The organism is Novosphingobium album (ex Liu et al. 2023), from assembly GCF_029076845.1.
GTDB lineage: Bacteria > Pseudomonadota > Alphaproteobacteria > Sphingomonadales > Sphingomonadaceae > Novosphingobium.
Genome location: NZ_JARESE010000070.1, coordinates 55,107 through 110,935, shown reverse-complemented (window position 1 = coordinate 110,935; position 55,829 = coordinate 55,107). Strand labels below are relative to the sequence as shown.

Here is a 55,829-nt window from a genome sequence, read left to right as displayed (position 1 = left end):
ACCGGATCGGTCGGGTGCTGGTGGTCGAGGACAATCCGGGCGACGCGGATTACATTGCCGAGCTGCTGAGCGACGATCACGAGGAGATGGTGCTGGTCGAAACCCTGGCCGGCGCGATCGCGAAGCTGCACGCCGGGCCGTTCGATGCCGTGCTGCTCGATCTGAAGCTGCCCGATTGCGCCGGGGTGGAATGCGTCGATGCCGTGCGCGCGGTGACGCGCGAGACGGCGATCGTCGTGCTGACCGGGCTGGACGAGGAAACGCTGGCGCTGCAATGCCTTGAAGCGGGCGCGCAGGACTATATCGCCAAGAACGAGCTGCGCGGCCACAATCTGGCGCGGGCGATCCGCTATGCCCTGGCGCGCACGCGCGAGGCGAGCGAGCGCGACCGGGCGGAGCACCTGCGGGCCCTTTTGGCCGGCATTGTCGAGGCATCGAGTGATGCGATCATCAGTGGCGCGGCCGATGGCACGATCACGAGCTGGAACGCGGCCGCAGGGCGCATCTTCGGCTTTCCGGCCGACGAAGTGATCGGCCGCAAGGCGCGCGACTTCGTGCGCGCCACTGATGTCGGCGGCACGATCGAGCAGCACGGGATCATTGCCCAGGCGCTGGGCGGCGAGATCGGCCGGCCTCACGAGATTTCGCTGGTCGGCAAGGACGGGCGCGAGATGACGCTGTCGGTCACCGCCTTCGGGCTGGGCGAGAGCGAGGGTCCGGCCACCCATTTCGGCGCGATCTGCCGCGACATCACCGAAAAGCACGCGCAGGAGGAACGCCTGCGCCTGCAATACGAACTGCTGCTGACGCGCGACAAGCAGATGCGGCAATTGACCGCGCGCCTCAACAACGTGCGCGAGGAAGAGCAGCGCCGGATCGCGCGCGAAGTGCATGACGAGCTGGGCCAGCTGCTCACTGCCCTGCGCATGGACATTTGGTGGATGGAGCGCCAGATCGCCGACGATCCCGATCCGCGCGCGCGCGCGCTGGCCGCGCGGATCGAGGAATCGGGCAAGCTGGTCGCCGCGACGATCGAGACCGTGCAGCGGATCTCGGCCCAGTTGCGGCCCAGCGCGCTCGATCTGCTGGGCCTGCCGGCGGCGATGCAGGACATGGTGAGCAAGTTCGAGCAGCGCACCGGCCTTGGCGTCACTTGCCGGATCGACGATAGCCGGCCCGTGCCACCCGATGTGGCCACCGCCTTCTTCCGCATCCTGCAGGAAATGCTTACCAACATCGTCCGCCATGCCGGGGCATCGCGGGTCTGGATCGACTTCGCGGCGCTGCCGGACGAATGGTGCCTGGAAGTACGCGACGATGGCCGGGGCTTTTCCGCGTCGGCCCCTGACAGCGGCCGGGTCTCGCTGGGCCTGCTGGGAATGCGCGAAAGGGCCGAGTTGCTGGGCGGCGCCATCAGGATCGACCGGAGCGCGCCGGTGGGCGTGACCATCACCGCCCGGATCCCGCGGCAGGAAGGGCCGCGCGCATGAAGCGTATCCTGGTTGCCGACGATCATCCGATCACGCGCCGGGGGCTGCAATCGATCACCAGGGAGATTTTCGGCGCGGTCGACGTGGGCGAGGCGGAGGATTCGGGCGCGGTGCTGAAGCTGGTGAACCAGGCCGGCTGGGATCTGATCCTGCTCGATGTCGTCATGCCGGGCGGGATGGGCCTCCTCGATCTGCTGCGCGCGATCCGGCTTCGCGATGCGAAAGTGCCGATCCTGGTGATCACCGCCAGCGCCGAACTGGCCTTCGTCGTCCAGTCGATGAAGGCGGGCGCCAATGGCCTGATCCACAAGCACTTGCCGCCCGAGGAACTGGTGCGCGCGATCGAGACGGTGGCCGGCGGCGGCACTTATCTGCACAGCGATACGGCCGCCGGCATCGCCCGCACGCTGGGCGAGGAGCGCGAGCCGCTGCCGCACGAAAAGCTCTCGCAGCGCGAACTGGAGATCCTCAAGCTGCTCGCCTCGGGCCGCGCGGTGAAGGAAGTGGCGGGCGATCTGGCCATCAGCGACAAGACCGTGGCGACCTATATCGCGCGCATCCGGCAGAAGACCGGGCTGACCAGCCAGGTCGACATGGCGCGCTATGCCATGCGGCACGATCTGGTCGATTAGGGCCGATCGACATTCAGCCCTGACGGCCTGCAAATGGCGATTTTCCGTGCTTGCGGTGCTCACGTACTTTCGGTGCGCTGCGCTCCCGGTCACGAAGCCCGCTCATTTTCGGGACCTCATCATCTGAATTGCGATCGGCCCTGAGCCGGCCTGTCGGGAAATTTCCGACAGGCGCTGCGAAATGCCTGACACGACAAGCCGGCGATGATCGGCGATGATCGGCCTCTGGTGCAGTAAACCCCAAGAACGGGCCAACCTATGCCGGGTCGCAATGAAGTGGGGGAGAGACGCTGTGTGCTGGTCGCGGACGATACGCGCAGCGTCGCCCTTCGCTTGTCCGAACTGATCGCCGAAGCCGGCCAGTTCGCCATCGCCGGCCCCGCCTTTGATGGCGCGCAGGCCATGGCGCTGTTCGCCGCCACCCGCCCCGATGCCGCCGTGCTCGACTTCACCATGCCGCGCGCAACCGGGCTCGACGTGCTGCGGGCGATCCGCGAGGCGGGCAGCGATTGTCTGGTCATCGTCATGACCAACCAGACCGATCCTTCGATCCGCGAACGCTGCCTGGCCGCCGGGGCCGATCATTTCCTCCTCAAGTCGCAGGACATCGGCATCGTCGTCGAAATCCTGCGCGACCATTTCGCCCGGTACTGAGAGGGTGCTGGTGCCACCTCCACAGGCGCTTTGCCGCGCATCGCGCGCCAGGCTCCCGCGCGGGCCAGTAGTCCTTTCGGACGATATCCCGCGCGCGCGCGATCTGCCATGCGGGACATATCGAAAGTGCGGCCTGCGTCCGGCTTCATCGGCCACGCCGTCCTTTTCGGGTCGTATCGCCTGCGCTGTCGAGCAGGCGCTGGCGGCGGTCCTATCGCCCCGCCGGTTCGGTTGTCGGCGCGCGCACCGAGTGTCTTGCCTGCCTCTTCAACTTGCGGGACGCGCGCCGACAACACCGGGCTTGGACCCTGGTTTCGGCCCGGATATCCTCGTACTTTCGGACGATGGCGCGATCGCGCGCGCGGTGGCAGGAAGGCACAAGGGAACAAGCCGGGGGCGCCATCCCTTCAGTCCTGCCTCCGTCGTTTTCGCAGGCCAGCGGCTTTGCCGGCAGACTGCCGGAAGGCAGCCAGCAGGATCGCCACGCCGATGACCTATGCTGAAATCAACCTCATCCTGATCGACAGCTCCTCGCAGCGCCGCGCCGTGATCGCCCGCGCGCTCGATGAAGCCGGGCTGGGCCGCGCCGCCTTCGCCTGCGTGCGGGACAGCGAGGCGTCGCTGGCGGAAGACCGCATCGTCCTGATCGAGGATCGGGGCAACAATATCGACGCGCTGGTGGATCTGATGGCGCGCCGCGATCTGTGCCTGCCGTTCATTGCTTTCGCGATGGACCCGGCGGCGCGCGCGATCGGCCGCGCGGTCGCCAAAGGCGCGATCGACTATCTGCGGCTGCCCATGGCCATCGCCGAGATCGAGGAAGCCGCGCTGGCCGGGTTGCAGGCCCATGCCCGCTTCGGCCAATTGGCCGACGGCGCCGGCGAAGGCCCCGGCGCGGCGGGTGACGGCACGCTTGCGCCGTTCGGCCCGCAATCCTTCGCGCTGCACCGTGCCAACATGCTTGGCCGCATCGGCAAGCCGATCATCGCCAGCCTGATCTGACCGGCCGTTCCCGCCGGATCGGCATAGGGCCGCTCGCCATTTTCGGCACATCAACCTAAGGCGACCACGCTATAGTTCTTTCGGACGATAGCGCCGCGCGGCGCGATGTGGTGTTATGCGGCATCAAGGTTGCAACGCCCGAGTGTCCCAGTCTCCCGTCGTGTGCAAAGTACCCTTGAAAGGCTGACAGTCCCGCCGAATTCGGGCCACCGATGCCGGCGGTGATTGTCGCAAGATTGCCGGCGCACGCTCCCCCTTCGCGGATACGGGGATTTCCACCAGGGAGAAGCGTGCGCCGCGATCCATCGGCCGGGAAGGGGCGAGGGCTGCCTCGCGTCGATAGACAACCTTTCAGATCACGCCATGGTTGTCTTCAGCGCATGGCACGGCATCGAAGATCATGCGATCGAACACCAGGATGGCCTGTGATCGGTTGGTCACTTTCAGCTTGGCGAAGATATGGGCCAGATGGCTTTTGACCGTCGATTCCGACAGGCCCAGGTCGAAGGCGATCTGCTTGTTCTGCAGGCCCAGGCTCAGCGCATGCATGATGCGCCGTTCGGCCGGGCTCAGCGGGCCGGCTTCGCCGTCCTCGCTTTCGGCCATGCGCGGCCAGGCCATCCCGCCGGCCAGCAGCCGTTCCAGCGCGTGCGAGAATTCGCTGTACGACAGCGTCTTGGGAATGAACCCGGCGACGCCTTGCGACAGCACCTGCCGCACGGTGCCGGCATCGATCTGGCCCGACATCACGCAAAGCGGGACGCTGGGAAACGATGCCTTGACCATTTCGATGCCGTGCATTCCTGAGACATCGGGAAGCCTCAGGTCCAGCAGGATCAGCGCGATATCCTCTCCGCGCGCAACTTTATCGAGTTCCTTGAGCGAACCGCGCATTTCCACTGTGATATTGCCGCCGATGCCCGACAGCACGGCGGCCACCGCGGTCGCGCACAAGGGGTGATCGTCCACCACGATAACCCGCTGGGTCTGCATCTGGCGCCTCCGTTTCCGGTCCACACTGGGGTGAACCGCGAATTCCCGCTTCGCCATGTCCGTGGAGCCGGGGTCCGTCCGATCGCGGTCTTCGTCTCCAAGGCATGTCGAAATCCGCTTTCGAATGCCCGTTTGTCGCAAGGTATCCTGCGATGAATCAGTATTGCAAGGCATAAAGTATTAATATCTTCCAGCAACGCCCCCGAAATGGGAAGTAATAAACTGTGGGATATTTACTTACAGATATCCGGAAATCCGCTGACTGCCGCGATCGCGGTTTTTACCGGACAGGGCGTCATGATCTGTAAAGGCCCGCTCGGAAACATGCTGGCGCGGCGCTGGTCCGCTCGCCCTGAAGCGGCGCCGGCGTGCGTGGGCGCGCCGCGCGGCCCGGGCCGGCTTCGCCCGATGGGAGGGCGCCATGCCGATTGAAATCGCCCTGCCTGGCCTGCTGCTGATCGTCGCGGATGCTGATGGCGATGCCGCGTTCCTCCGCGACCGGCTTGTCACTGGCGGCGCCGGGCAAGTGGCCGTGCGGCATACCGCCACGCGCGCCGCCGCGCCGCGCCTATTGCGCCAGCAGGGGTTTGATGGCGTGGTCCTCGATCTGGGATCGCCGGCATCGGCGGACCTGGCGGACCTGGCGGTGATCGTGGCGCAGGCCGGGCAGGCCCCGGTCATCGTCATCGCCAATGCCGTCGATCCGGCCCTGTCGCGCCAGTTGCGCGAGGCAGGCGCGGCCGAAGTGCTGGACCGTGCCGAGATCGCGCAGAGCCTGTTTCCGCGCCTTGTTGCCCGGATCATCCGCGATCCCCACGCGCAGGCCGCCGAGGTCGAACTCGAACGCCAGATGGAATCGCGCACGGGCGATCTGGTGGCGGCAAACCGGGATCTGGAAGCGTTCGCCTATTCGGTATCGCACGATCTGCGCGCGCCGCTGCGCGCGATCGAATGGCTGGCGCAGTCCGTGCTGCGGGACGAGGCGCCAAGCCTGGCCCCCGTGGTCGCCGAGCGACTGGCGATGATCGGCCGCAGCGTGGACCAGATGAACGACCTGATCGAGGATCATCTGGCGCTCGCCCGGATCGGCCGCCACAAGCTGCGGCGCGGCACGGTCGACACGCCGGGGCTGGTCGCCGATATCCTGCGCGATCTGCGCCACGCCAATGCCGATATCGATTTCCACGTCGAACTCGGTGATTTGCCCGACTTGCGCGCGGACCCCACGCTGGTGCGCCTGGTTTTCCAGAACCTGCTGGAAAACGCGGTCAAGTTCAGCCGCCTGCGCGACCGGCCGGAGATCCAGGTGGGCACGCTGCCGGTGGCGGCGGCGCCGCACGGGCCGCCGGTATACTATGTGCGCGACAATGGCGTGGGCTTTGACATGCGCTTTGCCGATCGCCTGTTCGACGCGTTCCAGCGGTTGCACGCGCGGCAGGCGTTCGACGGCAGCGGCATTGGCCTGGCGATCGTGCAGCGGATCGTCGATCGCCATGGCGGGCGGATCTGGGCAGAATCTTCAGTCGATGCCGGCGCGACGTTCTATTTCACGCTGGACAAGACGCCGCACGGCGTGGCCGTCACGCATTACGCCGGATCGCGGCGATAGCGCTGCGCCTCAGGCGTCGTGTTCCTCGATCCGGGCCAGCAGCGCTTCCACTTGCACTTGCGCGCCGGCCTGGGTGTTGAGCTCGGCCACCACGCCGTCGAACGGCGCGGTCAGCGTGTGCTCCATCTTCATCGCTTCCAGCGTCAGCAGCTTCTGCCCCTTGGTCACGACATCGCCTTGCGCCACTTCGACCGCGATGACCTTGCCCGGCATCGGCGCGAGGATCGAGCCGGAGCCCGCCGCGCCGCCCGCCGTGCCTTCCTTGCGCCAGTGCGCCAGCAGCCAGGCCTGCCCTTGCTCGGTGACGAGCACCGAAGGCACCGGCGCCTCGCTGCCGCCATCGACCGCGATCTCCACCCGCTCGCCATCGAGCAGGAACCAGGCCGCGCGCGCGGGGGCGGCGTTGAGCCGGAAGCCCGGCGGATCATACAGCGGCACCAGCGCCGCGGCAGCCGCTTCCAGCGCCTCGCGCGAGGGTGCGGGCGTTTGCGCCAAGGCCTCGCCATCACGGCCGATCAGCCCGGTATCGACCGTGCCGGTGACGAAATCGGGATGGTCCAGCGCCTTCACCAGGAACGAGGCATTGGTCCTGACCGGCCAGACCGCACTGTCGGCCAGCATCTCGCCCAGCCGCTCGCGCGCCACCTCGCGGTCATCGCCCCAGGCGATGACCTTGGCGATCATCGGATCGTAGAACGGCGAGACTTCGGCGCCTTCATAGACGCCGGTGTCGATGCGTCCGCCCGGCGCGTCGCCGAATTGCAGCAGTTCGAGCTTGCCGATCGAGGGCAGGAAGCCCTTGGCCGGATCCTCGGCATAGAGCCGCGCTTCCATCGCCCAGCCATCGATGCCCAGATCGTGCTGCGCCAGCGGCAGCGGCTCGCCGCTCGCGACGCGCAGCTGCCATTCCACCAGATCGACCCCGGTGATTGCCTCGGTCACGGGATGCTCCACCTGCAGCCGCGTGTTCATTTCCATGAACCAGATGCGATCGGCACGCAGCCCTTCCGAGCCGTCGGCGATGAATTCGATCGTGCCCGCGCCGACATAGTCGACCGCTTTTGCTGCACGCACTGCTGCGGTGCACAATGCAGTACGGGTTGCAGCATCCATGCCCGGCGCGGGCGCTTCCTCGATCACTTTCTGGTGGCGGCGCTGCAGCGAGCAGTCCCGCTCGAACAAGTGGACGATGTTGCCGTGGCTGTCGCCGAACACCTGCACTTCGATGTGGCGGGGGCTGAGGATATACTTCTCGATCAGCACATGATCGTTGCCGAAGGAACTGGCCGCCTCGCGCTTGCACGAGGCGAGCGCGTCGGCGAACTCGTCCTCGCTCTCGACCAGCCGCATACCTTTGCCGCCGCCGCCCGCGACCGCCTTGATCAGCACCGGATAGCCGATCTTGGCGGCTTCATCCGCCAGGAAGATCGCCGCCTGCTCCTCGCCCATGTAGCCCGGCGTCACCGGCACGCCGGCTTGCGCCATCAGTTTCTTGGCCGCGTCCTTCAGGCCCATCGCGGTGATCGAGGCGGGGTCGGGGCCGACCCAGACCAGCCCGGCGTCGATCACGGCTTGCGCGAACTCGGCGTTTTCCGAAAGGAAGCCATAGCCCGGATGGATCGCCTCGGCCCCGGTGGCCCTGGCGGCGGCAATGATCTTCTCGCCCACCAGATAGCTTTCGCGCGCGGGCGAGGGGCCGATATGCACCGCTTCATCCGCTTCGCGCACATGCAGCGCATCGGCGTCGGCATCCGAATAGACCGCGATCGTGCGAATGCCGAGCCGGCGCGCGGTGCGGATCACCCGGCAAGCGATCTCGCCCCGGTTGGCGATGAGGAGGGACTGGATCATGGGCTTTCTCTCAATTCCTCCCCGAGCTTGTCTCGGGGAGGGGGACCATGCGAAGCATGGTGGAGGGGGAACTGCGATGTTCAGGGATGTTTCGCCGAAACCTCGCGATGGCCGGATCGATCGGGCCCGGAAATTGCGGCGCGCGATGTCCTTGCCCGAGGGTCTGCTGTGGCGCGAACTGCGGCAGCGGCCGCACGGACTCAAGTTCCGGCGCCAGCATCCCAGCGGGGCCTACGTGCTGGATTTCTATTGCAGTGATGCGCGGCTGGCGATCGAGGTGGATGGCGCCGCCCATGATTTCGGCGATCGTCCGCTGCGCGATGAAGTGCGCGACGCGTGGTTCGCGCGTGCCGGAATCGCGACTTTGCGCATTCCGGCGAAGGCCGTGCTGGACGATCTGGAACGCGTGCTTGCCTTGATCCTGGCCGAAGCGGCGGCGCGGCTCCCCCTCCACCACCCGGCTGCGCCGGGCGGTCCCCCTCCCCGAGACGAGCTCGGGGAGGAATGAGGAAAGGCCACCCGCCGCCACCATCACATCCTGAACACGCCGAACCGCGGCTGGTCGGGGATGGGCGCTTCCAGGCTCGCCGCCAGCGCCAGTCCCAGCACGTCGCGGGTCTGCGCCGGGTCGATCACGCCGTCATCCCACAGGCGGGCGGTGGCGTAGTAGGGGTTGCCTTCGTCCTCGTACTTCTGGCGGATCGGCGCCTTGAAGGCTTCGGCCTCGCGCTCGTCCCACTTGTCGGCGTCGCGGTGGACGGTGGCGAGCACGCTGGCGGCCTGTTCGCCGCCCATCACGCTGATGCGCGCGTTGGGCCAGGTGAACAGGAAGCGCGGGTCATAGGCGCGGCCGCACATGCCATAGTTGCCGGCGCCAAAGCTGCCGCCGATCAGCACGGTGATGCGGGGTACGCTCGCGGTCGCCACCGCCGTCACCAGCTTGGCGCCGTGCTTGGCGATGCCTTCGGCCTCATACTTGCCGCCGACCATGAAGCCCGAGATGTTCTGGAGGAACAGCAGTGGGATCTTGCGCTGGCAGGCCAGCTCGATGAAGTGCGCGCCCTTCTGCGCGCTTTCGGAAAAGAGCACGCCGTTGTTGGCCAGGATCGCCACCGGCATCCCGTGAATATGCGCGAAGCCGCAGACCAGCGTGCTGCCGTAAAGCGCCTTGAACTCGTGAAACTCGCTGCCGTCGACGATGCGGGCGATCACTTCGTGCACATCATAAGGCGCGCGCACGTCTTCGGGAATGATCGAATAGAGTTCCTCGGGCGCGTATTTCGGCGGGCGCGGTTCGCGCAGCGGCAGGCCGTTGTCGTGGCGTGGGCCCAGATGGCTGACGATGTCGCGCACGATGGTCAGCGCGTGCTCGTCATTGTCGGCCAGATGATCGGTCACGCCCGACTTGCGACTGTGCAGGTCGCCGCCGCCCAGATCCTCGGCGCTGATCACTTCGCCGGTCGCGGCCTGGACCAGCGGCGGGCCGGCGAGGAAGATTGTGCCCTGCTCTTTCACGATCACTGTCTCGTCCGACATGGCGGGCACATAGGCACCGCCCGCCGTGCAGCTTCCCATCACGCAGGCGATCTGCGGGATGCCCTTCGCACTCATCTGCGCCTGGTTGAAGAAGATGCGGCCGAAGTGATCGCGATCGGGGAAGACTTCGGCCTGGTGCGGCAGGTTGGCGCCGCCGCTGTCGACGAGGTAGACGCACGGCAGCCGGTTCTCGCGCGCGATCTCCTGTGCGCGGATATGCTTCTTCACCGTCATCGGGTAATAGGTGCCGCCTTTGACCGTGGCATCGTTGCACACGATCATGCAGGGGCGGCCGGAGACGTGCCCGATCGCGGTGATCAGGCCGGCGCCGGGAATATCCTCGCCATAAAGGCCATTGGCGGCGAGCTGGCCGAGCTCGAGCAGCGGCGAGCCGGGATCGAGCAGCCGCTCCACCCGCTCGCGCGGGAGCAGCTTGCCCCGCGCCACGTGGCGTTCACGCGACTTTGCATTGCCGCCCAGCGCCGCCTGCGCGACGCGGGCGCGCAGTTCCTCGGCCAGCGCGCGGTTGTGCGCGGCGCGCGCCTGCGCTTCCGGGCTATCGAGAGTGATGCTGGTCTGGAGCACGGGCGCGCTCATGCCCGCATCTCCCTGGCCGTCTCCTGATTCGATCCGAAAGGCATCCCTGTTCCCATCGCGGCTGGCTTTGTCCTGCCTGTCTAGCTTGCCGGCAAAGCGGACGGAAATTGAAAGTTGCACGGGCTTTCCATAGACAGCGTCTATGATCGACCAATACATGCTGCGCTATTTCCTGGCGGTGGCCGAACTGGGCAGCTTCGGCCGCGCGGCCCGTTCGGTCAGCGTCACCCAGCCCACCCTGTCGGCCGGGATCGCCAAGCTGGAGCGCGAGCTGGGCGCGCGCCTGTTCGACCGTGACCGGCAAGGCGTGTCGCTGACGCCGGCGGGCAGCCGCTTCCTCGTGCGCGCGCGGCGGATCGCGGCGGAATACGAGCAGGCGCTGAGCGAGATCCAGGCCGTGCCCGAGCCGCGCCTGCTGCGCGTGGGCGTGCTGGGCACGATCCCGACGCGCGCGGTCGAGGCGATCCTCGAACGCCATGGCGCGAGCGGCGCGGACGAAGTGCTCGAACTGCTCGACGGGGGCGAGCGCGAACTGGCCGAGCGGCTCGAACGCGGGCGGATCGACGTGGCGCTGACGGTGATCCGCCCGCACCACGCCCGTTTCCATCCCGAAGTGCTGGCGCGCGAACGCTACATGATGGTGCTGCCGCCGGAGCACCCACTGGCCGGCGAAGCGCAAGTGCCGGCCGAACAGCTCGCGCAGGATCGCATGGCGCTGCGCCGCCATTGCGAGGCGCTGCCGGAGATCAACCGTTTCTTCACCCAGCGCGGCGTGCGCCCGCGCTTCGTGCTCAAGACCACCAGCGACGCGCGCGTGCTCGCCATCGTGCGCGCGGGCGCGGGCATCGGCATGATGCCCGAAGGCTTCGCCGACGGCACGGTGCGCTTCGTGCCGGTGCGCGATTTCGAGCTGGCGCGCGACGTGGGCCTGCTCTTCGCCAGCGACGCGCAAGTCGCGGTGGGGCGGACCAGCCCGTTCATCGCGCTTGTCCGCGCGCACTATCGCAAGGCATGAAGGTGCCAGAGGATAGCATGAGGGAGGCTGGGATGCAGGCATCGGACATGAACGGCAAGGTCGCGCTGGTAACGGGCGCGGCGGCGGGGCTGGGGCGCGCCACCGCGCTGAAACTGGCGGAATCGGGCGCCGATCTGGCGATCCTGGACGTTTCGGCCGATGGGCTGGCGGGCACCGCCCGGGCCATCGCCGCGCTGGGCCGCAAGGCGCTCGAACTGCCGCTCGATTTGTCGCAACGGGCCAGCTGCAAGCAGGCGGTGGAGCGCACGCTGGCCGAATTCGGCCGGCTCGACGCGCTGTGCAACATCGCCGGGGTGATGAAACCGGGGCCGACGCCCAGCTTTCCCGACGAAAGCTGGGATCTGACGATGCGCGTCAATCTGGACGCGCCGTTCTTCCTGATCCGCGAGAGCCTGCCGCACCTGCTGGCGGCGCATGGCGCGATCGTCAACGTTACGTCCTGCGCCGCGTTCCAGGGGCAGGCCTACTTCGCCGCTTATTGCGCCGCCAAGGCCGGGCTCACCAACATGACCAAGGCGCTGGCGATGGAATACATGAAGGAGCCGATCCGCATCAATGCCGTGGCGCCGGGCGGGATGATGACCGGGTTGGTGCAGGGCATGGCCGCGCTGGCCGATTGCGATCGCGACCTGATCAGCCGCATCGGCTCGCCGCGCGGGCTGTGCGAGATCGAGGACGTGGCCGATTGCGTGGCTTTCCTCGCCAGCCCGGCCGCGCGCAGCTATCATGGCGCCTGCATCAATATCGACGCGGGCGTGACCGCTGGCTAGCGCGGATCGCCATTCCGTCCGCGCCAGGGCGGGCAGGTACGCAAAATCCGCTGCGTCGCGATGCGTGAAAATCACACTTTTCGGCGCCATTTGGAGAGAATAACGATCGACCACGGCCAAAGGCTGCGGGGTCGGCCGGAAGCGCCCGCAAGGAGATGCGAGATGATCGACCACATGGGTATCGGCGCGAGCGACTTTGCCGCGTCCCGCCGCTTCTACGATGCCGCGCTGGCCCCGCTGGGCTATGTGCCGCTGATGGAAGTCACGGCCGAGGAGACCGGCGGCTATCACGGCATCGGCTATGGCAAGGATGGCAAGCCGGCGTTCTGGCTGGGCAACGACGGCCCGCGCGGGACGGGCATCCATGTGGCCTTTTCCGCGTCCTGCCGGGCGGCGGTCGATGCCTTCTACAAGGCGGCGCTGGCCAGCGGCGGACGGGACCATGGCGCCCCTGGCCTGCGGCCGCATTATCACGCCAATTACTACGCGGCCTTCGCGCTCGATCCCGACGGGATCAATGTCGAGGCGGTCTGCCACGCGGCGGAGTGAGCGCGGAACTTGGAGCCTGCTTGGAAATGCGCGGATGATCGCATTTCAAGGCCGCACCAGCCCGCTCCCCCACCCGGCCACCCAACGGCAGTATTCTATGGGTGGCCGGGTGGGGGAGCGGGCTGGTGCGGCCTTGCGCCGAATGGCGCATTCCCAAACAGGTTCTTACAGCATCCGCGGGTCGATCACCGTGCGCACCGGAGTGCCGGGGCCCGATACGTTCGCGATCGCATCGGCCACGCCGCCCAGCCCGATGCGGCTGCCCAGCCATGGGGTGACGTCGATCGAGCCGTCGGCGATCGAGCGCAGTGCCAGGTCCATGTCCTGCGGTTCCTCGCCGCCGGCGAACTGGACGTTGAGCCGTTTGTTCTGCGCGGCGAAGACGAAGAAAGGCTCTTCCTCCATGCAATAGCCGCCCATGACGATGCGCCCGTCGAACGGCGCCGATTCGATGATCCGCTGCAACATGCCGGGCAGGCCGACGCATTCGTAGATCAGGTTGGCCTGCCGTCCGCCGAAATCGGGCAGCGGTGCGTAGGCGTTCACCTCGCGCGGGTCGACGGCGATATGCGCGCCCATCGCCACGGCCAGGTCGCGGCGGCTCTGGTGGAAATCGGCGGCGATGATCGGGGCCACGCCCATCAGCTTGAGGCCGGCGATCACGCCCAGGCCGATCGCGCCGCAGCCGATCACCAGCGCGGCATCGCCCGGCTGGGGCCGCCCGCGCCGCGCGTGTTCCAGCCCGACCGCCAGCGGCTCGATCATCGCGGCGTATTCGTCGGGCAGGCCATCGGGCACTTCGAGGATGAAATCCTCGTCCAGCAGCATCAGCTCGCCGAAGCCGCCGGGGCACTGGTGGCTGAAGCCCACCACCGCGTGGCTGCCGCCCTGGCGCATGATCGGCACCGACGTGACCTTGCGCCCCGGCCTGACCGTGCGGCGGCTGCCCGGCCCGTAGTCGAGCACTTCGCCGACATATTCGTGGCCCGGCACGAAGGGCCGCTCGAAATCGAGTGCGGCATAAGGCCCGCCCAGCCGGCGCGAGAGGGCGATGATGTTCTTGCCGCCGGTCAGGAAATGCGCGTCGGACGCGCAGAGCCCGCAGGAATGGGTGCGCACCAGCGCTTGCCCCTTGCCGGGCACGGGATCGGCGATCTCTCCGACCAGGACCTCGCCGTTCTGGACATAGGCGGCTTTCATCACGCGTTCTCCTTCAGGCCGTGACGGCCATGGCCTGCCGCAGGCGTGGCATGGTCTGTTCCAGCAGCTTGAGGCTTTTCCAGCCCTGTTCGGGCGAAAGCCCGCCCAGCAGCGGCTGGAAGCCGACATTGCCCATGCCGCCAAGCTGGCCGACCCGCTCGACCAGCTGGTCCGGCGTCCAGGCGACGAAGAGCCCGGCGTGGCGCAGCACCGCCGGGTTATCGAGCCCCTTGAATGGTGAGTTGGAGCCATCGCCTTCCTGTTCGGCCCACTTGGCGTATTCGGTGATGACGTGGACGGCGTGGCGCTCGATCGCGGCCCAGCCTTCGTCCGGGTCCTGGCACAAGTGGATCGACAGCGGCATACCCGGCACCGGGCGGAAATGGGTGCGCGGCGCGTGGCCCAGGCGTTCGCATTCCGCCAGGTAGATGTCGATCAGTTCCGGCTTCATCGGGCCGAAGCCGACGCCGAACTTCGCGGCGCGCTTCGCCGATGCGGGCACGCCGCCGCCGACCATGATGATATCCTCGGGCGCCTGCACCGGCAGCGGGCGAACGAAGATCGGGCGGCCTTCCATCTCGAACCGCTCACCATGCAGCGCGCGCAGGATGGTCTCGATCCCCTGGTCCATCAGCTTCGCCCGGTCCTTGAGCGACTTGTTGAACATGGCGAATTCGAACGGCACATAGCCCGCGCCGAAGATCACGTTGAGCCGCCCGTTCGACATGAGATCGACCACCGCGATCTGCTCGGCCAGTTCCACCGGATCGTGCAGCGGCAGGATCACCGCGCCCAGCAGAAAGCGCACGCGGCCGGTGACGGCGGCCATGCCGCCGGCCAGCGTGAAGGGCTGCGGCAGATAACCGTCATCCGATCCATGGTGCTGCATCAGGCCGATGGTATCGACGCCGATGCCATCGACGAAGGCGGCCATCTCGATCGCGGCGCGATAAAGCTCGTGCGTGGGCGTGGCCCATTCGGGCGAGCGCATGTCGAAGGAAACGTTGATGCGGATTTGGTTCATGACGGGCCTTTCAGCGCGGCGATGGGGGAATCGGAGGCAAGGCGGCGGTCAGGGCCATTTGGCCAGGATCGCGTAGGACGGATCGTCCCGGTCGCGCGAGGAGGGCACGCCGTGGCTGGGCAGATCGGTGGTCTCGCGCATTTCCTGATGCTCGAACACCACCACCCGGTGCAGCAGGCCCCAGCGCCCGCCGCGCTTCTGCCAGCGATCGAGATAGCGGCCCCAGACGCCGATCTGGAACAGCTTGCCATCGCGCTCGGCGCGCATGGTGCCGGTGACGTAAGCCTCGCTGCCCGCATCGTCGCCGTCGAGCGCGATGAGCACGTTGGCCACCTGGTGCGAATGGCTGAGCAGGCCCAGGTGATGCTGGCAGATCAGGTCGATCACGCCCCGGCCGGGCCCCCGGTAATAGGCGGCGCCATAGTCGGCATAGCCGTCTTCATGCCAGACCGAATGGCCCAGCGGCACGTCCAGCCGATCGACCGCGCGGCAATAGGTATAGATCAGCTCGGTGATCGCCTGCTTGTCGGCAAGCTGGGCAAGAGTGTCGCTCATGGCTTCAGTCCTTCGCGGCATAGGCGGCGGACATGGCGGCGATGGCGCGGATGCGCTCGCGCCGCTGGGCGGCGGAAGTGACGCTCATCCCGGCGACATCGTCGGCCTCGCCCCAGTTGCAGATCGGGCCGTGCGGCAGGCGTTCGAGCCCGAGCCGGGCGACATCGTCGGGGTCGGCCAAGTCTGCGGGAACGGCCATGCCGCGCGCTTCCATCAGTTCGCGGTGGGCGGGCGTATCGGTGCGGCCCAGGACATAGCTCAGCACGTCCACGCCGTGCGGTTCCAGCTCGGCCCAGAGCGCTTCGCTCAGCACCAGGTCGAACGCCTTGGTCGCGCAATAGACGCTGATGCCCGGCAGCCCGCCATAGCAGGCGCCCGAGCCGACGATCATGATCCCGCCGCGCCCGCGATCGCGCATCGGCGCGCCGAAGCGGTGGCAGGCGCGCATCACGGTCATGACGTTGCGCATCGCCAGCGTGTCCCAGTTGGCGATCGGGTTGTCGAGGAACAGCGAGCCGTTGGGATCGGACCCGGCGTTGAGGATCAGCAGGCCCACCTCGCGCTCGCCCGCCGCGGCGGCCATGCGCTCGGCCGCGTCGTCCCGCGCGAGATCGACCGAGGCGGTGACGCATTCCACCCCGTGCGCCGCGCGGATTTCCAGCGCGAGCTGGTCCAGCGGCCCTTCGCGCCGGGCGATGAGGATCAGGTTCAGGCCCTTTTCGGCCAGTTGCCGGGCAAAGCTGGCGCCCGTTCCTTCCGATGCCCCGGCGATCAGCGCCCAGGGGCCGTATTTCGCGGCAAAATCCACCTTGCTCTCCCGTCCAGCCGGTCTCTTGTCTCGCGGCAGGCTAGCGCGGAGGCGGCGATGATGGGAAGGGCCTTCCGCATCGCCCCAGCGGCTTAGGAGTCTGTTTCGAAATGCGTGGAAGAGCGCATTTCGTGGCGGTACCAGCCAGCGCCCCCACCCGGCCTCTCATAGGAATGGTACTCTGTGGGAGGCCGGTCCCTCGGCGAAAATGTCCCCCGGACATTTTCGTCACCCTCGGACGGGAGCGGGCCGGCGCGATTACGCGTCGACAGGCGCATTTCACACCCATTTCCAATCCCATCTGGCGCGGGTTACTCGCGCCAGCCGATCACCTTGGTCTCCAGATATTCCTCGATCCCCTCGATCCCCCAGGCGCGGCCGATGCCGGAATGCTTGTAGCCGCCGAAGGGCAAGTCGCCATTGATCGGCGCGCCGCCGTTGACGCCGATGGTGCCGGTGCGGATGCGTTTGGCGACCGCCATCGCGCGATCGAGATCGCCTGACCAGACGCCGCCGGAAAGGCCATAGATGCTGTCGTTGGCGATGCGGATCGCGTCCTCGTCATCCTCGAACGGGATGACGACGAGCACCGGGCCGAAGATCTCTTCCTGGGCGATGCGCATGTCGTTGGTGACATCGACGAAGCAGGTCGGCTCCACGAACCAGCCGGTGCCCTTGTCGGGGCGCAATTCGCCGCCCGCCAGCAGCGTCGCGCCTTCCTGGATGCCAAGGTCGATATAGGCTTTTACCCGCTCCATCTGCTTTTTCGAGACGACCGGGCCCATCGAGCAGGCCGGATCGTCGAAATGGCCCCATTTGTCGGCGAAGCCATCATAGGCGGCCTTGAGCACGGCCTTGGCTTCCTCATAGCGGCTGCGCGGCACCAGCAGGCGCGATTGCACCGCGCAGCCCTGGCCCGCGTGGAACACCAGGATCGATTGCGCCACGATCCGGGCGAAATTCGGCTCGTCCTCCAGCACGATGTTGGCCGACTTGCCGCCCAGTTCGAGGAAGACGCGCTTCATCGTGTCGGCGCCCTGCTTCATGATATGCTTGCCGATCGCGGTCGAGCCGGTGAAGGTGATCAGATCGACGCGCGGATCGGTGACGAGCATCTCGCCCGCCATCGCCGGGTCGGAGCCGGTGATGACATTGAGCACGCCGGCCGGAAAGCCCGCCTCGATCGCCAGCTCGCCGAAGATCGCGCCGGCCAGCGGCGTGTCGGGCGCGGGCTTGAGGATCACCGTGCAGCCGGCCAGCAGCGCCGAGACCACTTTTTCCGCGTTCACATAGAGCGGGAAGTTCCACGGGGTGATCGCGCCGACCACGCCGACCGCCTCGTAAACCGCCTTGCGGTGCGTGGTGAAGCCCATGGTCTCCTTCGTGCCATAGTCCTTTTCCCACTGCAGGCGGGGATAGACCTCCATCAGGTCTTTCCAGCTGCCCAGGCAGTTGGCGACTTGCGCGCGGTTCACCGCGACCAGCGGGGCGCCCACCTCGTGGCGGGCGATGTCCGCCAGCCGCTCCTGGTTGGCGACGAACAGCGCGTGCAGCTTCTTCACCAGCGCGAAGCGCTTTTCATGGTTGGTCGACCAGTCGGTGGTGTCGAAGGCGCGGCGCGCGGCGGCGATCGCGGCTTCGACGTCGGCGGCCGAGGCATCGGCGGCCACGCCCACCACGTCACCCGTCCACGGGCCGATGTTCTCGTAAGTCCGGCCACCTTCGGCCTGGCGCATCTCGCCATCGATGCACAGCAGCGATTCGGGCAGCACGGTGGCGCGGGTGGGTTCGGCAAGCATGGTCATGATAGGAAAATCCTCTGCAAACGGGTTCTTCGGCAGGGCTTTCGCGGTCACGCCCGGCGCCCATCGGGCCGCATTTCGAGCTTGATTCCCTGACTGAAGTGATCAATATTCTGGATATGCAGAATATGTCAAAGGGAAATCTTTCGCCCGAGCAGCGGCGGTTCATCGACGATCTGGCCGGGCTGCTGTCGGCGTGGAGTATGCCCGGCAATGCCGCGCGGCTTTACGGCTATCTCCAGATGATGAACGAGCCGGTGAGCCTGGATGACATCGCGCGCGATCTGGAGATCAGCAAAAGCAACGCCTGCACCGCCGCCAAGGTGCTGGAAGAGCATGGCAATGCCCGCCGGCTGGGCGAGCGCGGGACCAAGCGGGTGTTCTATGTCGCGGGGGACGATCCCGGCGCGCCGCTGCGCAAGCAGGCGCAGACGCTGGGCCGCATGGCGGAGCTGATCACCGCGCGCAAGGCCAGCGTGGCGACTGGCGCGGCGCGGGAACGGATGGCCGGGCTCGCCGGCTTCCACAAGGCGTTGCAGAACGCGATGGAAGCGGTGATCCTGCCCGAACGCCGGCAGGACGCAGCCTGACCCCGCGCGGCTTCAGGCCGGCTCGCGCGCCAGGGCGGCGGCGGGCGGCGCGGGTGCGGGCTCCAGCCGGGGCAGTCCTTCGGCCACGCGCGCGCGATAGGCGGCAATGCCTGCGTCCTTGACCGGGCCATAACCCGCGACCAGTTCCGGGGCGGCGGCAAGCTGGATGGCGACGGGCAGCGTCGCGGGCGTGACGCGGGCGGCGATATCGCGGACGAGATCCTTGTATTCGCCGATCAGCGCGCGTTCCAGCCGCCGCTCGGCGGTATGGCCGAACGGGTCGAACGCGGTGCCGCGCAGGCCCTTGAGCCTTGCCAGCAGGCCGAACACGGGAAAGATCCAGCCGCCGAACGCGATCTTCCGGGGGCGCCCTGTCCGCGCATCCTTGCGCCAGGCCAGCAGCGGCGGGGCGAGGTGGACCTTGAGCCGGGGGCTGCCGGCGAAGGCATCGGCCAGTTGCGCGCGGAAGGCCGGATCGCTGTACAGCCGGGCCACCTCGTATTCGTCCTTGTAGGCCATCAGCTTGCCCAGGCCGCGCGCGATCTCGACGCGCAGCGCCTCGCATTCGCCCAGCCCGCGCGCGGCCAGCGTCCCGGCGATATCGTCAAGGAAGGCGCGGTAATCGGCGGCCCAGGCCGGGTTCTGGTAAGCGGCAAGCAGCCTGGCGCGGCTTTCGGTGACGTCCGCCAGGGTCACGGGAAAGGCGGGCTGGTGCGCCGGCGCGTCGGCGAGATCGAACAGGTCGGCCGCGCCATCCGCCGCCAGCCGCCCGAGCGCCAGCGCGGCGAGGTTCGCTTTCGCGGCGATCCCGTTCAGCCGGATCGCTTCCTCGATCGCGTCGAGCCCCACCGGCAGCAGGCCCTTCTGCGCCGCGAAGCCGACCATCATCAGGTTGGTGAAGATCGAATCGCCCAGCAGCCGCGTCGCCAGCGATCCGGCGCGCAGCGCGGCGATCCGGGCCGGATCGACCCGCTTGCCGATCGCCGCGAGGAAGCGCGTGACGGTAAGGTCAAGATCGCGGTTGCGCTGGAACTCGCCCGTCGGAACCACATCCTCGTTCGCCAGCACATGCGTATCGGGCCGGGCGAGCGCGAGCACGTCGGGCGCCGAGCCGACCACCAGATCGCAGGCGATGATCACGTCGGCCTGCCCGGTGCCCAGCCGCGCGGAGGGAATCGCCCGCATATCCGCGCCGATGCGGATATGGCTCGTCACCGCGCCGCCCTTCTGCGCCATGCCGGTCTGGTCCAGCACCTTGACGGCCTTGCCTTCCAGGTGCGCGGCCATGGCCAGGATCGCGCCCACGGTCAGCACCCCGGTCCCGCCGATGCCGGTGACAAGCAGCGCGCGCGGGGCTTGCACCACGTCGAGCACGGGCGGCGCGGGCAGCCTGGCGACCATGGCCGCCAGCGCCCCGGCGTCGAAATCGCGCCGGGCCGGGCCGGCGCCCGAGACTTCGACGAAGCTGGGGCAGAATCCCTTGATGCAGCTATAGTCCTTGTTGCAGGTGGATTGGTCGATCGCCCGCTTGCGGCCGAACTCGGTCTCCACCGGCGTGACGGAAAGGCAGTTCGACTGCACCGAGCAATCGCCGCAGCCTTCGCACACGGCGGTGTTGATGAACAATCGCTTGTCGGGATCGGGGTATTGGCCCTTCTTGCGCCGCCGCCGCTTCTCGTTGGCGCAAGTCTGCTCATAGACGATGCCGCTGGTGCCGTTCACCTCGCGCAATTCGCGCTGGACCGCGTCAAGCTCGTCGCGATGGCGCACGCGCACGCCGGAGGGCAGGGGGCTGTCGGCAAAGCGCGACGGGTCTTCGCTTACCAGCACGACCGGCCAGACGCCTTCGATCACCAGTTCGCGCACGATCTGCTCGGGGCTGAGCGCGCCTTCGGCCGGCTGGCCGCCGGTCATCGCCACGGCATCGTTGTAGAGGATCTTGAAGGTGACGCGGCTTTTGGCCGCCACCGCCGCGCGGATCGTCAGCAGGCCGGAATGGGTATAGGTGCCGTCGCCCAGGTTCTGGAACATGTGCGGCGTATCGACGAAGCTTTGCGCGGCGACCCAGGGCATCCCTTCCTGCCCCATGCTGACGGTCTGCATCGTGTGGCGCTCGGGCATGTAATGGGCCAGGCCATGGCACCCCGTCGCCCCCATCGCTGCGCTGCCTTCGGGCACCAGGGTCGATGTGTTGTGCGGGCAGCCCGAGCAGAAATAGGCCGGGCGGATCGCGGTGAGCGCCAGCAGCCGGGCGCCGCCTTCCATCTCGCGCAGAGCCGCATCGCGCGCGGCGGCTTCCTCCGGCAGCAGGCCGAGCGTGGCCAGCCGCTGCACCAGCGCGCGGCGCACCGTGCCGGGATCGAGCACGCCGATCTCGGCCAGCAGCCGCGTGCCGTCGGGCGCGGTCTTGCCCGAAAGCGCCGGGGCATCGGCGCGGCCATAGAAGATGCGCGCGATCTGATCCTCGATGAAGGCGCGCTTCTCCTCGATCACCAGCACTTCGCCGCTGCCGCCGCAGGCTTCGCGCAGGAAGCCGGCATCGACCGGCCAGACCAGACCGAGCTTGACCACGCGCAGGCCGATGGCGCGGCATCGCGCTGCGCCGAGCCCCAGGTCGGCGAGCGCCTGGCAGACATCGAGCCACGCCTTGCCGGCGCTCACCACGGTCAGCCGGCGATCGGGCGCGTCCTGCGTCACGCGGTCGAGCCGGTTGAGGCTTGCGAACAGCGGCACGATCGGCAGCCGCTGCTCGATCACCGCCTGCTCCTGCTGCAGCGCCGACATCGCGATGCGCAAGTTGGGTGAGGAACCGGGGGGCAACTCGGGCATGGCGATGGGGAACGCGTGCCCCGGCAGTGTCACCGTCGTCGTCAGGTCGAGCGTGTCGGTCACGGCCTTCAGGCCCACATAAAGCCCGCTCGCGCGCGAGAGCGCCCAGCCGAGCTGGCCCATCGACAGGATCTCGTCAGTGGTGGCGGGATAGAGCACCGGCACCATCGCGGTGACGAGCACGTGTTCGGACTGGTGCGCGGTGAGCGATGACTTGGCGGCATGGTCGTCGCCGCACAGCAGCAGCGCGCCGCCGTTGCGGTGGGTGCCTTCGAAATTGGCCGCCTTGATCGCCTCGCCCGCGCGCTCGACGCCCACGCCCTTGGCATACCACAGCGCAAACACCCCATCGACGCGCGGCTTGCCGTACCAGTCGAGCTGCTGCGTGCCGCGCAGCGACGTCGCCGCCAGTTCCTCGTTCAGCCCCGGCTCGAAGCGGATGTCGTGCGCGTCCAGCAGCGTCTGCGCGGCCCAGAGCTGCGCATCGAGCGTGGTGATCGGGGAGCCGCGATAGCCGGTGACATAGCCCGCGGTCCCGAGGCCCGCCGCCGCATCGCGGCGCGACTGGTCAAGCAGCAGGCGCACCACGCCCTGCAGCGCGGAGAGCATCACTTGCCCTTCGCCCTGCGTATATTTGTCATCCAGCGTGACGACGGTTCTGGTCACGGCTTCCCCGGGGTTCTCTTGTCGTGGCCGGGCTTTCCAGATGGGTGGCGGGCGCGCAAGCGGAACGGGCGTTTGCGCCGTGGCGGTCAATTCGCCTTGCCTCGAATGCGCCGGGGATCACATGCCCCGGTCCGCTGGCCTCAGGCCGGCTCGCGCAAATACCCGGCGAGGCGCGGCACGTCGGCCAGCGCGCGCAGCGCGTCGTTGAGGTGGGTGCAGCCTTGCGGGCCGCGCAATTGCGCGAGCACGTCTTCGCGAATGTCCGAGATCCGCCGGCCGACCAGCCGCTGGGTGTTGTGCACCGCGCCCGGGCATTCGGAGAAGGGCAGGATGCGCGCTTCGGGCGTGAGCGCGAGGATCTCCAGCGTTTCCAGGTCCGCCGTCGCGGTCATGCGGTACTCGTGGATGGCGACACGGCCGCCGTCCTTCTGCTTGGCGCTGTCCTGAAAGGCGGAATCGATCCGCAGCAGGCCGGCGGCCTCATCGCGCACCACGTCGATCCGGCGCGCGCGGCGAAAGCCGGGGCCTTCGCTTTCGGGCAACTCGTGCCAGCCATGCGGATCGGCCGGATTGCGCACGTCGCCGGCATCGGCATCGGCGACATTGTTGGGCGGGCCGCCCGGCTGCACGCCGCTGTGGCCTTCCTGCAGGCCCCAGCAGATGTTGACGCGCTTTTCCATCAGCCGGGCGTGTTCTTCGGCGCCCAGCCGGTCGCGCAGGCGCTCGGCCCAGTCGGGAAACCACTGCGACCAGGCGAAGTCGGAAACCAGCGCGGTGCCCGAGATATCGTCGAGCACGAGGTAGAGCGGATCGCTGCGGGCGATGAGATCGGGCATCACTTCCTTGAGCAGCAGCCGCAAGTGGCCGCCGCCGCGCGCGCCCACGAGTTGCGCGATCATCCCCGGATCGCGATCGGCGGTGATCGTGGTGATGGTCTTGTCCTGGGCCAGCCGCGCTTCGAAGCGCGCCTGCGCCACCGTCTCGCCCGGCCCGCCCGCCACCGGGGTGAGCAGATCGCGCGCGCTGCCGATGAACAGCCGCTCGCCTTCGGGCCCATCGGGCCAGGATACGTCGATGCTGGAGGTGCGGCGCACCGAATCGGCCGGTCGGAACGGGGCCGGGTTCGCGGTGCTGCGCGGCGGAGGGGGGAGCGTTGCCATTGCCATGCCTGCCAAGGTGTCCCCCCGGCGGGCGGTTATCAAGCCTTGTCTGCCACGCGCACCAGCAGCTTGCCGACATGGGCATTGCCCGAAAACACGCTGGCAAAGGCCTCGGGCGCGGCTTCCAGCCCTTCGACCACCGCTTCGGGGAAGCGGATCTTGCCCTGTTTCATCCACCCGGCGATGTCGTCGAGCCCTTTCTGTCCGGCGAAGATGCCGGCGAAACCCTTGATCTCCAGCCCCTTGGCCATGATGTGGCGGTAGAAACCGGGCAAGTGATCGGGACCGGGTCCTTCCATGCCGACGCCGTAATAGGCGATGTAGCCGCACATCGGCATCCGCGCGCCGCGATTGAGCAGCGGCAGCACCGCGAGCGTGACATCGCCGCCGACATTGTCGAGATAGACGTCGGCGCCATCGGGCAAGGCGGCCTTGAACTGGTCCGCGAAATCGGCGGCCTTGTAATCCACCGCCGCATCGAAGCCGAGATCGCGCAGCGCGCGGCACTTGTCCGGCCCGCCGGCGATGCCGACCGCGCGCGCGCCCAGCACTTTGGCGATCTGTCCGGCGATCGAGCCGACCGCGCCGGCGGCGGCCGAGATCACCACGGTCTCGCCCGGCTTGACCCGGCCGACCGTGACGATGCCTTCATGCGCCGTCTGCCCCGGCCCGCCCAGCGCGCCAAGCGCGGTGGAAACGGGCGCGAGGCCGGGATCGAGCTTGCGCGGCGGCCCGCGATAATCGCTCCGGTCCGGGGCGACGATGGCATATTCGCGCCAGCCGGTGCGCCCTTCGACGAAATCGCCCACCGCATAGTCGGGGTGGTTCGATGCCACGACTTCGGACACGGTCGGCCCGAACATCACCTCGCCCAGCTGCATATGCGTCGCGCCCGAGAGCAGCTTCTCGTCGATCGAAAAGCGAATCAGCGGATCGAGCGCCAGCCACAGCGTCTTCAGCAGGATCTCGCGCTCGCCCGCCTCGGGGATCGGCACTTGCTCGATGCGGAAATCCGATGGCCGGGGATTGCCGCGCGCATAGGCGGCAAGCACCACCTGCCGCATCATGCCGGCCATCTCAGCGTCCCACCTTGCGGCCCGCGACCAGCCCGCCATCCACCGGCAGGTTCACTCCGGTGATGTTGGCGGCAAGGTCGGAGCACAGGAACATCGCGGCCGCCGCCGTGTCGCGCGGGTCGATCGCCTTGCCCAGCGGATGGGCGCGGCCCATGCCTTGCAGGATCGCGTCGCGCTGCTCGCTGTCGGGGTTCATCCCGGCATAGTGGGTCAACATGCCCGCCGGGCAGACCGCGTTGACCCGGATGCCCTGGTCCGCCACCTCGATCGCGAGCGCGCGGGTAAGCTGGACGACGGCGCCCTTGGTCGCGCCGTAGAGCACGCCGCCATAGCCCATCAGGCCCGCCACCGAAGCGGTGCTGACGATCGCGCCGCCGCTCCCCTGCATGGCGAACTGGCGGATCGCCGCCTGGCATCCGTAGATCACGCCGTTGATGTTGACGTCCTCCACCCGCTTCATCTCCTCGGGATCGCACTCGACCAGCGAACGCAGGCCCTTGCCGGGCACGGGGCTGATGGTGATGCCGGCATTGTTGTAGATCACGTCGAGCCGGCCGAACGCCTCGACCGCCGCCGCGACCGTGGCATCGACCGAGGCCGGATCGGCGACGTTGCAAGCCACCGCCCGCGCCTCGCCGCCCGCCGCGCGCGCCATCGCGGCGGTCTCTTCGGCATTGGCGCCGTCGATGTCGGCGGCGATCACCCTGGCGCCGTGCTCGCAGAACAGCAGCACGGCGGCGCGGCCCACCCCCGAACCCGCGCCGGTGATGACCGCAACCTTGCCCTGAACCAGTCCGTCCATCGTTCTCTCCCCTCGTTCGGTCACGCGCCGATGTTCAGCGTCGTCAGCATCTGGAATTCGCGCAGGCCCTCGACACCGCGTTCGCGGCCCAACCCGCTCATCTTGATGCCGCCGCCGCTGGCATAGCTCGACATCAGCGCGCCGTTGACGTTGATCGCGCCGCTGCGCATCCGCAGCGCGGTTTGCAGTGCCAGCGGGCGGTCCTTGCCATGGACGAAGCCCGAAAGGCCGTATCGCGAATCGTTGGCCATCCGCACCGCGTGGTCGAGGTCGCGGTAGCCGATCACCCCCACCACGGGGCCGAAGATCTCCTCTTGCGCCGCCGGATTGGCATTGTCGGGCAGATCGAGCACGGTCGGCTCGAAATAGAACCCCTTGTCGAGCCCGGCCGGCCGCTTGCCGCCCGTCACGACCGTGCCGCCGGCCGCGACCGCGGCCTGGGTGAAATGCTCGCAGCGGGCGCGCTGGGCGGCGCTGATCACCGGGCCCAATTGGGTGGCGGGATCGCTCGCCGGGCCGATCTTCACCTGCGCCATGGCGGCGGCCAGGCCGTCCAGCACTTGGCCCTTGGCCTCCTCCGGCACGAACATGCGCGTGCCGAGCACGCAGCCCTGGCCGGCGTGCGAGGTGCACACGATCATGCCGTGCATCACCGCCTTGTCGACCGAATCGGGCAGGAAGATCTGCGCCGACTTGCCGCCGAGTTCGAGCACCAGCCGCTTCAGCGTCGGCGCGGCCTGTTCGGCCACCCTGGCGCCGACCGTGCACGATCCGGTGAAGGAAACCAGATCGACGCGCGGATCGGTGGTCATCAGCCGGCCGCCATCGAGCCCGCCTTCGACCACGACGTTCATCACGCCCCTGGGCAGACCGGCCTCGTCGGCGGCTTCGGCGAAGATCATCGCACTGATCGGCGTCAGCGGATTGGGCCGCAGCACCACCGAGTTGCCCGCCATCAGCCCCGGCACGACTTTCCAGAACGCGGTGTAGAGCGGCACGTTGTAGGCCGAGATCGCCGAGACCACGCCGAGCGGCGACCAGCGCTTGAGACTCTGGATGACGAAATGGGCATTGACCCGCTCGTGCAGCGGAATCGGGTTCTCCTCGATTTCCGGCAGCCTCAGGAACATGTCGATGATCTCGTCGGTCATGCGCAGCGGCGCATGGACCTGGGCCATCATCACCGAGGAGGAGACCGGGCAGCCGGCTTCCACGATCGCCAGTTCCTTCAGCCGGTCCGCGCGCTTGCGCAACGCCTCGCCGAAGCGCGTCATGGCGGCGGCGCGTTCCTTCATCGCCAGGCCCGACCATGCGCCGTCATCGAAAGCGCGGCGCGCGGCGGCGATCGCCGCTTCGACTTGCGCGGGCGAAACGCCGGTCACTTGCGCCACCACCGATTCGTCGGACGGATTTTCCACCGCGAACGCCGCGCCTTCGCCCCTGACGAAAGCGCCGTCGATATAGCCCGTGTAGTCCAGCAGACCTCTCCCGCAAAAATTCGATATTTCGAATGATTTTTCGGTCAGGAGACTAGCCAAGCTGCCCGAGGCCGTCAATCGCGCTCTGGCTGCATCGGCGCCGATCGCCGGTTGCCACGGCGATGGCCCGTGCCTAAACCCGGCGCGGCCACCCGCCCGATGGGAGCCGGGCACGAGAGGACAAGGATACCACCCGCGATGCGTTACACCGACTTTCTGAAGCAGCAGTGCTATATCGACGGAAAGTGGTGCGATGCCGATTCCGGCGGCATTTTCGATGTCCTCGATCCCGGCACCGGCCAGGTTTTGGGCACGGTGCCGAAGATGGGCCAGGTGGAAACCGCCCGCGCGATCGACGCGGCCGAGGCCGCGCTGCCGGCCTGGCGCGCGAAGACTGCCGGCGAACGCGCGAAGCTGATGCGCAAGCTCTATGACCTGATGATGGAACACCAGGAGCCGCTGGGCGAACTGCTCAGCCGCGAGCAGGGCAAGCCTTTCGCCGAAGGCAAGGGCGAGATCGCCTATGGCGCCGGCTTCATCGAATGGTTCGCCGAAGAGGGCAAGCGCGCCTATGGCGACGTGATCCCCAGCCACGCGGCGGACCGGCGCATTGTTGTGCTGAAGCAGGGCATCGGCGTGGTCGGCGCGATCACCCCGTGGAATTTCCCCAACGCGATGATCACCCGCAAGCTGGGCCCGGCGCTGGCGGCGGGCTGCACCATCGTGATCAAGCCGGCTTCGGCCACGCCCTTTTCCGCGCTGGCGATCGCCGTGCTGTGCGAGATGGCGGGGATTCCGGCAGGCGTGGTCAATGTCGTGACCGGCAGCGCCGGCCAGATCGGCGGCGAGCTGACCGCCAATCCCAAGGTCGCCAAGATCACTTTCACCGGATCGACCGAGATTGGCCGCGACTTGCTGCGCGAATGCGCCGAGACGGTGAAGAAATGCTCGATGGAACTGGGCGGCAACGCGCCGTTCCTGGTGTTCGACGATGCCGATGTCGATGCCGCGATCGACGGCGCGATGATCTCCAAGTTCCGCAATGGCGGCCAGACCTGCGTGTGCACCAACCGCTTTTACGTGCAGGACGGCGTCTATGACGAATTCGTCGGCAAGCTGGCCGATCGCGTCAGCCGGATGAAGGTCGGCTATGCGATGGACCCCGGCGTCGATATCGGCGCGATGATCGACGAGAAGGCGATCGAGAAGGTGGAAGAGCACCTTGAGGACGCGCTGGCGGGCGGGGCCACCGTGCTGGCCGGCGGCAAGCGCAGCGAACTGGGCGGCACCTATTTCTGCCCCACCGTGGTCTCGGGCGTGAAGCCCGACATGAAGCTCGCGCGCGAGGAGACCTTCGGGCCGCTCGCCGGCGTGATCCGCTTCACCGACGAGGCCGAGGCGATCCGCCTGGCCAACGATACCGAGTTCGGCCTGGCGAGCTATTTCTACTCGCGCGATCTCAGCCGCGTCTGGCGCGTCGCCGAGGCGCTGGAGGCGGGCATGGTTGGCATCAACACCGGCCTGATCTCCACCGAGGTCGCGCCGTTCGGCGGGGTCAAGCAATCGGGCCTGGGCCGCGAGGGTTCGAAATACGGGCTCGAGGATTTTCTCGAGGTCAAATACCTGTGCATGGGCATCCAGACGCGGCCTTGACGTGAATGCGGCGCTGGCCCTTGCGATGGCGCTTGCCTGGGCGGCGGGGCCTGCCATGCCGGACCTGCCCGTGCGGATCGGCGGCGCGGCCGAGCTTGACGCCTGCGGTTCGCTCGCGCGGGTAGCGCGGCTGAAGCGCGGCGGCGAAAACTTCCTCAGCGTGCGTGCGCGCCCCTCGCCGCGCGCGAGGGAACTGGACCGGCTTGGCCCCGGCCGGCTGGTCTGGATCTGCGATGCGGCGATGGACGGCGCGTGGACCGGCATCGTCTATGCGCCGGCCGCTGGCGATGCCGATTGCGGCGTGGGTTCCCCCGTGCCGCATCGCCGGGCCTATGCCGGCACTTGCGCTTCGGGCTGGGTGGCCAGCCGCTTCCTCGAAGGCGTCGCGGGATAGAGCCCGCGCGCGGTTCAGGCCATCGCTTTCACCACCGCGCACCATTCGCCGAAAGCGTGGATACGCTCCCACATCAACTGGCGCGTGCCGGCGAAGTTGTGGACATGGCCCATGCGCGGGCAGACGAACAGGTCGATGCTGCGCGCCGAGCGATAGGCGCGCGGCTCGCCCAGCGGATCGGGCACCAGATCGCGCACGCCCATCGCCGCCAGCACCGGCACGGTGATCGCCGCCGCTTCCAGCGCGACGATGCCCGGCGTCAGCGTCGCGCGGGCCGCCCGCTCGGGCGTGCGCGGCGCATACCAAGGCGCGCGCGCGGGCGCATCGTCCCCGCCGGCGAGAGTCCCGACGGTGCCGTAATGCCGCAAGTCGAGCGCGACGATATCGGGCGCGACGTCATCGTAGTGGAACCCCCAGGCCAGCGATTTCCACGCCGCCGCGTCGTGCGATCCCTCCGCCTCGGCCGCCGCCATGGCCTCGGCGTTGAGCGGCTCGCTGTCGGCCAGGGTCGCGTCGCGCGGGTACCAGGCGACCAGCACGGGCGGTTCGCCCGGCGCGGTGGCGGGGTGGCTGTGGATCGCGCTGAAGCCCAGCACGCCGATCCCGTCATAGCTGCGGTGGCGCGCCTGCTGGCAGATCAGGAGCGCCCCGCCCAGCGAATGGCCGATGCCGATCACCGTCGGCTGGTTGACCGGGGGAAAGCCGGGCGCGAGCACGCCGTTCGCCAGCCGCAGCAGGATTTCCCGCTCGGCGGCATCGGCGGCGGCGCCCAGCACGGCGAACGTCAGCGCCTCGGCATCGGGCGCGGCCTCATCCGCGCAGCCCAGGGTGTCGAGCGCCACGAAGATCCAGCCCCGGGCGGCGTGCCAGGGCGCCTGCGCACCCTGGCCGGGCCCCGGCAGCGCGTGGGTGTAATAGCCGCGCGCATAGCTGCTGCTGGGCCGCGCGAAGCAGACCACCGGACGATCGGGCACCAGCGCGGGATCGGGCAGCACCACGCTGGCGCCAAGGCGCGCCGCGACGCCGAGCCCCAGCGCATCGCTGACATCCACGGTGATCTCGATCTGCCGCACCTTGCTCCTCCCCAGCGGGCGCTTGTTGCGCCGCGCGTCGCCGCGCGTCAAAGCGAAATCGCGCGGGCGGGCGTTGACCGGCCGGCGCGATCGCCGCATCCTGGGCCCGACAAGGCCGCATGGGCCGGACGAAAGCGGGAGATTGGCAAGGTGGCGGCAAAGTCCGCGGGGCAGGAACCGGCGGGGCCGGGCGGGCGCCCGGTGTCCGAGATCGTGGCGGGCATCCGCCTGTCGGGCCGCACCTGGTGCTATGCCGATTTCGCCGGGGCCGCCGGCTTCGCGGTCGCCCCGGCGGACGGGGTGTTCTTCCACGCGGTGATCCACGGCGCGGTGCGTGTCGCCTGCACGGGTGGCGCCAGGGCCGAGCTGGGGCCGGGCGATGCCGTTTTCGTGCTTTCGGGTGAAGCGCACGCGCTGCGCACCGCGCCCGGAGCGCCCGCGCAGCCCCATGCCTGCTTGCGCGCGGGCGACGAGGCGGACATCCCGCCGACCTGGGTTTTCGGCGAAGGTGGCCGGATCGGCGCGCGCGTGCTCAGCGCGCGGCTGGGCATCGCATGGCCGGGCGAGATCGGGCGCGGCGCGCTGCCGGCGCTGCTGCCGGTCGCCAGCGCCGCCGCGCCGCTGCTGCGGCCCGATGCGATCGCTGCCGCCGGGATCGGGCCGGGCGCCTGCGCGCTGCTGACGCGGCTGGCCGAACTGCTGCTGATCGCCGCACTGCGGGCCGATCCGGCGGCGCGCGCGTTCCTCTCGCCGCGCCCCCGCGATCCGATCGGTGAGGCGGTGCGGATGATCGCGGCCCACCCCGCCGCCGACTGGACGGTCGGGACGCTGGCGCACGCGGTGGGCATGGGGCGATCGAACTTCGCCGCGCATTTCACGCGCGAGATCGGCCGCGCGCCGATGGAAGTCGTCGCCGAACATCGCATGGAGCAGGCCGCGATCATGCTGCGGCAAGGGCGGCTGAAGATCGCCGAGATCGGCGAGATGGCCGGATACGGATCGGAAGCCGCGTTCAGCCGCCGCTTCACCCGGCACTTCGGCGTCACCCCCAGCCAGATGCGCGAAACCGCGCGCGCCGCGCGCGTGCCGGCGCCAGTGCCCGCGCCCGCGTTCCGGCCGCTGCTTTCGGGCGAGCCGGCCCGGGACATGGCCGCCTTCGCCCGCGCGCGCGCCGCCACCGAGCCGGCCCCGCGTGAGGACGACGACGATGGCGGCACTTCCCGCGCTGCGCCGCCGCCACCCCGGCGGTCCTTCCTGTTTCCCGGCCGGCGCGACTGAGCCCGCGCCGGCGCGCTGGACGATCGGTCATGCCCCGTGGAGGGGCGGGACTTGCCGCTCCGCGCCGCCTGCGCGACCACGCGAGGCACAACATCAGTCCCCGGGAGAAGCTCCATGGCCACCGCCACGCTCGAACAGCCGCAAGCCCAGTCCAGGATCAAGGTGATCGATGCCGATACGCATCTCACCGAACCGCACGACATGTGGACGCGGCGCGCCTCGGCCCGGTTCCGCGACCGGGTGCCGCAAGTCAGGATGCTGAACGGCCAGCGCTGCTGGGTGATCGATGGCGACCAGTCGATCGGCACCGGCGCGCATCCCAATTCCTCGATCCTCAAGCAAGGCGGCAAGGTTCGCGACCTCGACACTTTCCTCAAGCTCCAGTTCGAGGATGTCCACACCGGCTCGTCCAATGTGAAGGACCGCATCGCGGTGATGGACGCGGCCGGGATCCATGCCCAGATCGTCTATCCCAACATCCTGGGCTTCGGCGGGCAGGCTTCGGCCAGGGTCGATCCCGAGCTGCGGCTCGAATGCGTGCGCATCTACAACGACGCGATGGCCGAGCTTCAGGAGGAATCGGGCCAGCGACTGTTCCCGATGGCGCTGCTGCCGTGGTGGGACGTGGCCGAAGCGGTCAAGGAGACCGAGCGCTGCGCGGCGATGGGCCTGCGCGGGATCAACATCAATTCCGATCCGCACACCACCCGGGGCGATGACGGCAATATGATCCCCGATCTGGGGACCGAGCACTGGTTCCCGCTCTATGAGCTGTGCAATGACCGGGACATCCCGATCAACTTCCACATCGGCGCCTCGGAAACCTCGATCGACTGGATGGGGCAGCAGGGCTGGCCCTCGCTGCCGCGCGATCTGCGCTCGGGCATCAGCGGGGCGATGCTGTTCTTCAACAACGGCAAGGTCGTCTCGAACCTGATCTATTCGGGCATCCTCGACCGGTTTCGCAACCTCAAGTTCGTCTCGGTGGAAAGCGGCATCGGCTGGGTGCCGTTCCTGATGGAAGCGCTGGACTACCAGCTTGCGGAAATCGCCGAGACCAAGGGGTTCGAAAAGCAGCCCTCGGAATACTTCAAGAGCAATTTCTATGCCTGCTTCTGGTTCGAGAAGAACGACGTTTCGGACATGCTCCACAAGGTCGGCGTCGATAATTGCCTGTTCGAAACCGATTTTCCGCACCCGACATCGCTTTATCCGATCGACAACCTGGAAGAGCGCCTGTCCAGCCTGACGCAGGAAGACCGGGCCAAGGTGCTCAGCCGCAATGCCGCCCGGCTCTACCGGATCGCGATCTGACGCCGGACGCAAGGCCTTCGCCGGGAAAAACTGAACATATGTTCAAAGCGGGGTTTCCGGTCGCGCGGATTCGGCTAAGCGGTTGGCCGGTCACGTGAGTCCGAGGGAGAGTTTTTCGCATGTCCTACAAAGTTGCCATCGTCACCGGCGCCGCCGCCGGCATTGGCGCCGCCTGTTCCAAGCGTCTCGCGCAGGATGGCATCGCCATTGGCGTGCTCGATCTTGACGAGGCGCGCTGCGCCGAAACGGTCGCGGCGATCAAGCAGGCGGGCGGCACCGCCATCGCGCTGGGCGCCGACGTTTCCCATCGCGAGCAGGCCAGCGCCGCCGTGGCCAGGTGCCGCGACGCGCTGGGCCCGATCTCCATCCTGGTCAACAACGCCGGCATCACCGATTTCACCCCGTTCGAGGAGATGACCGACGAGCGCTGGGATCTGATCTTCGCGATCAACACGCGCGGGCCGATGATCCTGACGCAGCTGGTGCTCAAGGACATGAAGGACGCCGGCTGGGGCCGCATCGTCAACATCTCCTCGTCGAGCGCGCAGACCGGCGCGATCAACATGGTGGCCTATTCCGCCTCGAAAGGCGCGGTCGTCACCATGACGCGTTCGATGGCGCAGGAATTCGGTCCCTACGGCATCACCGTCAACAATATCCCGCCCGGATCGGTGATGGGCACGATCATGTCCGAAGCCAACCGCGAGCGCTTCCAGATCCCGACCGAAGTGCTGCTGCAGACCATTCCAGTGCGCCGCATGGGTGAACCGGGCGATATCGCCAATGCCTGCGCCTGGCTGTGCCACGAGGCGAGCGGCTATGTCACCGGCCAGACCATCGGCGTGAACGGCGGCCGCGTCGTTTCCTGAGGCCCGATTTCGCGAGGCCGCGAGGGCGGGGGGCCGCCGCGTAGCGGGGTGGAAGGGGGGTATGCCGCCAGCGGCTATACCCCTCCGTCAGCGTCGCGCGCTGCCACCTCTCCTACACGGAGAGGATCTTGTCCTGGCAAGGCGTCCGCGCTTGCCGGCCGCGCGCAGACGCACCGCTGCCCCGGCGCCGCGCAAAAAAGAACGGGCCCGCCTTGCCGGCGAACCCGTCCCTCTGTGTCTCCCCTGGGGGAGCCGCTCAATCAGCGCTTGGTCTTCTCCGGCGCGACCGTGATGCGCACGGTCTCGCCCGAGTTGCCGGGGAAGCGGGTGAACATCGCCTCGACCAGATTGGGCACCAGGTAAGGCAGGCGATTCGAGCTGGAGACCGCTTCGGCCTTGCCTTCGAACAGCCGCTGGCCATCGGCGCGGCGATCGATCTTCAGGCTGATGCCGCTGGTATAGACGGTGTAGCTGTCCACGCCGCCGTCAAAGAACGGATCGTACCAGCCATAGGCCCAGGGGCCGCCATAGAAGCCGCCCCAGCCGCGCCGGCCATAGAAGCCCATGCGGCCATAGCCATACCACGGGCCCCAGAACGGCGAGGCGCCGAAGCTGGTCGAGCGGACGCGTTCGCGCCCCTTGTCCACGCCATAGTCGAAGCGGACGATCAGTTGCGCGCTGTCGGGATCGCTGGCCTGGGCATACCCCTGCTTCACCATCTGCGCTTCCACCAGCCGCGCGTACTGGCCGAACTCGATGCCGCCGGCCATCTGCGGATCGTCGGCGACCACGGCGAACGTCTGGCCCGAGGGGGCCGGAAGCTGCGACTGGAAGCGCGACACATCGGCGCGGAATGTCGAGGCGCAGGCCGCGAGCGTCATCAGCAACAGCGCGGCGGCGGCGATGCGCAGCCCGCCGAAGCGGGAATTGTCGTTGGTTTTCATCTTCGTTGTCTCCACGAGACTGGCCGCTCCAGACGACCCTCCCGGCACGGCCGTGACCTTTGGGAGCATGGCGTAAACGCAAGGGTCTGAATAGCGGTTGAATAGAGGGACTTACACGATGAGCCGTTTTGGGTCACGGTTCCGCGCGTTCCGCTGGGCTCCTGCATTTGCCGACTTGCTCCCTTGTCGCGATATGTAGGAAGAGGAAGCCGTGATGACGAGCCCGATCCTTTCGATTCTGTGCGGTAGCGTGCAACCCTTTCGCGCGCCTGACGAACCGAGCGCGATCGCCAAGCGGCCGGTCGGCGGCAGCGTGCGCGTCCACCGCCTCGGCCTGGCCGGGGACGAGCAGGCAGACCTGGCCGTACATGGCGGGCCGGACAAGGCGATCCATCACTATCCGCACGATCACTATGCCTGGTGGCGCGCGGCGATCGGCGATCACGCGCTGCTGGCCGCGCCCGGCGCGTTCGGCGAGAACATCTCGACCGAGGGGATGACCGAGGAAAGCGTGTGCATCGGCGATCGCTATCGCCTGGGCACGGCGCTGGCCGAAGTGAGCCAGGGCCGCCAGCCGTGCTGGAAGCTCGATCACCGCTTCGGCGGGTTGGCGATCAATGCCGGGGTGGTGCAATCACGGCGCTCGGGCTGGTACTACCGCGTGATCGAGGAGGGCGAGGTGGCGGCCGGCGATGCGATCGCGCTGGTTGACCGGCCGCACGAAGGCTGGACGGTGCGCCGCGTGTTCGGCCTGCTGATCGCCGGCGAGCACAAGCGCGATCGCGCGGGGCTCGCCGCGCTCACCGCTGTCGAGCCCCTGGCCGATCCGTGGAAGCGGCGGCTGGCGCAGCTTCTGGGCTGATCGGCCGCGCGGTCAGCCGCGCACCAGCCCCAGCGCGGCATACGTCGCCTCCAGCGTCGGCGCGGCCAGCGCGCGGGCCTTTTCGGCGCCCTTGCGCAGGATCGCGTCAAGCGCGGCGCGGTCCTGCCGCAGCTCGACGAAGCGGGCATTGATCGGCGCCAGCATTTCCACCAGCATCTCGCCCAGCGCCGGCTTGAACTTGCCGAAGCCTTCGCCGCCGAAATCGGCCAGCACCATATCCACGTCCATGCCCGCCATCGCCGCATAGATGCCGACAAGGTTCGCCGCTTCGGGCCGGCCTTCCAGCCCCTTGGCTTCCGAGGGCAGCGGTTCGGGATCGGTCTTGGCCTTCTTCACCTTCTGCACGATGGTTTCGGCATCGTCGGTCAGGTTGATGCGGCTCATGTCCGAAGGGTCGGACTTGCTCATCTTGGCGCTGCCGTCGCGCAGGCTCATGATCCGGGCGGCATCGCGCGGGATGATCGGATCGGGCAGGGTGAAGACCGGCGCGTCCTCGCTGGCGAAATCGTTGTTGAACTTCTGCGCGATGTCGCGCGCCAGTTCCAGGTGCTGCTTCTGGTCTTCGCCCACGGGCACGTGGGTGGCCTGGTAGAGCAGCACGTCGGCGGCCTGGAGCACCGGATAAGTGAACAGCGCGATCGAGGCGCCTTCGCGGTTCTTGCCCGACTTGTCCTTGAACTGGGTCATGCGGTTCAGCCAGCCCATCCGCGCGGTGCCGTTCAGCAGCCATTGCAGCTCGGCATGGGCGGGAACCTGCGCCTGGTTGAACAGGATCGAGCGATCGGGATCGACGCCGCAGGCGACCAGCGCGGCCACCATCTCGCGGGTGTTGGCGGAAAGATCGGCCGGGACATGCGGCATGGAGATCGCGTGCAGGTCGGCCAGGAAGAACAGGCACTCGCCGTCTTCCTGCATACGCACCCAGTTGCGGATCGCGCCGAGGTAATTGCCAAGGTGCAGATTGCCGGTGGGCTGGATGCCGGAAACGATACGCATGGATGCGTCCTTCATGATGCTTTGCGGGAAATGCGTGGGCGGGAAATGCCTGGGGTATGTCCGCCGGGCGCGGACGGGCCGTTCAGCGCGCGTGCGAACGCCATCGCCAGGCCGCCCGGCCGGGACGGCGGCCATGAGTCTTCAGGGGCGAGCAATCCTGCATGGCGCGGGCGCATAGCACAAATGGCGCGCCATGGAAGCCTTGCCGGGCGTTTCGCTCACTGCGCCTTCGGGGCCGGCCGGCGCCGGCGCAATTGCGCGATCAGATCCTTGTCGAGCGCGCCGATCAGGTAAGCCACGCCGAAGAACACCGCCATGCCCGCCGCCACCAGCACGCCCAGCGACCAGACCCGTTCGATCACATGGCCGCCATAGCGCGTGGTCATCAGCGGCATCAGCGCCCAGAGCGCTGCGCCCATCGCGGCGCTGGCGGCGATCTGCCGGCCGATCCGGCCCGCCAGCTTCCAGGTGAAATGGAACCAGCCGCGCGCCTGCAGGATCACATAGAGCGTCACCACGTTGAGCGTCGAGGTGAACGCGGTCGCCCCCGCCAGCCCGACAATGCCGAAGCGCGGGACGACCAGGATATTGATGCCGATGTTCACGATCAGCGCGGCGGCCGCGATCCACACCGGGGTGCGCGTATCCTCGCGGCTGAAGAACGCCGGCTGAAACACCTTGACCAGCACGTAGGACGGCAGGCCGATCACCAGTGCGACGACGATCTGCGCCATGGTGTCGCCAGCGGCGATCGTCATCCGGCCGCCGACGAAGAAGGCGGTGACGAAGGCCGGCGCGCAGATCGCCAGCGCGACCGCGGCGGGCAGCGTCAGGAGCGTCGCCATCTCGACCGCGTTGGCCTGCAGGCGCTGCGCCTCGGCGGCATTGTCGGTCTGGATATGACGCGCCAGCATCGGCAGGATGGCGGTGCCCAGCGCGATGCCGACAATGCCCAGCGGCATCTGGTTCAGCCGGTCGGCATACTTGAGCAAGGTCAGCGAGCCCTGCTCCAGCGAGGTGGCGAAGAACGTGTCGACGAACTGGCTGATCTGATAGACGCCCGCGCCGAACGTGGCGGGCAGGATCAGCATTCCCAGCCGCCGGACCTCGGGCGTGAAGCGCGGCACGCTGATCTTCAGGCGTACCCCGGCCCGCCGCGTGGCCCAGGCCATGTAGAGCAGTTGCACCACGCCGGCCGCCGCCACCGCGATCGACTGGACATAGGCTACGGTCACATCGGTCCCGCCCGCCTCGCGCATGGTGTAGCCGGTGACGATGCCGCCGATCAGCACAAGATTGAGCAGCACCGGCACGAATGCGCCCGGGGCGAAGCGGGCATGGGCATTGAGCAGGCCCGAAAGCATCGCCACCAGGCTGACCAGCCCGAGATAGGGGAAGGTGATGCGCGACAGGGTGACGGCCAGCTCGAACTTGCCCGGAATCGCCTGGTATTCGCTGGCCAGCAGCCAGACGATGCCGGGCATCGCCAGCATGGCGAAGGCGGAAAAGCCCAGCAGCACCCAGACGAACACCGCGAGCACGTCGGTCGCGAACTGGTTCGCCGCCTCCTCGCCGCCGTGCGAATGCAGCGTGCGCGTGTACATCGGCACGAAGGCCACCGAAAAGGCGCCCTCGGCGAAAAGCCGGCGGAACGTGTTGGGCAGGACGAAGGCGAGCTGGAACGCATCCGCCGCCAGCCCGGCGCCGAGCACGCGGGCCAGCAGCATGTCGCGCACGAAGCCGAACACGCGGCTGAGCGCGGTCAGCCCGCCGATCGTGCCGACATTGCGGACAAGGCTCATGCCGCCGGCCCGGCCGGAGCCATGGCCCTCAGGCGTTGCCGCTCGGCGCGGCCTCGGCGGCGGCCTGCTGCTGGGCGGCAAGCTGCTGGACGTAGAGGCCGTTGAAATCGATCGGTTCCAGCATCAGCGGCGGGAAGCCGGCATCGCGCACTGCGTCCGAAACGATGCGGCGGGCGAAGGGGAACAGGATGCGCGGCGCTTCGGCGAAAAGGAACGCATGGGCCTGGCCATCTTCCAGATTGCGCATCCCGACCAGCGCGCAATAGCTGAGATCGACGACATAGGTGGTGCCCGCCTGCGCCTTGGCGCTGCACACGATCTTCAGTTCCACTTCGTGCACTTCGCCGTCGATGGCCTGCGCGCCGATGTTGAACTGGATGTCGATCTGCGGCGCGTCCTGCCACTGGAAGCTGTGCGGCGCGTTCGGGTTCTCGACCGAAAGATCCTTCACATATTGCGAGATGATGCCGGCCGCGGGCGCGGTATCCTCGCCATTGCCGTTGCCGGTGCCGTCCAGATCGAGATCGGAGATGATGTTGCCAATTTGGGCCATTTTTGCGATGCTTCCGTGCGCTTTTTCAGGATTTCGAGCGGCGCCTAGCACCGGGGCGGGCAGGCGGCAATGGCGCGTCGCGGCCAGGGCGTGGCTCCGGTGCGGCGAATCGCGGGGCAAAGCGCTCTGATCGGCGAAAAAATGCACCCATCCGGCCGCTCACGCGTTGTTCATTTGTCAACCTTACCTATCTGGGGTTATGGTGCCATGCCGCTTTCACGGCGGCCTGCAAGGGATGGACATAGAGGCGTGACTGTTGAAATCGTGATCCTGGCTATGATCGCGGCCTTTCTCGGGCTGCGGCTCTATTCGGTGCTCGGCCGCCGTGCCGAGCATGAGGAAGAGCCGATCCAGGGTCGCTTCGACGGTCCGGGCGGGAAGCCGGGCGCGCCGCGCGTTTCCGCGCCGCCCAAGGCCGAGGAACGCCAGCAGCCGGCTTATCCCGCGTTCCGCCAGCCCGATATGCCCACGACCACGCCGGTGGTGGAGCGCGCCCTGCGCGAAATCGCCGCCGCCGATCGCCGGTTCGATGCCTTCGCCTTCGTCGACGGCGCGCGCGGCGCCTACCGCATGATCCTCGAAGCCTTCTGGCGGGGCGATCGCGAGGAACTGCGCCAGCTTTGCGATGACGACGTCTACGCCAGCTTCGCCGCCGCGATCGACGCGCGCGAGGCGGCGGGCGAAACGCTGCAGAACCAGCTCGTGCGGATCGAGGATACCGCGATTGTCGGCGCGTTCTATGATGCGCCTGTCGCGCGCATCCAGGTCCGCTTCCGCAGCGATATCGCCGCGGTGACGCGCGATGCGCAAGGCAATGTCGTGGCCGGATCGCTCGACGATGCGATCGAGGCGATCGATATCTGGACGTTCTCGCGCAATCTCCAATCCGCCGATCCCGACTGGCTGCTTGACGAGACCGACGAGGGCTAGATTTTGGCCGGGTCGCGTTGGCGTAAGCTGGCGGCGCTCGCGCTGCTCTCCTTGCTGGCCGCCTGCGTCCGCGTGATTCCCGAAACCGGCGGGCCGACTCGCCCCACTCCCGCGCCGACCCCGGCACCCACGCCCGTGGCCGAATCCGCCGTGGCGCTGGGCGTGGAAGTGGGGCCGCCGGTCTCCTCGCTCGAACTTCGGCAGGAAGACGCGGCGGCCGCGCTGCTCTCGTTCCACGAAAGCTGCCCCAAGCTGACCGTGCGCACCGATGCGAGCGGGCTGACATCGCCCGGGGACTGGCGCGCCGCCTGCGCCGCTTTCGCCACCTGGCCCTATGCCAAGGCCGCGCAGTTCTTCGCGACTTACTTCGAGACGCTGCGCGTGGGCGATGGCAAGGCTTTCGCCACCGGCTATTACGAGCCCGAGATCGCCGGATCGCGCGCGCATCTGCCCGGCTTCGACGTGCCGGTCTATGGCCTGCCGGACGATCTGGTGCGCGCCGCGCCGGGCGATGCCGCGCCGCTCGCGAACGGCACGATGCCGCTGGGCCGCTATGACGAGACGGGCAAGTTCGTCCCCTATTACGACCGTACCGAGATCGAGAACGGCGCGCTGGCCGGGCGCGGGCTGGAAATCGCCTGGGCGGCCGATCCGGTGGAATTCTTCTTCCTGCAGGTCCAGGGTTCGGGGATGCTGCGCGCGCCTGACGGGCAGATCATGCGCATCGGTTATGCCGGGCAGAACGGCCAGACCTACACCGGGATCGGCGGCGTGATGCGCGAACGCGGGCTGATCGGCGAAGGGCCGGGGCAATATTCCGGCTCGATGCAGGGGATCATGCAATACTTGCGCGAACATCCTGACGAGGGCCGCGCGCTGATGCGCGAGAACCGGAGCTGGGTGTTCTTCCGCGAACTGACCACCGACGGCCCGCTGGGCGCGCTGGAAGTGCCGGTGCGGGCGGAAAGCTCGGTCGCGGCCGATCCGCGCTTCGTACCGCTGGGCGCGCCGGTGTGGCTGGAGCTGGACCGGCGCGAGGCGAACGGGCTGTGGATCGCGCAGGACACCGGCGGCGCGATCAAGGGGGCGAACCGCTTCGATACCTTCTGGGGCGCGGGCGAGACCGCGCGCCGCGTTGCCGGCGGGATGAGCGGGCGCGGCCGCGCGCTGATCCTGGTGCCCAAGGGCACGGCCACGCGGCTCGGGCTGAAGTGAGCCGGCCAGGGCGCCGGCTCTCTCCCGAGGAAGCCGCCCTCTGGGCGCAAATCGCCCGGACAGTGACGCCGATCGAGGGACGCATGGCCAGGGCCGCCCCCGCACCGCCGCGCGAAGAGCCGCAGGCCGACCGCGCGGCAGCGGGCGCGGCCAGCCCCGAACCCCGCAAGGCGCGCCAACCGCCGCCGCCGCCGCCGCTGCTCCGGCCCGCCAGCCCGCCGCCGCTGCCCCGCGCCGGGGAGGATGCCAAGGCCGGCCTCGATGCCTCGTGGGACCGCAAGCTGGCGCGCGGCATCGTGCAGCCCGATTTCTCGCTCGACCTGCACGGCGCCTCGCTCGAGGCGGCATGGTCGCGGCTGGTGCATGGGCTGACGCAGGCCAAGGCGATGGGTGCGCGCGTGGTGCTGATCGTCACCGGCAAGCCGCGCCCGGCCGACGCGGCCGACCGCGCCAACCGGCGCGGCGCGATCCGCGCCAAGATCATCGACTGGCTCGCCGCCAGCGAGCACGCCGGCGATATCGCCGCGATCCGGGGCGCGCACCGCCGCCATGGCGGCGAGGGCGCGCTTTACGTGATCCTCAAAAGGCGGCGATAGCCGTGCCGGGCACCGCCGCCGATTCGCGAAATTATGCCGGCAGGACCGAGAAAAGCGGCTTGTCGCCTTCGCGCGGCAGGCTGGCGTCGTCCACCGGCAGCGGGTCGAACGTCTCGTCGGTAAGGGCCACGTTCGATAGCCCTTCGACCTTGAAATAGCCCAGCCGCCGCTCATCCTCGCTGCGCCAGGTTTTCTTCATATTCAAGGCGCTGACATAGAGGTCGCCATGGCGGGTGAAGAGCTGGTGCGGCGCCAGGAGCATTTCGCTGCCGTTGTACACAGCAACGATCAGGCGCCTGAGGGCGATGGCTTCGGTGAACTTTCGTTCGAACGACGGAGCGGGCTGAGTGGTCTTTTGCATTGCAGCATAATGGCGGCCCGGATGCTGCATCGCAAGATGGGAATGCCAAAGCCTTGCGCAATTTCGGTCCCGAAGCGCCGCAAACCGCGATTCCGGGCGGGAGGAGCGACAAAAAAGGCCGGGAGCGGTCGTTTCCGCTCCCGGCCCGGTTTCCTGTCGGCGCGATGTCCTCAGGCCGCTTGCGCGATGTCTTCCACCGCCTCGTTGCGGATCAGGTAGTCGAAGGCGGAGAGCGCCGCTTTCGAGCCTTCGCCCATGGCGATGATGATCTGCTTGAACGGTACCGTGGTCGCGTCGCCCGCCGCGAACACGCCGGGCAGGTTGGTCGCGGCATGGGTGTCGATCACGATCTCGCCGAAGCGGGTGAGTTCCAGGCCGGAGTCCTTGAGCCATTCGGTGTTGGGCACCAGGCCGATCTGGACGAACACGCCTTCCAGCTCGACCCGCTGTTCCGCGCCGCTCTCACGATCCTTGTAATTGAGGCCGTTCACCCGCTCGCCATCGCCGGTCACTTCGGTGGTCTGGGCCGAGACGATCACGTCCACGTTCGGCATCGAGCGCAGCTTGTCCTGCAACACCTGATCGGCGCGCAGCTTGCTGTCGAACTCGATCAGCGTAACGTGGCCGACGATGTTGGCCAGATCGATCGCCGCCTCGACGCCCGAGTTGCCGCCGCCGATCACCGCCACGCGCTTGCCCTTGAACAGCGGGCCGTCGCAGTGCGGGCAATAGGCCACGCCGCGATTGCGGTATTCGAACTCGCCCGGCACGCCCAGGTTACGCCAGCGCGCGCCGGTCGAGATGATGAGCGCGCGCGTCTTGAGCGACGCGCCATTGGCGAAGACCACTTCGTGATAGCCGCCCGCCTGCCTGGCCGGGATCAGCTTTTCCGCTTTCTGCAGGTTCATCACGTCGATGGCGTATTCATGGACGTGCGCTTCCAGCGCGGCGGCGAGCTTGGGGCCTTCGGTGTAGGGCACCGAGATGAAGTTCTCGATCCCCATGGTATCGAGCACCTGGCCGCCGAACCGCTCGGCCGCGACGCCGGTGCGAAAGCCCTTGCGCGCAGTGTAGATCGCCGCCGAGGCGCCGGCCGGGCCGCCGCCGATGACGAGCACCTCGAACGGCTCCTTGCCGGCGATCTGCTCGGCCGCGCGCGTCTCGGCATTGGTGTCGAGCTTGGCGAGCAGTTCCTCGATGCTGGTCTTGCCGCTAACGAAGAACTCTCCGTTGAGGAACACCGCCGGGACCGCCAGCACGTTGCGGCTTTCGACTTCGTCCTTGAACGCGCCGCCTTCGATCAGCGTGGCCTTCACGCGCGGGTTGAACAGCGCGAGCAGCGTGAGCGCCTGCACCACGTCGGGGCAGTTGTGGCAGGACAGCGAGAAGTACATCTCGAAGTTGAAATCGCCGTCCAGATCGCGGATCTGCTGTAGCACTTCGTCGGAAACCTTGGGGGGATGCCCACCGGCCCAGAGCAGCGCCAGCACCAGCGAGGTGAACTCATGCCCCATCGGCACGCCAGCGAAGCGGACCTGCACGTCGGGCTCCGCGGCGCGGCGGATGAGGAAGCTGGGGCGGCGCGCGTCATCGCCGTCAAACCGGGCGGAAACCTTGTCGCTGAGCGCGTCGATCTGGGTGAGCAGGTCGCGCGTCTCGGCCGATTTGGCATCGTCGCCAAGCGAGGCGACAAGCTCGATCGGCTCGCGCAACATGCCGAGATACTGGGTGAGCTGTTGCTTCAGGTTGGCGTCGAGCATCGGAATTTCTCCTGGAAGGGTGGAGAGGAAGTGGCGGCCCAGGGTGGGGGATGGATACCCGGGCCGCCGTTCTTCGATCCTGGAGCACATCCAGGTCCGATCATGTCAATCAGACCTGTGGCCCCATTTCCTTGATCTGCCGCATTTCCCGGCGCTTTCGGGCGATATCGCCAGGCCGGGAAACGCGTGCAGGGGGCGATGGATCAGAGCTTGCCCACGAGGTCGAGCGAGGGCGCGAGAGTTTCGCCGCCTTCTTCCCACTTGGCCGGGCAGACCTGGCCGGGGTGCTCGCGCCAGTACTTGGCGGCCTTGATCTTGCGGACGAGTTCGGTGGCATTGCGGCCCACGCCCTCAGGCGTGATTTCCACGAGCTGGATCACGCCATCGGGATCGACCACGAAGGTGGCGCGATCAGCCAGGCCCACCCCTTCGCGCAGCACGCCGAAGTTGTTGGTCAGGGTGTGGTTCTGGTCGCCCAGGAAGGCGTACTTGATCTTGCTGATCTTTTCCGAAGTGTCGTGCCAGGCCTTGTGGCTGAAGTGCGTGTCGGTCGACACGCCGTAGACTTCGACGCCGAGGCCCTGCAGCGTCTCGTACTGCTCGCCAAGGTCTTCGAGCTCGGTCGGGCAGACGAAAGTGAAGTCGGCCGGGTAGAAGAAGAAGACCGCCCACTTGCCGGCGATATCCGCTTCGGTGACGTCGAAGAAATCCTTGCCGGCCTGGAATGCCGTGTTCTTGAACGGCTTGATGGTGCTGCCAACGATACCCATGAAACGTGTCTCCCTCTCTGGTTGGAAATGACAGGCACCAGATAGGGCGAGAGTGCGTCGGTTTGTAGACCAAAGGTCCGATTGCGTTGATCGGGTGAGGCGATCAGTGGGCGGTGGAGTGAGTGCTTGAGGCGATAAGTCGCGATCGCGGCGCAAGTATGCGGTCTGCTGCGCATAGGGTGCCTGGAAATGGAAAAGGCGAGCAGGGTATCCGCCCGCTCGCTCGCCGTCAGGGGGGAGATACGCAAGCTTGCTCCTGCGCAGCAGGGGCTGGCCGGAGTTGAGAGGGGAGCGTGCGCACGCGGCCCTCTCCCAATCCTCTCCCCTGAAGGGAGAGGGCTATCGTTACCCGCACTGCCCCCGGTGGAGCAGCTTGTGGTCGGCCAGCACCAGCGCCATCATCGCCTCGACCACCGGCACGCCGCGAATGCCGACGCAGGGGTCGTGGCGGCCCTTGGTGAACAGTTCGGTCGCCTCGCCCTCGCGAGTCACGGTGGGCTGCGGCGTGAGGATCGACGAAGTCGGCTTGAACGCCGCGCGCACCACCACCGGCTGTCCGGTCGCTATTCCCCCGGCGATACCGCCGGCGTGGTTGGCGAGGAAATCCGGGCCGCTTGTGCCGGGGCGCATCGGATCGGCGTTCTGTTCGCCGGTCAGGCGCGCGGCGGCGAAGCCGTCGCCGATCTCGACGCCCTTGACCGCGTTGATCCCCATCATCGCGGCGGCAAGGTCCGCATCCAGCTTGCCGTAGAGCGGCGCGCCCCAGCCGACGGGCACGCCGGTGGCGACGCATTCCACCACCGCGCCGATCGAGGAGCCGGCCTTGCGCACATCGTCCACCAGCAGGGCCCAGCGCTCGGCCGCCTTGGCATCGGGGCAGAAGAACGGGTTGCGGGTGATCTCGGCGGGATCGAAGTTCGCGCGGTCGATCGCATCGCCGCCGATCTCGCTGACATAGGCCAGGATCGACACTTCGGGGATCACCAGCCGCGCCACGCCGCCCGCCGCCACGCGCGCCGCCGTCTCGCGCGCCGAGCTGCGCCCGCCGCCGCGATAGTCGCGAAAGCCGTATTTCGCGTCATAGGCATAATCGGCATGGCCGGGGCGATAGGCCTTGGCGACTTCGGAATAGTCCTTCGATCGCTGGTCGACATTCTCGATCATCAGGCTGATCGGGGTGCCGGTGGTCCGCCCCTCGAACACGCCCGAGAGGATGCGGACCCGGTCCGGCTCCTGCCGCTGGGTGGTGAATTTCGACTGGCCGGGGCGGCGCGCGTCGAGGAAGGGCTGGATCGCGTCTTCGGAGATGGTGAGCCCCGGCGGGCACCCGTCGACCACGGCGCCCAGCGCCGGCCCGTGGCTTTCGCCCCAGGTGGTGAAACGCAGCAGCCGGCCGAAAGTGTTCACGCTCATGACCGCAGCGCTTTGTCGCGCCCGGCCCGGTTTGTCCAGCGTGAGAGGGCGTGAAGGCGCGCGCGCCGGCTGACGCGCCTGGGCGACAGGGATATCTTCGCAGGCGGGAGAACTTCGGTTATGTCCCTCCCCGATGTTCCTTGTCGTCTTCCGCAATCGCAAGCGCGCCGATCTCGATGCCGCCGCCTATGCCGCCGATGCGGCGCGGATGGCCGCGCTGGCCAGCGCGCAGCCGGGCTATCTGGCGTTCAAGAGCTACACCGCCGAGGACGGCGAAGTCGTGGCGATCTCCGAATGGGCGGACGAAGCCTCGGCCCGGGCCTGGGGCCGCCATGCCGAGCACGCTCCGGTGCAGGGCAAGGGGCGGGCCGGATACTATCAGGACTATACCCTGTTCGCCTGCGACAACCCGCGTATCCACCGCTTCGAAAGGCCCGCCCCGTGAGCGTGACCGTCTATGGAATTCCCAACTGCGATACCGTGAAGAAGGCGCGCAAGTGGCTGGATGCCAGGGGCGTGGCTTACGCATTCCATGATTACAAGAAACAGGGCGCCGATCCCGCGCGGATCGCCGGCTGGGTCGATGTGGCGGGCTGGGGAAAGGTGCTGAACCGCGCCGGCACCACGTTCCGCAAGCTGCCCGATGCCGACAAGCAGGGGCTCGATGCCGACAAGGCGGTCGCGGTGATGGCGGCGAACCCTTCGTGCATCAAGCGGCCGGTGGTCGAATATCCGGGCGGGCTGCTGGTGGGCTTCAAGGAAGCCGAGTGGGAGACGGCGCTGTCATGAACTTCGCGGCGATGACGTTCGAGGAGCAGATGGCGATCCTGGAATGGACCGCCGCCGGCTTCGGCGTAATCAATATCGCGCTGCTGATCTGGCGCAGCGTCTACAACTATCCGTTCGGCATCGTCATGGTCGGGCTCTACATCTTCGTGTTCTGGAAGGAGCGGCTCTACGCCGAGGCCGGGCTGCAGGTGTTCTTCGTCCTCGCGCAGATCTACGGCTGGTGGCTGTGGGTGAAGGTCGACGGAGAAGACAGCCGGGTGCCGGTGCGCTGGCTCGACAATTTCAGCCGCGCGGTCTGGATCGTGGTGACGGCGGCGATCAGCGTCAACCTGGGCTGGGTGATGCACCGTTTCACCGATGCGACCATGCCTTATGCCGATTCGGCGATCGCCGGGGCGAGTGTCGCCGCGCAGCTCCTGCTCGCGTTCCGCCGGGTGGAGAACTGGGTGCTGTGGGTGCTGATCGACGTGGCCGCGATCGGGCTTTACATCAATCGCGGGCTCTATCCCACGGCCGGGCTCTATGGCGGGATGCTGGTGATGTCGCTGATCGGCCTGCGCGAATGGGTCCACGCCGCCGACAAGGAACCGGAGCCGATCGGGGCGTGATCCGGGTCTGCCTCCACGGGGCGGAAAGCACCGGCAAGTCGGTGCTGGCGGCGCAACTCCAGGCGCAATGCGGCTGGCCCTGGATACCCGAATATGGCCGGCAATATTGCGAGGAGCACGGCACCGACCTCACCATGGCGGACCTGCTCGCCATTGCCGAGGGGCAGGATGCGGCCAATCGCGCCGCCGAAGCGCTGTCACCCCCGGTGCTGCTGCTCGATACCGATCAGCTCATGACCGCGGCCTGGGCGCAGATGCTGTTCGGCGCGGTGCCCGAGGTGCTGCTGTCCTACCCCAAGGCCGACCTTTACCTGCTGTTCTCGCCCGACGTGCCCTGGGTGGAAGACGGCACCCGTTTTTTCGGCACCGATGCCGAGCGTGCCCGCTTCGCCACGATCGCCGAGGCCATGCTGGTGCGCGCCGGCGTGCCGTTCACCCGCATCGCCGGCGGCTGGGACGAGCGCGCGGCGCAGGCCCGGGCCGCGATCGCCGCCCTGCTCGACGCGGGCTGATCAGCCGGGCCGCGAGAAGAACTCCGCCGCCGATTGGGTATCGAGGTATTCCTTCACTTTCAGGATCTTCCCGTCGCGGAAGGTGAACAGGTGATGATAGGCGTTGGTATAGGTCCGCCCGTCGGGCGTGACGCCGATATTGGTCGATTCGAGCGCGACCCGGTCGCCCTCGGCGGTCGCTTCGCCGAACGTCACTTTCGCGCCGCCATCGACGAAGATCGTCGGCGTGGCCGCCCATTGCATGAACGTGGCACGGTCGCGCTCGCCCGCCCACGAGAACAGGTGCGGCTTGCCGAGGACCCAGTAGGTCGCTTCCGGGTGCAGCAGCGCGTCGATCCGCGCGGTGTCGCGGCGGCCGATGGCGACCAGGAAATCGCGCGCGGCCTGCTTCATCGCCGCGTGGTCCATCGCGGGGCTGCCTTCAGCCACGCGCCGAGATCCAGTCACCCATCGGCGCGTGCGGCAGGCCCACGTCAAGGATGCCAAGCACGCCGGCGCGCGCGGCCTTGATCTGCGGCACGGCGCTGACGGCGGGAAGCGCGGTCATCGTGTCCCAATCGTGGTTCTTCCAGTGCGCCGCCGGCGTGATCCGCATCCGCGTATCCAGGCTCGGCTCGCCGGTGATGACGATGTGATACTGGTCGTCGTCGATCGCCCAGCCTTCGGCCAGCTGCTTGGTCAGGTACCACACCACCGTGAGGTTGACCGCGGTCTTGCCGCCCACCTTGCCGTTCCAGCCGCCGCGCAGCGCCGCGTTGGTGCCCTGTTCCATGCAGAACCAGCCGAGATCGACCTTCTCGGCCGCGGTCGCATATTCGCAGAAGAACTCGATCTCGTCGAAGTCCAGCCCCAGCGCCGCGCCGATGCGTTCCACCGCGTCGCGGAACAGGATCAGCCAGGCCCGCGCGCGCTCCATCAGCTCGGGCGTGGCGCCGCCCGGTTCGCCCATGCCAAGGAAGCCCCAGGTCTCCACCGATTCGTAGACCGAGCAATCGGCCGATTCGGTCAGCGAGACCGATTCGACATCGCGGCAGATCGCGGTGAGCGCGGCGGTCACCGAATTGATCCAGCCCGGATTGATGCCGGTGATGTAAAGCGAACTGCCGCCGCGCTGGCAGGCCGCTTCCAGCCGCTCCTTCACCTCGCCATGAATGCCCCCGACATTGAGGAACAGGTTGGTGCTGACCACGTCGAGCCCGGCTTCGAGCAGCCGGATCGCCTGATCCAGATCGGCCTCGAACGGGGTATAGAGCACGGCATCGGCGCCCAGCGCGATCAGTGCGTCGATATCGTTGGTCGCCGCGATGCCGGTGGCCGGGCGGCCGCACAGCTCGCCCGCGTCGGTGCCGCGCTTGGCATCGGACCAGGCGTAGACCCCGGCCAGCTCAAGGCGCGGATCGTCAAGGATCGCGCGCAGCGTGAGCTTGCCGACCTTGCCCGTGGTCCATTGGATGACGCGCAGCTTGTCCATCTCTCTCTCCCGTTTTTTCGCATGGTCGCCCGATCCGGGAGCGCGCGGAAGTTCCCTTATGGGGACATGAATCAGACCGGCGTGGCGGTGACGATGTAGTTGAGCGCCATGTTGTCCGAAAGGTGCAGGCCCCTGGCGGGCGACCACGAGATGCCGCGTGGCTCGCCCATTTCCAGGCCGGCGTCGGCCAGCAGCTCGCACAGTTCCTCGGGCGTGACAAAATCGCGCCAGTGATGCGTGCCGCGCGGTACCTGGCCCAGCCGTTCCGCCGCCTCGACCAGCAGCAGCCTGGCTTGCGGCGTGCGGTTGGGCGTGGACAGCACCATCAGCCCGCCCGGCGCCAGCGCGGCGGCCAGCGCGGCGAGGAACGCGGCCTTGTCGGCGACGTGCTCGATCACTTCGAGCGCGCAGACCAGATCGAATCCGCCCGGCGCCAGCGCGCCGACTTCGCCGTGCCGGTAATCGATGGCCAGGCCCATCCCCTCGGCATGGGCGCGCGCGGCGGCGATGTTTTCCGCAGCCGCGTCGATCCCGGTCACGGCCGCGCCCATCCGCGCCAGCGGCTCGCACAAAAGGCCCGCGCCGCAGCCGGCATCGAGCGCGCGGCGGCCGGCCAGCGGCCTGGTGCTGGCCGGATCGGCGGCGAAATGCGCGTCGATCGCCTCGCGGATGAAGGCCAGCCGCACCGGGTTCAGCCGGTGGAGCATGGCCGATGAGCCGGTGGCATCCCACCACTGCGCGGCCAGCTTGCCGAAGTGGGTGGCTTCCTCGGGGCGGATCGTCGGCACGCCGGCCGGCTCGGTCATGGTTGCATTCGTCATGGCCTACCCCTAACAGCGCGCCCGACTCTAATCCACTGACAGGGAGCACAGGCGCCTTGGCCCGCATCGTGATGAAATTCGGCGGCACTTCGATGGCCGGCACCGAGCGCATCCGGCGCGTGGCCAATATCGTGCGCCGCCAGCAGGCCGCCGGGCACGAAGTGGCGGTGGTGGTTTCGGCCATGGCGGGCGAGACCGACCGGCTGGTGGGCTTCTGCCGCGAGGCCAACGCGCTGTACGATCCGGCCGAATACGACGTGGTGGTCGCCAGTGGCGAGCAGGTGACTTCGGGCCTGCTCGCGCTGACGCTGCAGGCGATGGGCTGCAAGGCGCGTTCGTGGCTGGGCTGGCAATTGCCGATCCGCACCGACGACGCGCACGCCAAGGCGCGGATCGAGGAGATCGACTCCGAAGCGCTGATCGCTTCGATGGCATCGGGCGAGATCGCGGTGATCCCGGGATTCCAGGGCATGGCGCCCAGCGGCCGGGTGACGACGCTGGGCCGGGGCGGCTCGGACACGTCGGCGGTGGCGGTGGCGGCGGCGGTGAAGGCCGATCGCTGCGACATCTACACCGATGTCGACGGGGTCTACACCACCGACCCGCGCATCGTCGCCAAGGCGCGCAAGCTGCCGCTGGTCACGTACGAGGAAATGCTGGAGCTGGCCTCGGTCGGCTCGAAAGTGCTGCAGACCCGCTCGGTCAGCCTGGCCATGAAGGAAGGCGTGCGCGTGCAGGTGCTCTCCTCGTTCATCGACGAGAGCGCGCCGCCGGCCGATGACCTGCCGGGCACGATGATCGTCAGCGACGAGGAACTGGAAGGAAGCGACATGGAACGCCAGCTGATCACCGGCATCGCCGCCGACAAGAACGAGGCGAAAGTCACTCTGACGCGCGTGCCCGACAGGCCGGGCGCCGTCGCCTCGATCTTCAGCCCGCTGGCCGAGGCGAACATCAACGTCGACATGATCATCCAGAACGTCGCCAAGGGCAAGGGCGAGACCGACGTGACCTTCACCGCCCCCAAGGCGGACCTGGTGCGCACGCTCGCCATCCTTGAGGACCGCAAGGACAAGATCGGCTACTACCGCATGATCAGCGACGACAAGGTCGCCAAGATCAGCGTCGTGGGCGTCGGTATGCGCAGCCATGCGGGCGTGGCCAGCACGATGTTCAAGACGCTGGCCGATCGCGGGATCAACATCCAGGCGATCTCGACCAGCGAGATCAAGGTCTCGGTCCTGATCGACGAGGACGAGACCGAACTGGCCGTCCGCGTGCTCCACACCGCCTACGGGATGGACGCGGCGGCCTGAGGGCCGGGCGCGCCGCCATGGACCGCGCCGGGCGCAAGCAGGCGGCCTCCGCCTACCGCGAACGCAAGGTCACGGCTGGCGTCTACGCGCTGCGCTGCGGGCCGACCGGGCAGGTGTGGGTCGGGCGCGCGCCCGACATCGCCACGATCGAGAACCGCGTGCGCTTCCAGCTTCGGCAAGGCGCATCCAGCTTCCCCGCGCTGCAACAGGCCTGGAATGCGCATGGCGCCGATGCCTTCACATTCGAAGTGCTGGAGGAACTGGACGGCGAGGAACTGGGCCTGTCGCTCCAGCGCGAGCTCAAGAACCGCCATGCCGCCTGGGTCGAGAAACTGGCGGCGCAGGCGATCTAGGCGGTGTGGGCAAGTTCGGCAGTGGCTATCAGTCGCCGTTCCGAACACGCCAGCATCCCAGACCTTGGCAAAGCTGTTCTAATTGCCAACAAACTTTGCTGCGTCTGGACTTCTCGCGCGTGCAGCGTCCGTCATCCGCGATGTGGCTTCGACGATGAAATCACGTTCAGCTTCGGGAGTTGTGAAGAAGCGACGCGGAAGGACCATAGCGCTGCTTTGGACCAGAAAAACCCAATACTTGCGGGTTTGATAGAGGTCTGTGACGCAAGGCCAGCGAGCGGTCATCGTCAAATCCGCCAGATCATAGACCAAGGCCTCAGGTGTTATGCGGAGCGTGAGAGCTTGCTCGTATGCCTGTCCACGCGCGGCGAGGGCCTTCCGCATTGAAGGTCCCGCCAGTCTCTGGACTATCAGCACGCCTACACCGAGGCCGAGAAAAGCGAACTCGACCGAAATTGCGGCAGCAAGCCATGAGCCCGAAGCCCCTGCCCCAACCGGGATGCCAACGGCTAACATGCAAACCAAAAGAAGGAGCTTTATCTGGCGTGGAGACACACCCCGTCGGGCCTTGATATAGGCCATCGCGGTAGTGCTTTCCCCAGCAATCAGAATACCTGTTGCTTCCATCGTATCCCTCCGGGGCGGTTCCGAAGCAAATAGCAGCAATGTACGCCGGCTGCATCATCCCTCCATCGCTGCCCTCCAGGCTGACCGATGAAGGGCAAGGGAGTGCATGATCTTAGCGCCCGCTCACCTCTATTTTTCCGCCATTTAAGTTATCGGATCACTTCGCCCAGAGCCGTCATAATCAATGGCTGAAATTGCCCACGCGCCGCCTAGGAGAAGCTGACTATCCGCCCCAACGCGGCACTGCGTCCACGCTCTTCTTAGGGATTATGGTCGAACACATAAGCCCATTCCTCGCCCGGGGCCCCGCTGCCTTTTTTGCCGATGCAGCGAAGATAAGCGGGATCCCGGATCGAGCCCGGGATGGCCAGGAAAGATGTATTTGTCCAAAGGGGAAGGACGCCCTCTATTGAGGCCGCCTCGCCCCTACCAAATCAGACCGCGCGCGCCAGTTCGTCCCTGAACTTGGGGTGGGCCAGCGCGATCATCGCGTCGGCCCGTTCGCGCAGGGTCTTGCCGCGCAGGCAGGCGGCGCCGTGCTCGGTGACGATCCAGTGGACATCGTTGCGCGGGGTCGTCACCGGGCCGTCGAGCTGTGGGACGATGCGGCTGACCGTGCCGTTCTTCGCGGTGGAATGGCAGGCGATGATCGAGATGCCGCCTTTCGAGGCATTGGCGCCGCGCACGAAATCGAGCTGGCCGCCCGAGCCCGAATACTGGTGCCCCAGCATGTGCTCCGAATTGCAGGCGCCCGACAGGTCCACTTGCAGCGTCGCGTTGACCGAGACGACATGGTCGTTCTTGGCGATGTGGCGCGGATCGTTCACCACGTCCACCGGCAGCGAATAGACCGCCTGGTTGTCGTCCAGCCACTCGTAAAACGCGGTATCGCCCATCGCGAAAGTGAACACGCCGCGCCCCGGGAACGTGGTCTTGCGCCGGTTGTTGGCGGCGCCGCAGTTCATCAGGCTGGCGAGCGCCGGCGTCAGCAATTCGGTGTGGATGCCCAGGTTCTTGCGGTTGGCCAGCCGGCGGCAGACGGCGGCGGGCAGGTTGCCGATGCCCATCTGCAGGCAGGCGCCGTCGTCGATCATTTCCGCGATGATTTCCGCGATCCGCTCGTCCTCGGCCGAGGCGGCATGCTCGGCCACTTCGAGCAGGGGAGAGCGATGCTCGACGATCGCGTCGACCTCGCTGACGTGCAGCGGCGATTCGCCGAAGACGCGCGGCATCAGCGGATTGACCTCCACGATCAGCCGTTTCGCCGCCTTCGCCGCCGCGCCGGTGTAGTCGTTGGCGGTGCCGAAGGTGAAATAGCCGTGCTTGCCCATCGGTGAGACCATGGTGACGCATGTATCGAGCGCGATTTCCTCGCGCAGCACTTGCGGCGATGCGCTGAAGGCAGTGGGCACGAAGTCGATCAGCGCTTCGGCCGCGGCCGGGTCCGCCTTCACCAGCGCGCGTTCGACGCCGCTCAGGAACATGCAGTGCGGCCGCACCTTGCCCAGAAGCTCGCGCTTCAGCACGCTTTGCGCGGCGTGGGCCATCGAATGGAAATACCACAGGCGCATACCCGAAAGGTCGCCCGCCTCGATCCGGCGCGCGAGCGCGGCCAGCAGCGCCGGCGGCTCGGCCACGGCCATGCCCATCGCGACGTGGGAATCGGACGGCACCAGCCGCGCCGCCTCGTCTGGCGTGCACAGCTTCGATCGGTAGATTTCGTGAATATCCATGGCCGCGCGCTTTTCCATCTGGCCGCGATATTATCAAGGCATCGGCGTGCGGATATCAGGCCCGATACGGATGGGGAAAACCCCGCCCCCGGCCAAGCGGGAGCGGGGTTTCGTCCGCCGGGCCGTGAGGGAAGCCGGCGCGGCGGACGGATCGGTCAGCTCGTCAGTTCGGGTTGGGTCGGCAGCTCGTCGGGCGATTTGGCCGCCATGCCCAGCGCCCGGGCGACACCTTCGCCATAGGCCGGGTCGCAGCGCGTGCAGTTGTCGATGTGGCGCTGCTTGATGAAGGCCGGGGCGTCGCCCATGGCGCGGCCGGTGTTCTCGAACAGCACTTGCTGCTGCGCCGGGCTCATCTGCTGGAACAGCTTGCGCGGCTGGGTGAAGTAATCGTCGTCATCCTCGCGATAGTTCCAGAAATCGGCATCGCCCCGGATCTTCAGCGGCGGCTCGCGGAAATCGGGCTGCTGCTGCCACTGGCCGAAGCTGTTCGGCTCGTAATGCGGGCGGCCGCCGTAATTGCCGTCCATCCGGCCGTAACCGTCGCGGTGGTTGCTGAACACCGGGCAGCGCGCGGCGTTGACCGGGATCTGGTGGTAATTGACGCCCAGCCGATAGCGCTGCGCATCGGCATAGTTGAACAGCCGCGCCTGCAGCATCTTGTCGGGTGAGACGCCGATGCCCGGAACCAGGTTCGAAGGCGCGAAGGCGCTTTGCTCCACGTCCATGAAGAAGTTCTCGGGATTGCGGTTCAGCTCGAACTCGCCCACCTCGATCAGCGGATAGTCCGCCTTGTACCACACCTTGGTGAGATCGAACGGGTGGAAGCGATACGTCTCCGCCTCGGCCTCGGGCATGACCTGGATGCACATCTTCCATTTCGGGAACTCGCCGCGCTCGATCGCGTCATAGAGGTCGCGCTGGTGCGATTCGCGGTCGCCGCCGACCAGCGCGCCCGCCTCGGTGTCGCTCAGGTTGGCGATGCCCTGCTGGGTGATGAAGTGGAACTTCACCCAGAAGCGTTCACCGGCATCGTTGTAGAACGAATAAGTGTGGCTGCCGAAGCCGTGCATGTGGCGGTAGCTCTTCGGAATGCCGCGATCGGACATGACGATCGTCACCTGGTGGAAGGCTTCGGGCAGCAGCGTCCAGAAGTCCCAGTTGTTGGTGGCGCTGCGCAGGTTGGTGCGCGGATCGCGCTTCACCGCCTTGTTGAGATCGGGAAACTTCCTCGGATCGCGCAGGAAGAAGACCGGCGTGTTGTTGCCGACCATGTCCCAGTTGCCTTCCTCGGTATAGAATTTCAGCGCGAAGCCGCGAATGTCGCGCTCGGCATCGGCCGCGCCGCGCTCGCCGGCGACCGTGGTGAAGCGCGCGAACATCTCGGTCTGCTTGCCGACTTCCGAGAAGATCTTCGCGCGGGTGTAGCGGCTGATGTCATTGGTCACGGTGAACGTGCCGAACGCGCCCGAGCCCTTGGCGTGCATCCGCCGCTCGGGGATCACTTCACGCACGAAGTTGGCCAGCTTCTCGTTGAGCCAGACGTCCTGCGACAGCAGCGGCCCGCGCGGACCGGCGGTGAGGCTGTTCTGGTTATCGGGAACCGGCGCGCCGAACGCGGTGGTCAGCGGCGTGGTGCCCGGCGCATAGGGACACTTGCCGTCGGCGGAGTTCGATTGGTCCATGGTATCAATCCTCTCGATGAAGTCGGTAGGGCAACATTACGCGGGGGCCTCTGTCTGGGAAAACCGATTGCACTTGTCAGACTGATCGGCGCAGGCGATCACCGGGACGGCATTTCCGCTCCCGCGCGATCATGACGGCCCGCCCATGGCCCGCCGGGCCTTCAGCAGCACATGCAACATGCGCGCTTCCCGCGCGGCGGCGGCGGGATCGAGCGCGTCCATGTTCGCGCGCATCGCATCGAGGCGCGCCTTGACGCTTTCGCTGACATCGGCGGGCAATGCGGGGTTCGCATCGTCGAACAGCGCGCCCAGCCCGTCGAGGCCGGCGGCGATATCGGCGCGTTCGATCTGGCCGCTGTCGATCGCGGTGGCGAGCAGCGCCGCGCCGATTTCCAGGTGGAGCA

54 protein-coding genes (2 of these 54 cut by a window edge) are annotated in these 55,829 nt (G+C 67.7%); 25 read left to right on the top strand and 29 right to left on the bottom strand.

The window, feature by feature from the left end:
- From PYV00_RS20275 to PYV00_RS20260, 4 genes are all read left to right on the top strand, one after another.
- On the top strand, positions 1 to 1,490 hold the 3' portion of the coding sequence (locus PYV00_RS20275; RefSeq protein ID WP_275230136.1) for a response regulator. 31 nt of this gene lie to the left of the window's left edge; only the last 1,490 of its 1,521 coding nucleotides appear in the window; its start codon lies off the left edge, out of view; it ends in the stop codon at positions 1,488 to 1,490.
- Positions 1,487 to 2,122 (top strand): response regulator, encoded by a 636-nt coding sequence (locus PYV00_RS20270; RefSeq protein WP_275230135.1) that lies wholly within the window; start codon positions 1,487 to 1,489, stop codon positions 2,120 to 2,122. Before PYV00_RS20275 ends, PYV00_RS20270 begins: the two co-directional genes overlap by 4 nt.
- A 294-nt stretch (positions 2,123 to 2,416) precedes the next feature.
- The gene (locus tag PYV00_RS20265) at positions 2,417 to 2,776 is read left to right on the top strand and encodes a response regulator (RefSeq protein WP_275230134.1); all 360 of its coding nucleotides are present in this window, start codon (positions 2,417 to 2,419) and stop codon (positions 2,774 to 2,776) included.
- A gap of 489 nt (positions 2,777 to 3,265) precedes the next feature.
- The gene (locus tag PYV00_RS20260; RefSeq protein WP_275230133.1) at positions 3,266 to 3,778 is read left to right on the top strand and encodes a hypothetical protein; all 513 of its coding nucleotides are present in this window, start codon (positions 3,266 to 3,268) and stop codon (positions 3,776 to 3,778) included.
- 351 nt (positions 3,779 to 4,129) lie between these two features.
- On the opposite strand, the gene PYV00_RS20255 is transcribed toward PYV00_RS20260, so the two are convergent.
- Complete coding sequence (locus PYV00_RS20255) at positions 4,130 to 4,771, bottom strand: response regulator transcription factor (protein WP_275230132.1); 642 nt, start codon at positions 4,769 to 4,771, stop codon at positions 4,130 to 4,132.
- A 421-nt stretch (positions 4,772 to 5,192) separates the two neighbouring features.
- Between PYV00_RS20255 and PYV00_RS20250 the strand changes: the two genes are divergently transcribed.
- Positions 5,193 to 6,380 carry a sensor histidine kinase gene (locus tag PYV00_RS20250; protein WP_275230131.1) on the top strand — a complete coding sequence of 396 codons (1,188 nt, stop codon included), beginning with the start codon at positions 5,193 to 5,195 and terminating at the stop codon, positions 6,378 to 6,380.
- A 9-nt stretch (positions 6,381 to 6,389) separates the two neighbouring features.
- On the opposite strand, the gene PYV00_RS20245 is transcribed toward PYV00_RS20250, so the two are convergent.
- Positions 6,390 to 8,231, bottom strand: coding sequence for an acetyl/propionyl/methylcrotonyl-CoA carboxylase subunit alpha (locus PYV00_RS20245; RefSeq protein WP_275230130.1), 1,842 nt, complete (start codon positions 8,229 to 8,231; stop codon positions 6,390 to 6,392).
- Positions 8,232 to 8,307: 76 nt separating this feature from the next.
- Here PYV00_RS20245 and PYV00_RS20240 point away from each other — a divergent pair, with 76 nt between their 5' ends.
- Positions 8,308 to 8,739: an endonuclease domain-containing protein gene (locus PYV00_RS20240; RefSeq protein WP_275230174.1), complete on the top strand. Its 432-nt coding sequence runs from the start codon at positions 8,308 to 8,310 to the stop codon at positions 8,737 to 8,739.
- Positions 8,740 to 8,762: 23 nt separating this feature from the next.
- On the opposite strand, the gene PYV00_RS20235 is transcribed toward PYV00_RS20240, so the two are convergent.
- Positions 8,763 to 10,364 (bottom strand): carboxyl transferase domain-containing protein, encoded by a 1,602-nt coding sequence (locus PYV00_RS20235; protein WP_275230129.1) that lies wholly within the window; start codon positions 10,362 to 10,364, stop codon positions 8,763 to 8,765.
- Positions 10,365 to 10,506: 142 nt separating this feature from the next.
- Between PYV00_RS20235 and PYV00_RS20230 the strand changes: the two genes are divergently transcribed.
- The 3 genes from PYV00_RS20230 (at position 10,507) to PYV00_RS20220 (ending at position 12,719) form a co-directional block, all read left to right on the top strand.
- On the top strand, positions 10,507 to 11,379 hold the full coding sequence (locus PYV00_RS20230) for a LysR family transcriptional regulator (RefSeq protein WP_275230128.1): 873 nt from the start codon (positions 10,507 to 10,509) through the stop codon (positions 11,377 to 11,379).
- A 32-nt stretch (positions 11,380 to 11,411) separates the two neighbouring features.
- Positions 11,412 to 12,170: an SDR family NAD(P)-dependent oxidoreductase gene (locus PYV00_RS20225; protein WP_275230127.1), complete on the top strand. Its 759-nt coding sequence runs from the start codon at positions 11,412 to 11,414 to the stop codon at positions 12,168 to 12,170.
- Positions 12,171 to 12,332: 162 nt separating this feature from the next.
- Positions 12,333 to 12,719 carry a VOC family protein gene (locus PYV00_RS20220; RefSeq protein WP_275230126.1) on the top strand — a complete coding sequence of 129 codons (387 nt, stop codon included), beginning with the start codon at positions 12,333 to 12,335 and terminating at the stop codon, positions 12,717 to 12,719.
- Between the two features lie 165 nt (positions 12,720 to 12,884).
- Here PYV00_RS20220 and PYV00_RS20215 read toward each other — a convergent pair whose 3' ends face one another.
- The 5 genes from PYV00_RS20215 to PYV00_RS20195 all read right to left on the bottom strand — a co-directional run bounded on the left by PYV00_RS20215 (position 12,885) and on the right by PYV00_RS20195 (position 18,111).
- Positions 12,885 to 13,919 carry a zinc-binding dehydrogenase gene (locus tag PYV00_RS20215; RefSeq protein WP_275230125.1) on the bottom strand — a complete coding sequence of 345 codons (1,035 nt, stop codon included), beginning with the start codon at positions 13,917 to 13,919 and terminating at the stop codon, positions 12,885 to 12,887.
- A 13-nt stretch (positions 13,920 to 13,932) separates the two neighbouring features.
- Positions 13,933 to 14,943, bottom strand: a complete 1,011-nt coding sequence (locus PYV00_RS20210; RefSeq protein ID WP_275230124.1) for an LLM class flavin-dependent oxidoreductase — start codon at positions 14,941 to 14,943, stop codon at positions 13,933 to 13,935.
- Between the two features lie 48 nt (positions 14,944 to 14,991).
- A complete protein-coding gene (locus tag PYV00_RS20205; RefSeq protein ID WP_275230123.1) occupies positions 14,992 to 15,498 on the bottom strand; it encodes a nuclear transport factor 2 family protein in 507 nt (168 codons plus the stop codon).
- Between the two features lie 4 nt (positions 15,499 to 15,502).
- The gene (locus PYV00_RS20200; protein WP_275230122.1) at positions 15,503 to 16,306 is read right to left on the bottom strand and encodes an SDR family NAD(P)-dependent oxidoreductase; all 804 of its coding nucleotides are present in this window, start codon (positions 16,304 to 16,306) and stop codon (positions 15,503 to 15,505) included.
- A 311-nt stretch (positions 16,307 to 16,617) separates the two neighbouring features.
- A complete protein-coding gene (locus PYV00_RS20195; protein WP_275230121.1) occupies positions 16,618 to 18,111 on the bottom strand; it encodes an aldehyde dehydrogenase family protein in 1,494 nt (497 codons plus the stop codon).
- A gap of 116 nt (positions 18,112 to 18,227) precedes the next feature.
- Between PYV00_RS20195 and PYV00_RS20190 the strand changes: the two genes are divergently transcribed.
- Entirely contained in the window at positions 18,228 to 18,698 is a 471-nt protein-coding gene (locus PYV00_RS20190; RefSeq protein ID WP_275230120.1) for a GbsR/MarR family transcriptional regulator, read from the top strand.
- A gap of 12 nt (positions 18,699 to 18,710) precedes the next feature.
- On the opposite strand, the gene PYV00_RS20185 is transcribed toward PYV00_RS20190, so the two are convergent.
- The 5 genes from PYV00_RS20185 to PYV00_RS20165 form a co-directional block, all read right to left on the bottom strand.
- The gene (locus PYV00_RS20185) at positions 18,711 to 22,193 is read right to left on the bottom strand and encodes an indolepyruvate ferredoxin oxidoreductase family protein (RefSeq protein WP_275230119.1); all 3,483 of its coding nucleotides are present in this window, start codon (positions 22,191 to 22,193) and stop codon (positions 18,711 to 18,713) included.
- A 140-nt stretch (positions 22,194 to 22,333) separates the two neighbouring features.
- On the bottom strand, positions 22,334 to 23,359 hold the full coding sequence (locus PYV00_RS20180) for a DUF2889 domain-containing protein (protein ID WP_275230118.1): 1,026 nt from the start codon (positions 23,357 to 23,359) through the stop codon (positions 22,334 to 22,336).
- A 32-nt stretch (positions 23,360 to 23,391) separates the two neighbouring features.
- The gene (locus PYV00_RS20175) at positions 23,392 to 24,429 is read right to left on the bottom strand and encodes an NADP-dependent oxidoreductase (protein ID WP_275230117.1); all 1,038 of its coding nucleotides are present in this window, start codon (positions 24,427 to 24,429) and stop codon (positions 23,392 to 23,394) included.
- Position 24,430: 1 nt separating this feature from the next.
- Positions 24,431 to 25,231, bottom strand: coding sequence for an SDR family NAD(P)-dependent oxidoreductase (locus tag PYV00_RS20170; RefSeq protein ID WP_275230116.1), 801 nt, complete (start codon positions 25,229 to 25,231; stop codon positions 24,431 to 24,433).
- A 20-nt stretch (positions 25,232 to 25,251) separates the two neighbouring features.
- On the bottom strand, positions 25,252 to 26,769 hold the full coding sequence (locus tag PYV00_RS20165; RefSeq protein ID WP_275230115.1) for an aldehyde dehydrogenase family protein: 1,518 nt from the start codon (positions 26,767 to 26,769) through the stop codon (positions 25,252 to 25,254).
- 138 nt (positions 26,770 to 26,907) lie between these two features.
- Between PYV00_RS20165 and PYV00_RS20160 the strand changes: the two genes are divergently transcribed.
- Positions 26,908 to 28,362, top strand: a complete 1,455-nt coding sequence (locus PYV00_RS20160) for an NAD-dependent succinate-semialdehyde dehydrogenase (protein ID WP_275230114.1) — start codon at positions 26,908 to 26,910, stop codon at positions 28,360 to 28,362.
- A gap of 55 nt (positions 28,363 to 28,417) precedes the next feature.
- Positions 28,418 to 28,756: a hypothetical protein gene (locus PYV00_RS20155; protein WP_275230113.1), complete on the top strand. Its 339-nt coding sequence runs from the start codon at positions 28,418 to 28,420 to the stop codon at positions 28,754 to 28,756.
- Between the two features lie 14 nt (positions 28,757 to 28,770).
- Here PYV00_RS20155 and PYV00_RS20150 read toward each other — a convergent pair whose 3' ends face one another.
- The gene (locus tag PYV00_RS20150; RefSeq protein ID WP_275230112.1) at positions 28,771 to 29,928 is read right to left on the bottom strand and encodes a hypothetical protein; all 1,158 of its coding nucleotides are present in this window, start codon (positions 29,926 to 29,928) and stop codon (positions 28,771 to 28,773) included.
- 51 nt (positions 29,929 to 29,979) lie between these two features.
- Between PYV00_RS20150 and PYV00_RS20145 the strand changes: the two genes are divergently transcribed.
- The 3 genes from PYV00_RS20145 to PYV00_RS20135 all read left to right on the top strand — a co-directional run bounded on the left by PYV00_RS20145 (position 29,980) and on the right by PYV00_RS20135 (position 33,290).
- Complete coding sequence (locus PYV00_RS20145; RefSeq protein ID WP_275230111.1) at positions 29,980 to 31,107, top strand: AraC family transcriptional regulator; 1,128 nt, start codon at positions 29,980 to 29,982, stop codon at positions 31,105 to 31,107.
- A gap of 114 nt (positions 31,108 to 31,221) precedes the next feature.
- Positions 31,222 to 32,421, top strand: a complete 1,200-nt coding sequence (locus PYV00_RS20140) for an amidohydrolase family protein (protein ID WP_275230110.1) — start codon at positions 31,222 to 31,224, stop codon at positions 32,419 to 32,421.
- A gap of 119 nt (positions 32,422 to 32,540) precedes the next feature.
- Complete coding sequence (locus tag PYV00_RS20135) at positions 32,541 to 33,290, top strand: SDR family NAD(P)-dependent oxidoreductase (RefSeq protein WP_275230109.1); 750 nt, start codon at positions 32,541 to 32,543, stop codon at positions 33,288 to 33,290.
- A gap of 260 nt (positions 33,291 to 33,550) precedes the next feature.
- Here the strand turns inward: PYV00_RS20135 and PYV00_RS20130 are convergent, their stop codons facing one another.
- The gene (locus PYV00_RS20130) at positions 33,551 to 34,234 is read right to left on the bottom strand and encodes a DUF4136 domain-containing protein (protein ID WP_275230108.1); all 684 of its coding nucleotides are present in this window, start codon (positions 34,232 to 34,234) and stop codon (positions 33,551 to 33,553) included.
- 214 nt (positions 34,235 to 34,448) lie between these two features.
- Between PYV00_RS20130 and PYV00_RS20125 the strand changes: the two genes are divergently transcribed.
- Entirely contained in the window at positions 34,449 to 35,096 is a 648-nt protein-coding gene (locus PYV00_RS20125; RefSeq protein WP_275230107.1) for an MOSC domain-containing protein, read from the top strand.
- Between the two features lie 12 nt (positions 35,097 to 35,108).
- Here the strand turns inward: PYV00_RS20125 and trpS are convergent, their stop codons facing one another.
- The 3 genes from trpS to secB form a co-directional block, all read right to left on the bottom strand.
- Entirely contained in the window at positions 35,109 to 36,113 is a 1,005-nt protein-coding gene (gene trpS, locus PYV00_RS20120) for a tryptophan--tRNA ligase (RefSeq protein WP_275230106.1), read from the bottom strand.
- A gap of 218 nt (positions 36,114 to 36,331) precedes the next feature.
- Complete coding sequence (gene murJ, locus PYV00_RS20115; protein ID WP_275230105.1) at positions 36,332 to 37,915, bottom strand: murein biosynthesis integral membrane protein MurJ; 1,584 nt, start codon at positions 37,913 to 37,915, stop codon at positions 36,332 to 36,334.
- Between the two features lie 28 nt (positions 37,916 to 37,943).
- On the bottom strand, positions 37,944 to 38,468 hold the full coding sequence (gene secB, locus PYV00_RS20110; protein WP_275230104.1) for a protein-export chaperone SecB: 525 nt from the start codon (positions 38,466 to 38,468) through the stop codon (positions 37,944 to 37,946).
- 249 nt (positions 38,469 to 38,717) lie between these two features.
- Between secB and PYV00_RS20105 the strand changes: the two genes are divergently transcribed.
- The 3 genes from PYV00_RS20105 to PYV00_RS20095 are packed head-to-tail and all read left to right on the top strand — an operon-like array spanning position 38,718 to position 41,209.
- Positions 38,718 to 39,398 carry a Tim44/TimA family putative adaptor protein gene (locus tag PYV00_RS20105; RefSeq protein WP_275230103.1) on the top strand — a complete coding sequence of 227 codons (681 nt, stop codon included), beginning with the start codon at positions 38,718 to 38,720 and terminating at the stop codon, positions 39,396 to 39,398.
- Positions 39,399 to 39,401: 3 nt separating this feature from the next.
- Entirely contained in the window at positions 39,402 to 40,613 is a 1,212-nt protein-coding gene (gene mltA / locus PYV00_RS20100) for a murein transglycosylase A (protein ID WP_275230102.1), read from the top strand.
- Positions 40,610 to 41,209, top strand: a complete 600-nt coding sequence (locus PYV00_RS20095) for a Smr/MutS family protein (RefSeq protein ID WP_275230101.1) — start codon at positions 40,610 to 40,612, stop codon at positions 41,207 to 41,209. The genes mltA and PYV00_RS20095 overlap by 4 nt, the downstream gene beginning before the upstream one ends.
- Before the next feature lie 31 nt (positions 41,210 to 41,240).
- Here the strand turns inward: PYV00_RS20095 and PYV00_RS20090 are convergent, their stop codons facing one another.
- The 4 genes from PYV00_RS20090 to aroC form a co-directional block, all read right to left on the bottom strand.
- Positions 41,241 to 41,570 (bottom strand): hypothetical protein, encoded by a 330-nt coding sequence (locus PYV00_RS20090; RefSeq protein WP_275230100.1) that lies wholly within the window; start codon positions 41,568 to 41,570, stop codon positions 41,241 to 41,243.
- Between the two features lie 170 nt (positions 41,571 to 41,740).
- Positions 41,741 to 43,330, bottom strand: coding sequence for an alkyl hydroperoxide reductase subunit F (gene ahpF / locus PYV00_RS20085; protein ID WP_275230099.1), 1,590 nt, complete (start codon positions 43,328 to 43,330; stop codon positions 41,741 to 41,743).
- Between the two features lie 203 nt (positions 43,331 to 43,533).
- Positions 43,534 to 44,100: an alkyl hydroperoxide reductase subunit C gene (ahpC, locus tag PYV00_RS20080; protein ID WP_275230098.1), complete on the bottom strand. Its 567-nt coding sequence runs from the start codon at positions 44,098 to 44,100 to the stop codon at positions 43,534 to 43,536.
- Between the two features lie 345 nt (positions 44,101 to 44,445).
- Positions 44,446 to 45,513, bottom strand: a complete 1,068-nt coding sequence (aroC, locus tag PYV00_RS20075; RefSeq protein WP_275230097.1) for a chorismate synthase — start codon at positions 45,511 to 45,513, stop codon at positions 44,446 to 44,448.
- Positions 45,514 to 45,646: 133 nt separating this feature from the next.
- On the opposite strand from aroC, the gene PYV00_RS20070 reads away from it, so the two are divergent.
- From PYV00_RS20070 to PYV00_RS20055, 4 genes are read left to right on the top strand one after another with little or no spacing between them, the layout of a single operon-like run.
- A complete protein-coding gene (locus PYV00_RS20070; protein WP_275230096.1) occupies positions 45,647 to 45,958 on the top strand; it encodes an antibiotic biosynthesis monooxygenase family protein in 312 nt (103 codons plus the stop codon).
- Positions 45,955 to 46,302 carry an arsenate reductase gene (locus PYV00_RS20065; protein WP_275230095.1) on the top strand — a complete coding sequence of 116 codons (348 nt, stop codon included), beginning with the start codon at positions 45,955 to 45,957 and terminating at the stop codon, positions 46,300 to 46,302. Before PYV00_RS20070 ends, PYV00_RS20065 begins: the two co-directional genes overlap by 4 nt.
- Positions 46,281 to 46,910: a nicotinamide riboside transporter PnuC gene (gene pnuC / locus PYV00_RS20060; protein WP_342803830.1), complete on the top strand. Its 630-nt coding sequence runs from the start codon at positions 46,281 to 46,283 to the stop codon at positions 46,908 to 46,910. Before PYV00_RS20065 ends, pnuC begins: the two co-directional genes overlap by 22 nt.
- Positions 46,907 to 47,422, top strand: a complete 516-nt coding sequence (locus PYV00_RS20055) for an ATP-binding protein (RefSeq protein ID WP_275230094.1) — start codon at positions 46,907 to 46,909, stop codon at positions 47,420 to 47,422. Before pnuC ends, PYV00_RS20055 begins: the two co-directional genes overlap by 4 nt.
- On the opposite strand, the gene PYV00_RS20050 is transcribed toward PYV00_RS20055, so the two are convergent.
- The 3 genes from PYV00_RS20050 to ubiG form a co-directional block, all read right to left on the bottom strand.
- Positions 47,423 to 47,851, bottom strand: a complete 429-nt coding sequence (locus tag PYV00_RS20050; protein WP_275230093.1) for a nuclear transport factor 2 family protein — start codon at positions 47,849 to 47,851, stop codon at positions 47,423 to 47,425. It abuts the gene before it with no gap.
- Entirely contained in the window at positions 47,844 to 48,893 is a 1,050-nt protein-coding gene (locus PYV00_RS20045) for an NAD(P)H-dependent amine dehydrogenase family protein (protein WP_275230092.1), read from the bottom strand. Before PYV00_RS20045 ends, PYV00_RS20050 begins: the two co-directional genes overlap by 8 nt.
- A 71-nt stretch (positions 48,894 to 48,964) precedes the next feature.
- A complete protein-coding gene (gene ubiG / locus PYV00_RS20040) occupies positions 48,965 to 49,714 on the bottom strand; it encodes a bifunctional 2-polyprenyl-6-hydroxyphenol methylase/3-demethylubiquinol 3-O-methyltransferase UbiG (RefSeq protein WP_275230091.1) in 750 nt (249 codons plus the stop codon).
- Positions 49,715 to 49,770: 56 nt separating this feature from the next.
- Here ubiG and PYV00_RS20035 point away from each other — a divergent pair, with 56 nt between their 5' ends.
- Together PYV00_RS20035 and PYV00_RS20030 are read left to right on the top strand one after the other, a co-directional pair.
- Positions 49,771 to 51,030 carry an aspartate kinase gene (locus tag PYV00_RS20035; protein WP_428981662.1) on the top strand — a complete coding sequence of 420 codons (1,260 nt, stop codon included), beginning with the start codon at positions 49,771 to 49,773 and terminating at the stop codon, positions 51,028 to 51,030.
- Between the two features lie 17 nt (positions 51,031 to 51,047).
- Positions 51,048 to 51,383 carry a GIY-YIG nuclease family protein gene (locus PYV00_RS20030; RefSeq protein ID WP_275230090.1) on the top strand — a complete coding sequence of 112 codons (336 nt, stop codon included), beginning with the start codon at positions 51,048 to 51,050 and terminating at the stop codon, positions 51,381 to 51,383.
- Between the two features lie 78 nt (positions 51,384 to 51,461).
- Here PYV00_RS20030 and PYV00_RS20025 read toward each other — a convergent pair whose 3' ends face one another.
- The 4 genes from PYV00_RS20025 to PYV00_RS20010 all read right to left on the bottom strand — a co-directional run.
- Positions 51,462 to 52,010 carry a YcxB family protein gene (locus tag PYV00_RS20025; protein WP_275230089.1) on the bottom strand — a complete coding sequence of 183 codons (549 nt, stop codon included), beginning with the start codon at positions 52,008 to 52,010 and terminating at the stop codon, positions 51,462 to 51,464.
- A gap of 434 nt (positions 52,011 to 52,444) precedes the next feature.
- Entirely contained in the window at positions 52,445 to 53,743 is a 1,299-nt protein-coding gene (locus tag PYV00_RS20020) for an acetyl-CoA hydrolase/transferase family protein (RefSeq protein ID WP_275230088.1), read from the bottom strand.
- Positions 53,744 to 53,898: 155 nt separating this feature from the next.
- A complete protein-coding gene (locus PYV00_RS20015) occupies positions 53,899 to 55,425 on the bottom strand; it encodes a catalase (protein ID WP_275230087.1) in 1,527 nt (508 codons plus the stop codon).
- 129 nt (positions 55,426 to 55,554) lie between these two features.
- On the bottom strand, positions 55,555 to 55,829 hold the 3' portion of the coding sequence (locus PYV00_RS20010; RefSeq protein WP_275230086.1) for a hypothetical protein. The gene runs 187 nt beyond the window's last position; 275 of the gene's 462 nt are visible here — the last part of the coding sequence; its start codon lies off the right edge, out of view; the stop codon is at positions 55,555 to 55,557.

Excerpts from the sequence above, each read along its gene's own strand:
- PYV00_RS20220 (WP_275230126.1), top strand. The coding sequence starts at position 12,333 with ATGATCGACCACATGGGTATCGGCGCGAGCGACTTTGCCGCGTCCCGC.
- PYV00_RS20210 (WP_275230124.1), bottom strand. The coding sequence starts at position 14,943 with ATGAACCAAATCCGCATCAACGTTTCCTTCGACATGCGCTCGCCCGAA.
- PYV00_RS20215 (WP_275230125.1), bottom strand. The coding sequence starts at position 13,919 with ATGAAAGCCGCCTATGTCCAGAACGGCGAGGTCCTGGTCGGAGAGATC.
- PYV00_RS20130 (WP_275230108.1), bottom strand. The coding sequence starts at position 34,234 with ATGAAAACCAACGACAATTCCCGCTTCGGCGGGCTGCGCATCGCCGCC.
- PYV00_RS20015 (WP_275230087.1), bottom strand. The coding sequence starts at position 55,425 with ATGGACCAATCGAACTCCGCCGACGGCAAGTGTCCCTATGCGCCGGGC.
- PYV00_RS20025 (WP_275230089.1), bottom strand. The coding sequence starts at position 52,010 with ATGGAAGCAACAGGTATTCTGATTGCTGGGGAAAGCACTACCGCGATG.
- PYV00_RS20250 (WP_275230131.1), top strand. The coding sequence starts at position 5,193 with ATGCCGATTGAAATCGCCCTGCCTGGCCTGCTGCTGATCGTCGCGGAT.
- PYV00_RS20205 (WP_275230123.1), bottom strand. The coding sequence starts at position 15,498 with ATGAGCGACACTCTTGCCCAGCTTGCCGACAAGCAGGCGATCACCGAG.
- PYV00_RS20045 (WP_275230092.1), bottom strand. The coding sequence starts at position 48,893 with ATGGACAAGCTGCGCGTCATCCAATGGACCACGGGCAAGGTCGGCAAG.
- PYV00_RS20190 (WP_275230120.1), top strand. The coding sequence starts at position 18,228 with ATGCAGAATATGTCAAAGGGAAATCTTTCGCCCGAGCAGCGGCGGTTC.
- PYV00_RS20140 (WP_275230110.1), top strand. The coding sequence starts at position 31,222 with ATGGCCACCGCCACGCTCGAACAGCCGCAAGCCCAGTCCAGGATCAAG.
- PYV00_RS20235 (WP_275230129.1), bottom strand. The coding sequence starts at position 10,364 with ATGAGCGCGCCCGTGCTCCAGACCAGCATCACTCTCGATAGCCCGGAA.
- PYV00_RS20090 (WP_275230100.1), bottom strand. The coding sequence starts at position 41,570 with ATGCAAAAGACCACTCAGCCCGCTCCGTCGTTCGAACGAAAGTTCACC.
- ubiG (WP_275230091.1), bottom strand. The coding sequence starts at position 49,714 with ATGACGAATGCAACCATGACCGAGCCGGCCGGCGTGCCGACGATCCGC.
- PYV00_RS20240 (WP_275230174.1), top strand. The coding sequence starts at position 8,308 with ATGTTCAGGGATGTTTCGCCGAAACCTCGCGATGGCCGGATCGATCGG.
- PYV00_RS20245 (WP_275230130.1), bottom strand. The coding sequence starts at position 8,231 with ATGATCCAGTCCCTCCTCATCGCCAACCGGGGCGAGATCGCTTGCCGG.
- PYV00_RS20270 (WP_275230135.1), top strand. The coding sequence starts at position 1,487 with ATGAAGCGTATCCTGGTTGCCGACGATCATCCGATCACGCGCCGGGGG.
- PYV00_RS20225 (WP_275230127.1), top strand. The coding sequence starts at position 11,412 with ATGCAGGCATCGGACATGAACGGCAAGGTCGCGCTGGTAACGGGCGCG.
- ahpF (WP_275230099.1), bottom strand. The coding sequence starts at position 43,330 with ATGCTCGACGCCAACCTGAAGCAACAGCTCACCCAGTATCTCGGCATG.
- PYV00_RS20150 (WP_275230112.1), bottom strand. The coding sequence starts at position 29,928 with ATGCGGCGATCGCGCCGGCCGGTCAACGCCCGCCCGCGCGATTTCGCT.
- PYV00_RS20160 (WP_275230114.1), top strand. The coding sequence starts at position 26,908 with ATGCGTTACACCGACTTTCTGAAGCAGCAGTGCTATATCGACGGAAAG.
- PYV00_RS20070 (WP_275230096.1), top strand. The coding sequence starts at position 45,647 with ATGTTCCTTGTCGTCTTCCGCAATCGCAAGCGCGCCGATCTCGATGCC.
- aroC (WP_275230097.1), bottom strand. The coding sequence starts at position 45,513 with ATGAGCGTGAACACTTTCGGCCGGCTGCTGCGTTTCACCACCTGGGGC.
- PYV00_RS20170 (WP_275230116.1), bottom strand. The coding sequence starts at position 25,231 with ATGGACGGACTGGTTCAGGGCAAGGTTGCGGTCATCACCGGCGCGGGT.
- PYV00_RS20030 (WP_275230090.1), top strand. The coding sequence starts at position 51,048 with ATGGACCGCGCCGGGCGCAAGCAGGCGGCCTCCGCCTACCGCGAACGC.
- PYV00_RS20195 (WP_275230121.1), bottom strand. The coding sequence starts at position 18,111 with ATGACCATGCTTGCCGAACCCACCCGCGCCACCGTGCTGCCCGAATCG.
- secB (WP_275230104.1), bottom strand. The coding sequence starts at position 38,468 with ATGGCCCAAATTGGCAACATCATCTCCGATCTCGATCTGGACGGCACC.
- PYV00_RS20260 (WP_275230133.1), top strand. The coding sequence starts at position 3,266 with ATGACCTATGCTGAAATCAACCTCATCCTGATCGACAGCTCCTCGCAG.
- PYV00_RS20180 (WP_275230118.1), bottom strand. The coding sequence starts at position 23,359 with ATGGCAATGGCAACGCTCCCCCCTCCGCCGCGCAGCACCGCGAACCCG.
- PYV00_RS20230 (WP_275230128.1), top strand. The coding sequence starts at position 10,507 with ATGATCGACCAATACATGCTGCGCTATTTCCTGGCGGTGGCCGAACTG.
- ahpC (WP_275230098.1), bottom strand. The coding sequence starts at position 44,100 with ATGGGTATCGTTGGCAGCACCATCAAGCCGTTCAAGAACACGGCATTC.
- PYV00_RS20255 (WP_275230132.1), bottom strand. The coding sequence starts at position 4,771 with ATGCAGACCCAGCGGGTTATCGTGGTGGACGATCACCCCTTGTGCGCG.
- murJ (WP_275230105.1), bottom strand. The coding sequence starts at position 37,915 with ATGAGCCTTGTCCGCAATGTCGGCACGATCGGCGGGCTGACCGCGCTC.
- PYV00_RS20175 (WP_275230117.1), bottom strand. The coding sequence starts at position 24,429 with ATGGCCGGCATGATGCGGCAGGTGGTGCTTGCCGCCTATGCGCGCGGC.
- trpS (WP_275230106.1), bottom strand. The coding sequence starts at position 36,113 with ATGCGTATCGTTTCCGGCATCCAGCCCACCGGCAATCTGCACCTTGGC.
- PYV00_RS20020 (WP_275230088.1), bottom strand. The coding sequence starts at position 53,743 with ATGGATATTCACGAAATCTACCGATCGAAGCTGTGCACGCCAGACGAG.
- PYV00_RS20135 (WP_275230109.1), top strand. The coding sequence starts at position 32,541 with ATGTCCTACAAAGTTGCCATCGTCACCGGCGCCGCCGCCGGCATTGGC.
- PYV00_RS20155 (WP_275230113.1), top strand. The coding sequence starts at position 28,418 with ATGCCGGACCTGCCCGTGCGGATCGGCGGCGCGGCCGAGCTTGACGCC.
- PYV00_RS20125 (WP_275230107.1), top strand. The coding sequence starts at position 34,449 with ATGACGAGCCCGATCCTTTCGATTCTGTGCGGTAGCGTGCAACCCTTT.